The 57,132-nt window shown below is 67.6% G+C and carries 47 protein-coding genes; 28 read left to right on the top strand and 19 right to left on the bottom strand.

Annotation, left to right across the window (positions count from 1 at the left end; all coding sequences use genetic code 11):
* The first annotated feature begins 1,130 nt into the window (after positions 1 to 1,130).
* Both AC0CH8_RS17375 and AC0CH8_RS17370 read left to right on the top strand, forming a co-directional pair.
* Positions 1,131 to 1,475 carry a tetratricopeptide repeat protein gene (locus tag AC0CH8_RS17375; protein ID WP_465240957.1) on the top strand — a complete coding sequence of 115 codons (345 nt, stop codon included), beginning with the start codon at positions 1,131 to 1,133 and terminating at the stop codon, positions 1,473 to 1,475.
* A 518-nt stretch (positions 1,476 to 1,993) separates the two neighbouring features.
* A complete protein-coding gene (locus tag AC0CH8_RS17370; protein ID WP_465240956.1) occupies positions 1,994 to 2,281 on the top strand; it encodes a hypothetical protein in 288 nt (95 codons plus the stop codon).
* A gap of 161 nt (positions 2,282 to 2,442) precedes the next feature.
* Here AC0CH8_RS17370 and AC0CH8_RS17365 read toward each other — a convergent pair whose 3' ends face one another.
* Complete coding sequence (locus tag AC0CH8_RS17365) at positions 2,443 to 3,270, bottom strand: alpha/beta fold hydrolase (protein WP_204198688.1); 828 nt, start codon at positions 3,268 to 3,270, stop codon at positions 2,443 to 2,445.
* A 119-nt stretch (positions 3,271 to 3,389) separates the two neighbouring features.
* Between AC0CH8_RS17365 and AC0CH8_RS17360 the strand changes: the two genes are divergently transcribed.
* Positions 3,390 to 5,147 carry a DUF885 domain-containing protein gene (locus AC0CH8_RS17360; RefSeq protein WP_465240955.1) on the top strand — a complete coding sequence of 586 codons (1,758 nt, stop codon included), beginning with the start codon at positions 3,390 to 3,392 and terminating at the stop codon, positions 5,145 to 5,147.
* A 17-nt stretch (positions 5,148 to 5,164) separates the two neighbouring features.
* On the opposite strand, the gene AC0CH8_RS17355 is transcribed toward AC0CH8_RS17360, so the two are convergent.
* Both AC0CH8_RS17355 and rimO read right to left on the bottom strand, forming a co-directional pair.
* Positions 5,165 to 6,559 carry an MFS transporter gene (locus tag AC0CH8_RS17355; RefSeq protein WP_465240954.1) on the bottom strand — a complete coding sequence of 465 codons (1,395 nt, stop codon included), beginning with the start codon at positions 6,557 to 6,559 and terminating at the stop codon, positions 5,165 to 5,167.
* A gap of 259 nt (positions 6,560 to 6,818) precedes the next feature.
* The gene (rimO, locus tag AC0CH8_RS17350) at positions 6,819 to 8,156 is read right to left on the bottom strand and encodes a 30S ribosomal protein S12 methylthiotransferase RimO (RefSeq protein ID WP_465240953.1); all 1,338 of its coding nucleotides are present in this window, start codon (positions 8,154 to 8,156) and stop codon (positions 6,819 to 6,821) included.
* 105 nt (positions 8,157 to 8,261) lie between these two features.
* Here rimO and AC0CH8_RS17345 point away from each other — a divergent pair, with 105 nt between their 5' ends.
* Together AC0CH8_RS17345 and AC0CH8_RS17340 are read left to right on the top strand one after the other, a co-directional pair.
* Positions 8,262 to 9,347: an anhydro-N-acetylmuramic acid kinase gene (locus tag AC0CH8_RS17345; RefSeq protein ID WP_465240952.1), complete on the top strand. Its 1,086-nt coding sequence runs from the start codon at positions 8,262 to 8,264 to the stop codon at positions 9,345 to 9,347.
* 98 nt (positions 9,348 to 9,445) lie between these two features.
* Complete coding sequence (locus AC0CH8_RS17340) at positions 9,446 to 9,589, top strand: hypothetical protein (protein ID WP_204198693.1); 144 nt, start codon at positions 9,446 to 9,448, stop codon at positions 9,587 to 9,589.
* 96 nt (positions 9,590 to 9,685) lie between these two features.
* On the opposite strand, the gene AC0CH8_RS17335 is transcribed toward AC0CH8_RS17340, so the two are convergent.
* The gene (locus AC0CH8_RS17335; protein ID WP_465240951.1) at positions 9,686 to 10,864 is read right to left on the bottom strand and encodes a vWA domain-containing protein; all 1,179 of its coding nucleotides are present in this window, start codon (positions 10,862 to 10,864) and stop codon (positions 9,686 to 9,688) included.
* Positions 10,865 to 10,902: 38 nt separating this feature from the next.
* Complete coding sequence (locus AC0CH8_RS17330; protein WP_465240950.1) at positions 10,903 to 11,487, bottom strand: CHAP domain-containing protein; 585 nt, start codon at positions 11,485 to 11,487, stop codon at positions 10,903 to 10,905.
* A 112-nt stretch (positions 11,488 to 11,599) separates the two neighbouring features.
* On the opposite strand from AC0CH8_RS17330, the gene AC0CH8_RS17325 reads away from it, so the two are divergent.
* Positions 11,600 to 13,015: a methyl-accepting chemotaxis protein gene (locus AC0CH8_RS17325; RefSeq protein WP_465240949.1), complete on the top strand. Its 1,416-nt coding sequence runs from the start codon at positions 11,600 to 11,602 to the stop codon at positions 13,013 to 13,015.
* Between the two features lie 35 nt (positions 13,016 to 13,050).
* Here AC0CH8_RS17325 and AC0CH8_RS17320 read toward each other — a convergent pair whose 3' ends face one another.
* From AC0CH8_RS17320 to AC0CH8_RS17305, 4 genes are all read right to left on the bottom strand, one after another.
* A complete protein-coding gene (locus AC0CH8_RS17320) occupies positions 13,051 to 14,709 on the bottom strand; it encodes a DUF4166 domain-containing protein (RefSeq protein WP_465240948.1) in 1,659 nt (552 codons plus the stop codon).
* A gap of 20 nt (positions 14,710 to 14,729) precedes the next feature.
* On the bottom strand, positions 14,730 to 15,155 hold the full coding sequence (locus AC0CH8_RS17315; RefSeq protein ID WP_465240947.1) for a thiol-disulfide oxidoreductase DCC family protein: 426 nt from the start codon (positions 15,153 to 15,155) through the stop codon (positions 14,730 to 14,732).
* 109 nt (positions 15,156 to 15,264) lie between these two features.
* Complete coding sequence (locus tag AC0CH8_RS17310) at positions 15,265 to 16,119, bottom strand: AAA family ATPase (protein WP_465240946.1); 855 nt, start codon at positions 16,117 to 16,119, stop codon at positions 15,265 to 15,267.
* Positions 16,120 to 16,170: 51 nt separating this feature from the next.
* Positions 16,171 to 16,824 (bottom strand): DUF6975 family protein, encoded by a 654-nt coding sequence (locus tag AC0CH8_RS17305; RefSeq protein WP_204198700.1) that lies wholly within the window; start codon positions 16,822 to 16,824, stop codon positions 16,171 to 16,173.
* A gap of 238 nt (positions 16,825 to 17,062) precedes the next feature.
* Between AC0CH8_RS17305 and AC0CH8_RS17300 the strand changes: the two genes are divergently transcribed.
* The 3 genes from AC0CH8_RS17300 to AC0CH8_RS17290 all read left to right on the top strand — a co-directional run bounded on the left by AC0CH8_RS17300 (position 17,063) and on the right by AC0CH8_RS17290 (position 21,136).
* Entirely contained in the window at positions 17,063 to 19,423 is a 2,361-nt protein-coding gene (locus AC0CH8_RS17300; RefSeq protein ID WP_465240945.1) for a S9 family peptidase, read from the top strand.
* Between the two features lie 220 nt (positions 19,424 to 19,643).
* Positions 19,644 to 20,672 (top strand): aspartate-semialdehyde dehydrogenase, encoded by a 1,029-nt coding sequence (locus AC0CH8_RS17295; RefSeq protein WP_465240944.1) that lies wholly within the window; start codon positions 19,644 to 19,646, stop codon positions 20,670 to 20,672.
* 11 nt (positions 20,673 to 20,683) lie between these two features.
* Positions 20,684 to 21,136 carry a GFA family protein gene (locus AC0CH8_RS17290; protein ID WP_465240943.1) on the top strand — a complete coding sequence of 151 codons (453 nt, stop codon included), beginning with the start codon at positions 20,684 to 20,686 and terminating at the stop codon, positions 21,134 to 21,136.
* 3 nt (positions 21,137 to 21,139) lie between these two features.
* Here AC0CH8_RS17290 and AC0CH8_RS17285 read toward each other — a convergent pair whose 3' ends face one another.
* Positions 21,140 to 21,811, bottom strand: coding sequence for a YitT family protein (locus AC0CH8_RS17285; protein WP_465240942.1), 672 nt, complete (start codon positions 21,809 to 21,811; stop codon positions 21,140 to 21,142).
* 112 nt (positions 21,812 to 21,923) lie between these two features.
* On the opposite strand from AC0CH8_RS17285, the gene AC0CH8_RS17280 reads away from it, so the two are divergent.
* The 3 genes from AC0CH8_RS17280 to AC0CH8_RS17270 are packed head-to-tail and all read left to right on the top strand — an operon-like array spanning position 21,924 to position 24,984.
* Entirely contained in the window at positions 21,924 to 22,370 is a 447-nt protein-coding gene (locus AC0CH8_RS17280; protein WP_465240941.1) for a GFA family protein, read from the top strand.
* Complete coding sequence (locus tag AC0CH8_RS17275; RefSeq protein WP_465240940.1) at positions 22,351 to 23,106, top strand: alpha/beta fold hydrolase; 756 nt, start codon at positions 22,351 to 22,353, stop codon at positions 23,104 to 23,106. The genes AC0CH8_RS17280 and AC0CH8_RS17275 overlap by 20 nt, the downstream gene beginning before the upstream one ends.
* A gap of 51 nt (positions 23,107 to 23,157) precedes the next feature.
* Positions 23,158 to 24,984 (top strand): M2 family metallopeptidase, encoded by a 1,827-nt coding sequence (locus AC0CH8_RS17270; protein ID WP_465240939.1) that lies wholly within the window; start codon positions 23,158 to 23,160, stop codon positions 24,982 to 24,984.
* Positions 24,985 to 25,617: 633 nt separating this feature from the next.
* On the opposite strand, the gene AC0CH8_RS17265 is transcribed toward AC0CH8_RS17270, so the two are convergent.
* The 3 genes from AC0CH8_RS17265 to AC0CH8_RS17255 form a co-directional block, all read right to left on the bottom strand.
* Positions 25,618 to 26,121: a hypothetical protein gene (locus AC0CH8_RS17265; protein WP_465240938.1), complete on the bottom strand. Its 504-nt coding sequence runs from the start codon at positions 26,119 to 26,121 to the stop codon at positions 25,618 to 25,620.
* Between the two features lie 86 nt (positions 26,122 to 26,207).
* Positions 26,208 to 27,644, bottom strand: coding sequence for an AMP nucleosidase (locus tag AC0CH8_RS17260; RefSeq protein WP_465240937.1), 1,437 nt, complete (start codon positions 27,642 to 27,644; stop codon positions 26,208 to 26,210).
* A 236-nt stretch (positions 27,645 to 27,880) separates the two neighbouring features.
* Positions 27,881 to 28,360 carry a redoxin family protein gene (locus AC0CH8_RS17255; RefSeq protein ID WP_465240936.1) on the bottom strand — a complete coding sequence of 160 codons (480 nt, stop codon included), beginning with the start codon at positions 28,358 to 28,360 and terminating at the stop codon, positions 27,881 to 27,883.
* Positions 28,361 to 28,473: 113 nt separating this feature from the next.
* Here AC0CH8_RS17255 and AC0CH8_RS17250 point away from each other — a divergent pair, with 113 nt between their 5' ends.
* Both AC0CH8_RS17250 and ahcY read left to right on the top strand, forming a co-directional pair.
* A complete protein-coding gene (locus AC0CH8_RS17250) occupies positions 28,474 to 29,034 on the top strand; it encodes a YqgE/AlgH family protein (protein ID WP_465240935.1) in 561 nt (186 codons plus the stop codon).
* Positions 29,035 to 29,148: 114 nt separating this feature from the next.
* On the top strand, positions 29,149 to 30,585 hold the full coding sequence (gene ahcY / locus AC0CH8_RS17245; protein ID WP_204198712.1) for an adenosylhomocysteinase: 1,437 nt from the start codon (positions 29,149 to 29,151) through the stop codon (positions 30,583 to 30,585).
* Positions 30,586 to 30,748: 163 nt separating this feature from the next.
* On the opposite strand, the gene AC0CH8_RS17240 is transcribed toward ahcY, so the two are convergent.
* A complete protein-coding gene (locus tag AC0CH8_RS17240) occupies positions 30,749 to 33,775 on the bottom strand; it encodes a TonB-dependent receptor plug domain-containing protein (protein ID WP_465240934.1) in 3,027 nt (1,008 codons plus the stop codon).
* A gap of 274 nt (positions 33,776 to 34,049) precedes the next feature.
* Between AC0CH8_RS17240 and AC0CH8_RS17235 the strand changes: the two genes are divergently transcribed.
* From AC0CH8_RS17235 to AC0CH8_RS17200, 8 genes are all read left to right on the top strand, one after another.
* Positions 34,050 to 36,404 (top strand): sensor histidine kinase, encoded by a 2,355-nt coding sequence (locus tag AC0CH8_RS17235; protein ID WP_465240933.1) that lies wholly within the window; start codon positions 34,050 to 34,052, stop codon positions 36,402 to 36,404.
* A 118-nt stretch (positions 36,405 to 36,522) separates the two neighbouring features.
* Positions 36,523 to 36,963, top strand: coding sequence for a tRNA (adenosine(37)-N6)-threonylcarbamoyltransferase complex ATPase subunit type 1 TsaE (tsaE, locus tag AC0CH8_RS17230; protein ID WP_465240932.1), 441 nt, complete (start codon positions 36,523 to 36,525; stop codon positions 36,961 to 36,963).
* Positions 36,960 to 37,925 (top strand): aminoglycoside phosphotransferase family protein, encoded by a 966-nt coding sequence (locus AC0CH8_RS17225; protein WP_239474493.1) that lies wholly within the window; start codon positions 36,960 to 36,962, stop codon positions 37,923 to 37,925. The genes tsaE and AC0CH8_RS17225 overlap by 4 nt, the downstream gene beginning before the upstream one ends.
* Positions 37,922 to 38,677: a nucleotidyltransferase family protein gene (locus AC0CH8_RS17220; protein WP_204198717.1), complete on the top strand. Its 756-nt coding sequence runs from the start codon at positions 37,922 to 37,924 to the stop codon at positions 38,675 to 38,677. Before AC0CH8_RS17225 ends, AC0CH8_RS17220 begins: the two co-directional genes overlap by 4 nt.
* The gene (locus tag AC0CH8_RS17215) at positions 38,670 to 41,582 is read left to right on the top strand and encodes a PD-(D/E)XK nuclease family protein (protein ID WP_465240931.1); all 2,913 of its coding nucleotides are present in this window, start codon (positions 38,670 to 38,672) and stop codon (positions 41,580 to 41,582) included. The genes AC0CH8_RS17220 and AC0CH8_RS17215 overlap by 8 nt, the downstream gene beginning before the upstream one ends.
* Positions 41,569 to 44,991, top strand: coding sequence for a double-strand break repair helicase AddA (gene addA, locus AC0CH8_RS17210; RefSeq protein WP_465240930.1), 3,423 nt, complete (start codon positions 41,569 to 41,571; stop codon positions 44,989 to 44,991). Before AC0CH8_RS17215 ends, addA begins: the two co-directional genes overlap by 14 nt.
* Positions 44,992 to 45,035: 44 nt before the next feature.
* Positions 45,036 to 45,356: a thioredoxin TrxA gene (trxA, locus tag AC0CH8_RS17205; protein ID WP_204198720.1), complete on the top strand. Its 321-nt coding sequence runs from the start codon at positions 45,036 to 45,038 to the stop codon at positions 45,354 to 45,356.
* Positions 45,353 to 45,868 carry a hypothetical protein gene (locus AC0CH8_RS17200; RefSeq protein ID WP_465240929.1) on the top strand — a complete coding sequence of 172 codons (516 nt, stop codon included), beginning with the start codon at positions 45,353 to 45,355 and terminating at the stop codon, positions 45,866 to 45,868. Before trxA ends, AC0CH8_RS17200 begins: the two co-directional genes overlap by 4 nt.
* A 98-nt stretch (positions 45,869 to 45,966) precedes the next feature.
* Here the strand turns inward: AC0CH8_RS17200 and AC0CH8_RS17195 are convergent, their stop codons facing one another.
* A complete protein-coding gene (locus AC0CH8_RS17195) occupies positions 45,967 to 46,578 on the bottom strand; it encodes a glutathione S-transferase family protein (protein ID WP_465240928.1) in 612 nt (203 codons plus the stop codon).
* Entirely contained in the window at positions 46,578 to 47,798 is a 1,221-nt protein-coding gene (gene argJ / locus AC0CH8_RS17190) for a bifunctional glutamate N-acetyltransferase/amino-acid acetyltransferase ArgJ (RefSeq protein ID WP_465240927.1), read from the bottom strand. The genes AC0CH8_RS17195 and argJ overlap by 1 nt, the downstream gene beginning before the upstream one ends.
* Before the next feature lie 62 nt (positions 47,799 to 47,860).
* Between argJ and AC0CH8_RS17185 the strand changes: the two genes are divergently transcribed.
* Both AC0CH8_RS17185 and secA read left to right on the top strand, forming a co-directional pair.
* A complete protein-coding gene (locus AC0CH8_RS17185; RefSeq protein WP_465240926.1) occupies positions 47,861 to 48,166 on the top strand; it encodes a hypothetical protein in 306 nt (101 codons plus the stop codon).
* An 83-nt stretch (positions 48,167 to 48,249) separates the two neighbouring features.
* Positions 48,250 to 51,006, top strand: a complete 2,757-nt coding sequence (secA, locus tag AC0CH8_RS17180; RefSeq protein ID WP_465240925.1) for a preprotein translocase subunit SecA — start codon at positions 48,250 to 48,252, stop codon at positions 51,004 to 51,006.
* 115 nt (positions 51,007 to 51,121) lie between these two features.
* Here secA and AC0CH8_RS17175 read toward each other — a convergent pair whose 3' ends face one another.
* Together AC0CH8_RS17175 and AC0CH8_RS17170 are read right to left on the bottom strand one after the other, a co-directional pair.
* On the bottom strand, positions 51,122 to 51,760 hold the full coding sequence (locus AC0CH8_RS17175) for a CC0125/CC1285 family lipoprotein (RefSeq protein WP_204198726.1): 639 nt from the start codon (positions 51,758 to 51,760) through the stop codon (positions 51,122 to 51,124).
* A gap of 100 nt (positions 51,761 to 51,860) precedes the next feature.
* Positions 51,861 to 52,277 carry a secondary thiamine-phosphate synthase enzyme YjbQ gene (locus AC0CH8_RS17170; protein ID WP_465240924.1) on the bottom strand — a complete coding sequence of 139 codons (417 nt, stop codon included), beginning with the start codon at positions 52,275 to 52,277 and terminating at the stop codon, positions 51,861 to 51,863.
* A 57-nt stretch (positions 52,278 to 52,334) separates the two neighbouring features.
* Here AC0CH8_RS17170 and AC0CH8_RS17165 point away from each other — a divergent pair, with 57 nt between their 5' ends.
* Positions 52,335 to 53,330: a cation diffusion facilitator family transporter gene (locus AC0CH8_RS17165; protein ID WP_465240923.1), complete on the top strand. Its 996-nt coding sequence runs from the start codon at positions 52,335 to 52,337 to the stop codon at positions 53,328 to 53,330.
* A gap of 123 nt (positions 53,331 to 53,453) precedes the next feature.
* On the opposite strand, the gene AC0CH8_RS17160 is transcribed toward AC0CH8_RS17165, so the two are convergent.
* Complete coding sequence (locus tag AC0CH8_RS17160) at positions 53,454 to 54,188, bottom strand: MauE/DoxX family redox-associated membrane protein (RefSeq protein WP_465240970.1); 735 nt, start codon at positions 54,186 to 54,188, stop codon at positions 53,454 to 53,456.
* Between the two features lie 79 nt (positions 54,189 to 54,267).
* Here AC0CH8_RS17160 and modA point away from each other — a divergent pair, with 79 nt between their 5' ends.
* From modA to AC0CH8_RS17145, 3 genes are all read left to right on the top strand, one after another.
* Positions 54,268 to 55,038: a molybdate ABC transporter substrate-binding protein gene (gene modA / locus AC0CH8_RS17155; protein WP_465240922.1), complete on the top strand. Its 771-nt coding sequence runs from the start codon at positions 54,268 to 54,270 to the stop codon at positions 55,036 to 55,038.
* A gap of 658 nt (positions 55,039 to 55,696) precedes the next feature.
* Positions 55,697 to 56,383, top strand: a complete 687-nt coding sequence (gene modB / locus AC0CH8_RS17150) for a molybdate ABC transporter permease subunit (protein ID WP_465240921.1) — start codon at positions 55,697 to 55,699, stop codon at positions 56,381 to 56,383.
* The coding region (locus tag AC0CH8_RS17145) for an ATP-binding cassette domain-containing protein (protein ID WP_465240920.1) at positions 56,380 to 57,132 on the top strand (753 nt) is incomplete at its 3' end. The genes modB and AC0CH8_RS17145, both read left to right, overlap by 4 nt.

Genomic DNA, 57,132 nt, shown 5'->3' with positions numbered 1-57,132 from the left:
ATTGGAGTCGATCGTGCGCCGTTTGTTGCCGGGCAATTCCGACACCAGCGTGTACCACCGCAACGGGTCACGATGGATCGATAGCGATGCTCGACGCGGTGCGAACGGGCTGTCCCGTCACTGTGTTAGTGGTCCTCGGTCCGAGGTGTAGCGAGAGCGATCCCCGGACCATGCTGGTATTTAGCCCTTCGGAGAGGACCGGTCTGCTTGGCACCCCATGTGCTCCCGCGAAGGCGGGAGCACATGGGGTGCCCGCCTTCGCGGGGATACATGATTGGTAGATGTCTCGAGGGGATAAGTACTGAACATGCACCGGGCGACCGTCGTTGGGGCGCTCGTTGTACTCTCAGCTTGAACGTTGATTCGCCCCGGGACGGGTCGAGACAGTCGGTCGCGCCATTCCGAGGCTCGTCGCGCGGGACGTTTTCCTAGGTCCCTCGGATCGCCAAGCGCCTTCCGCTCTGCCGTTGCAAATATGTCTGCCGCTGGGGGGCGTCGCATTCGGGTGACGATGTACCGGAACGACCGCCGTACCTCGCTATGGATGTCTCTCCGATCCGGGGCGGATCGATATCCGCAGGCGAGGCGGCTGTATCGCGCTGCTTCATACGCCGCGTCACACAGGACGCGATCCGGGGCTACGGTTCAGCGAGCGCTGCTCCTTGAGCATGCCATCGGTAGGCTTGCCGATGGTGTCCCTCGGCACATGGGCGCAGTGACGGCTCGTTTGAGCACGCGCGATCCGCCACGCTGAATGACGATTCCACCACGGTCATAGAGGCCATTGGCGCGTTGCTCGGCCTTGGGACAGGACTGCCGTTCAAGAGCGAGGCCATGTTGGCCCGCGTTCGCGCAATCTGATCGAGCTCTACTCCGGGCGACCGCAGCGGGTGGCTAGCGCCGCATTGATACGCAGTTCTCATCTGCGCCACCTGCTTCCCCATTGCCCCGGACAGACCTCGAACCTGTGAGTGACGATCGGTGGCGGGAACTCTGCGACGCTCGCAAAATCGTTCCGAAGAGGCGTTTCGATCCGGGACCGACAATCGCTTGCGAGCGTTTCACGAAAGTGACATACCAATGTCACAAAACTGAAACCTCAACGATGAGGCGATGAAAGGAGACGGACCATGCGGACCATTCTTGTGGCGTGCCTGATGGCGGTAGTCGCGACGCCGGCGCTTGCGGCAGATCGCACCGGCTATCGGGCCATTGCGACGGGCGACCTGAAGGGCGCCGAACAGCGACTGATTGCAGAGCGCCGTATCTTTCCCGAGCGGCCCGAACTGATGCTCAACCTGGCGGTCGTCTACGGACAGACCGGCCGGCTCGACGCGGCACGCGGCCTGTACGCGGCGGTGCTCGATCGCCCTGCCGTTGCGATGGCGTTGCCGACCGGCGATTCGGTGTCTTCGCACGAGATCGCGCAGCGTGGGCTCGCGCGACTGACGCCGGCGATGATGGCGACGCGCTGAGGCTATTGCGTTAGCGGGGTGGTGGGCGATGCTCGCGCCCCCGCCAGCGTGGCTTTCTCCAGCCATGCGCCGATTGGCCGAATGCGATGATCGACAACGGCGTGGGGCGGCTCACCCTGACAGTAGACTGAGAGACCGCTCACGACCGCTCACGACCGCACTGGTCTGGGCGGCGAACGCGTCGACGAGATCGTAGCAGACAATTTCTTCCGTGCTTTCGAGCGGGCGATCCGAGCGCCGACCGCAGAGTGACGGTTGCTGCGAAAGTGATCGATCGGGCATCGTCTCGAAGCCTCTGGTGCGATCACGCGTGGGCGCTTGCATGAACGAGCGGACCCGGAATACCCGCGATTGCGTCATGGCGCGAGCCACATGCGCGTGATCTTGTCCGTTATACCCGATAGATGGCGATGCCTTCGCTCGTGCGGCCAGCGGCGCCTGTCCGCTCCCGGTCGATCACGAAGTCGCCGTTTTGCATGCGCGACAGGATCGTGGCCTTCGGGTGATATCGTTCGAGCATGAACAGGTGGCGGGCGATCAGGACCGCTCGCCCCCGACAGAGTGGGCTTTACCTCCGACCCGAGATCGAACCGCTCTACATCGTCGGCTTAGAAGAATGCGAACGCATCGACGTCGCCCGGTTGAAGGCTTTGACTTGCGACTGCGCAACCGCATCGGCCGATCGTTTGGAAACTTCAGCGGTGCGCGACGCGGGTATGGCGATGAAAAATAGCGAAAGAGTTGGATTGGTGACTACCGACCACGCCACGCTCTTCTTTTCGGTTGCTACCGTTCCTGCGCGCTGAGATTATGTTGGAAATGTCAGTACTGCAAACAGGAGGTGCGGTGCTCGGGCGTTTCCTGATCGGTTGAAGGTGCGGCAGGGCTGGCAGTTGTCATTTTCCCGCACGGTAGTTCGGCGAACGTGAGGACCGGCTCCCGGCATGAGCCGGGAGCCGGTGACCTGTCAGCGGCCGAGGAAGGTGATGAGATCCTGGCTGAGACGATCCGAGTGGGTGACGTTCAGCCCGTGCGGGGCGTCCTCATATTCCACGAGCTGGCTGCCGGGGATGCCCACCGCGGCCGCGCGGGCGGAGGTGTCGATCGGCACGGTGGCGTCGCCGGTTCCGTGGACGATCAGCGTCGGCACGCGGAACGCGGCAAGATCGGGACGGAAATCGGTGTAGGCGAACGCGTCGAGGCAGGCGAGCGTCGGCTTCAGGCCTGCGAGCAGGGCCATGCCGATCGACCATTCGACGACATCGTCGCTGACGGGATGCGAGAAGGTGCCGACGCCGTAGAAGCCCGGCATGAAGGTGTGTCGCAGGAACTTCGGGCGGTCCTCCGTCAGGCCCTGACGCATCTGGGCGAAGGTGTCGTCCGGGACGCCGTGGGCATTGTCGTCGGTCTTCAGCATGTACGGCACGACCGAGGCGATCAGGCCGGCGGCGATCACGCCCTTGCCGCCATGACGGCTCATGTAGCGGGCGACTTCGCCGCCGCCCATCGAGAAGCCGACGATCGTCGCGTCCGTATCCGCGCCGGCCGCTTCCATCACGTCGGCGAGATCGTCGGCGAGCGTGTCATAGTCGTAGCCGCTCCACGGTTGGCCCGACCTACCGAAGCCGCGGCGGTCATAGGCGATCGCGCGGAAGCCGGCGTTTGCAAGTGCCATCGCCTGCGCGTCCCAGCTGTCGGCGTTGAGCGGCCAGCCGTGCGTGAGGATCACGGGCCGACCGGCGCCCCAATCCTTGACGTAGAGATCGGTGCCATCGCGCGTCTTGATATAGGGCATACTCAACTCCTGATAGGCTGTGCCCCGTAACGTGCGTTAAGGGTCGGCGTTCCGCATCGCGTTTGTCCCCCGCGGCGCGCCGTGCCAGCATCCGTCCTGACGCGAATCGAGGGGGTTGCATGACGAAACGATGGACGCTGGCTGGGACGACGGCGGCGATGCTGATCGCGCTGGGTGGCGCCGCTCCTGATCCCGTTCCGCAGATCCGCCGGGGCGCGCCGCCTGTGAAGATCGGCGCGGCGCAGAGCCAGTGGGCGACCTTTCGCGATGGTTACATCGAAGGGCTGTTCCGCCTCGACCCGGCGGCGGCGGTATATCAGGGGCGGCACGACTTCGACGGGCAACTGCCCGACTGGAGCGAGGCGGGGTTGCAGCGGCAGGCCGATTTCTTCCGGGCTGCGATCACCAAGGCGCGCGCGGTGCCGACGCCGGGGATGAGCGCGCAGGACCGGTTCGAGCGCGATTACCTGATCCAGACGGCGGAGGGGCGGCTGTTCTGGCTGGTCGATGCGGATTTTCCGCACAGCAACCCGGCCTGGTATGTCGGCAACGGATTGGACCCGAACGTCTATATCGCGCGCAACTATGCCGAGCCGGCGGTGCGGATGAAGGCGGCGACCCGCTTCCTGCGGGCGGTGCCGGCGGCGGCGGCGCAGATCCGGGCGAACCTGAAGACGCCGATGCCGGCCAGCTTCGTCGCTTACGGGCAAGCGGGCTTCGACGGGTTTGCAGACTATTATAGCGGCGACCTGATCGAGGCGTTCGCAGGCGTGAAGGATGCGGGTGCGCAAAGCGACCTGAAGGATGCGGCGCGAGCGGCGAGCGGAGCGATGCGCGATCTGGGTCGCTGGATGAAGGAGCTGAAGGCGAGCGCGCCGGCGGACGGCTATGCGCTGGGAGCGGCGCGGTTCACGCGGATGGTCAACGCGACGGAGGGCGTCGACACCTCGCTCGATGCGCTGGAGGCGGCCGGGCGTGCGGACCTCGCGCGCAACCGGGCGGCGCTGGAAGCGGCGTGCAAGCTGTATGCAGCGGGCGCGACGATCCCGGCCTGCGTCGCGAAGATGAATGCCGTGAAGCCTGTGGACGGGCCGGTCGCGGAGGCGCGACGGCAGATTCCGACGCTGCGCGCGTTCGTGGTTGCGAAGGACCTCGTCAGCATTCCGGGCACGGAGCAGGCGCTGGTCGAGGAGAGTCCGCCGTATAACCGGCAGAACCTGGCGTATATCGATCCGCCGGGGCCGTTCGATACCGGCCTGCCATCGGTCTATTACATCTCGCCGCCCGATCCGGCGTGGGATCAGGCGACGCGTGACGCGTTCGTGCCGGGCAAGGACAGCCTGCTGTTCACGTCGATCCACGAGGTGATGCCGGGGCATTTCGTGCAGTTCCTGCATGCGAACCGGTCGCCCTCGCTCTTCGGGCGGCTGTTCGTCGGCTATGCGTTCGCGGAGGGCTGGGCGCATTATGCGGAGGAGATGATGTGGGAGGCGGGCTATGGCGCGGGTGATCCGGCGGTCCATATCGGTCAGCTTTCCAACGCGTTGCTGCGCGATTGCCGGTATCTGTCGGCAATCGGGCTGCATGCGCGGGGGATGACGCAGGACCAGTCGCGGCGGATGTTCGTCGAGCAATGCTATCAGGACGAGGGCATGGCGCGGCAGCAATCGGCGCGGGGGACCTATGACCCGGCGTATTTGAACTACACGATGGGCAAGCTGCTGATCCGGCGGTTGCGCACCGACTGGACGGCGAAGCGTGGCGGGCGGAAGGCGTGGAAGACGTTCCACGACCGGCTGTTGAGCTATGGTGGGCCGCCGATCCCGCTGCTGCGACGCGAGATGATGGGGGAGGCGACGGCCCGGGCGATGTTCTGAGGGGGCTGCGGCGCGGCTTAGCTGACCTGCGCGCCGGGTTGGGCGTCGGCGGCTTCATCGCGCGGCGGGTTGCGGATGGCCGGGTTGAGGCGGGCCAGACTGCACACGCCCGCCACCGCGGCGAGGCCGGCGGCGATGAGTGCGGGACCGCCACCCGAGCCGAGGCCGATCGCGAGCAGCGCCGCGACCAGCGTCGCGCCGGTCGTCTGCCCGACCATGCGCGTGGTGGAGATCAGGCCGCCCGCCGCCGCCGCGCGCTCGCGCGGGGCGCTGCCGATGATCAGGCGGGCGTTGGGCGAGAGGAACATGCCGAACCCCGCGCCGGTCAGCGACATGCGCCACGCGATCGCCCAGTAGCTCGGGTCGGCGGGAAGGTAGGACAGGGTCAGCAGGCCGACGATCGCCAGCGCCATGCCGATGCCACCGAGCAGGCCGGCGGGGTAGCGGTCCGACAGCCATCCGGCCAGCGGCGCGACGATCATCGTCGTCAGCGGCCACGGTGCGATCACCGCCCCGACCTCCGACGGCGCGAAGCCATAGCCATGTTGCAGGCGGAACGGCAGCGACAGTAGCAGCGTCATCGTCGCGACGAAGGCGGTGAACGCGCCCATCGTCGAGAGCGCCAGCACCGGCCGGCGGAGCAGGTCGACGGGCAGGATCGGGGCGACCTCACCGCGCTGGCGACGGATGAACAGGATGCCGACGATCACCCCGACGATCACGATCGCGGCGGAGACGACCGGGCTGTCGCCATGAACCGCCGTCTCCAGCCCGCCGATGACGAGGCCGAACATGGCGGCGCACATCACCGCGCCGAGCACATCGAACGGCTCGGCGCGTGGTGGCGGATTTGGCAGGGCGCGGCCGAGGATCAGGCTAACGATCGCGAAGGGCACGGCGCTGGCGAACACCCACGGCCACGGCGCGACCGCGAGGACGAGGCCGCCCAACGTCGGTGCGAAAGCGGCGGAACTGGAGACGACGACGGAATTGATGCCGAGCCCGCGGCCGAGTTGCTTCGTGGGGTAGATCGATCGCAGCAGCGCCGACGACACGCTGAGCGCCGCTGCTGCTCCGAGCGCCTGCGCGGCGCGGACGATCAGCAGGAAGGGCAGGCTTTTCGCGAAGAAGCACAGGATGGTTGCGACGGTGAAGACCGCCTGACCGGCCTGGTACAGCTTCTTGAGCCCGATCCGGTCGCCGAGACCGGAAAAGGGCAGCAGCGTCATGACGAGGACGAGCTGGTAGACGGTAACGACAGCTACCGCAGCGGAGGCGTCGACGCCCAGGTCGCGGGCGATCGTCGGCAGCGCGACGGTGGCGATCGCGCCGTCGACGACGACGAGCGCGGTGCCTGCCGAGACGGCGGCTATGGCGAGGAAGCGGCGGGGTTTGGGCAGGCCATCGGTCATGGCGGGGGTAACGTTTCGGAGGTGCGTTGTTGCCGCGGAGTTCGAGGTGGACGTGCGCGGTTGCCGGCCCTTCTTACACGATCAGGTTAAAGCACAGCTGCATCGCAGGCCTTCGACTTGCTCAAGCCGAACGGAGGAGAGTGGGAGATGCGAGTATATTGCCCCACCCCGGCCTTCGCGGGGGAGGGGCGTCATGGGCGGCCTGTACTGCTCTAGGCGGGGCTGTGGCTCCCCTCCTCCGCCACCGATGCGCGGCGCGTCAGTTCGCCGCCGCCGGCACTCCGTACAGGTCGTGGTCGTCGGCATCCTCGATCGTGACGGGCACGATGTCGCCGACGGTCAGATGCCCCGCATCGCGGAGGAAGACTTCGCCGTCGATTTCGGGGGCGTCGGCGGTGGAGCGGCCGGTCGCGCCGCCTTCGTCGTCGACCGCATCGACGATCACCGCCAGCGTGCGGCCGACCTTGGCGGCGAGCTTGGCAGCGGAGATCGCAGCGGTCTTTTCCATGATGCGGGCGTAGCGTTCCTCCTTCAGCTCCTCCGGCACATGGTCGGGGAGCGCATTGGCGGTCGCGCCCTCCACGGGTTCGAAGCGGAATGCACCGACGCGGTCGAGTTGCGCCTCGTCCAGCCAGTCGAGCAGATACTGGAAGTCCGCTTCCGTCTCACCGGGGAAACCGACGACGAAGGTCGAGCGGATCGCGAGATCGGGGCAGATGTCGCGCCACTGGTGGATGCGTTGCAGCACCTTCGCGTCGTTGCCGGGGCGCTTCATGCGCTTGAGCACCGAGGGGGCGGCGTGCTGGAACGGGATGTCGAGATAGGGAAGGACCAGCCCCTCGGCCATCAGCGGGATGACCTGATCGACGTGCGGATAGGGGTAGACGTAGTGGAGGCGCACCCACGGCGCGATCTTGCCCAGTTCGCGGGCGAGGTCGGTCATGTGGGGGACGACCTCGCGGCCCTTCCACGCGCGCGGTTCCTTGCGGATGTCGATGCCGTAGGCGGAGGTGTCCTGACTGATGACCAGCAGCTCGCGCGTGCCCGCCGCGACCAGCTTCTCCGCCTCGCGCAGGATCGCATCGGGGCGGCGGCTGACGAGATCGCCGCGCAACGAGGGGATGATGCAGAAGGAGCAGCGGTGGTTGCAGCCCTCCGATATCTTCAGATAGCTGTAATGGCGCGGCGTCAGCTTCAGGCCGGCATCCGGGATGAGGTCGATGTACGGCGACAGGTTGGCCGGGGCAGCCTCGTGCACCGCCTCGACCACCTGTTCGTACTGGTGAGCGCCGGTGACGGCGAGGACCTGCGGGAAGCGGGCACGGATGACCTCCGCCTCTTTTCCCATGCAGCCGGTGACGATGACGCGACCGTTCTCGGCGATGGCCTCGCCGATCGCCTCCAGGCTTTCCTCCTTGGCGGAGTCGAGAAAGCCGCAGGTGTTGACGAGCACGACATCGGCGCCGGCATAGTCGGCGGACATCTGATAGCCGTCGGCGCGCAGCTGCGTCAGAATGCGTTCGCTGTCGACCAGGTTCTTGGGACAGCCGAGCGAGACCATGCCGACACGCGGCGGGGAGGGGAGTTTGGTTGCCATTGGATCGCCGCCACATAGGCGATCGGGCGCGATTTTGCCAGTGTCGGGCGGAGCGGTGTGCGGCTGGTGCTGGACGACGCGGATCGCGAGGATAGAAGGGCGGCCATGTTAGCCATCGGCCTCATGTCCGGAACCTCGCTCGACGGTATCGATGCGGCGTTGATCGAAACCGACGGCGAGGGCGTAGCCCGGCCCATCGCGTTCCGGGGCGAGGCCTATTCGGATGTCGCTCGCGCCGAACTGGCGGAGGCGACGCGGATCGCGCTGACCTATGACAAGCCGCGCCTGAGTCCGCCGATGATCGCGGCGACCGAACTGGTGACGCGCACGCATACACTGGCGGTGGCGAAGCTGCTGCGCGATGCCGGCGTGGCGGCGGCCGATGTCGACGTGATCGGACTGCACGGGCAGACGGTGGCGCATCGGCCGGATCGCGGCTGGACGTGGCAATTGGGCGACGGTGCGGCGCTGGCGGCGGCAACGGCAATTACGACGGTGGCGGACTTCCGCAGTGCCGATGTCGCGGCGGGCGGGCAGGGGGCGCCGCTGCTGCCGGTCTATCATGCGGCGCTCGTCGCCGGGCTGGAGCGGCCGGTCGCGGTGCTAAATTTGGGCGGGGTGGGGAACATCACCTTCGTCGGCGCGGATGGCGCGCTGGTGGCGTTCGACACGGGGCCGGCGAACGGATTGATCGATAGCTGGGTCGAGGAACTGACCGGCGCGCGTTACGACGCCGGCGGTGCGCTGGCGGCTGGCGGGCGCGTCGACGAGAGCGTGTTGACGGCGATGCTCGACAACCCCTTCTTCGATGCGCCTCCGCCCAAGTCGCTGGACCGCAGCGACTTCACGATCCAGCCGGCGCGCGGGCTGGGTGCGGCGGACGGGGCGGCGACGCTGACGGCATTTACGGCGGAGACGGTGGCGCTGGCGTTGCGGCAGTTGCCCGAACGACCGCGGCGCCTGCTGGTGGTCGGCGGCGGTCGGCACAATGCGACGATGCTGGCGATGATCGCGGAACGGTGCGGCATCGCGGCGGAGGCGGGCGACTCGTTGGGATGGAACGGGGACGGCGTCGAGGCGGAGGGATTCGCTTATATGGCTGTCAGAACGTTGAAAAACCTGCCGATCAGCTTCCCCGGCACGACGGGGATACCCGCAGCGATGGCCGGTGGCGTGATCCACCGCGCATGACAACCGGATGATCGCTTGATGCATGTTGGCGCGGTAGACTCGGAACGGCTCAGGAGTAGGACGAGGACATGAGTGAATCCGGGGAAGGGACAGACCCGATGGAATCCGACCTCCGTTATTATTTGCGTCGCCTGACGATCGAACGTGCCGCTGCCGAACGTGCGCTGACCGCCGAAGCGCGGGAACGCCGCCTGCGGCTGGTGGAGAGTTATACGCGCAAGATCGAGGCGCTGAGCGCCTAGTCCGCGGTGAGCGCGTAGTAGCCGGTTCGACCGAATTGCCGATGCCGCTGCGCAGGGCGACCGGAGCAGCCGTCAACCTCACGATAGACAGTCGGCCTACCGTTTCCGCGTCAGTTCGCGCATGGCGTCGTCGAGGCCGGCGAGCGTCAGCGGGTACATGCGGTCGGTCATGATTTCCCGGACGATGCGGATCGACTGGGTATATCCCCAATGCTCCTGCGGGAGCGGGTTGAGCCAGACCGTGGCGGGGTAGGTGGTGGTCAGGCGGTGGAGCCAGACGGCGCCCGCCTCCTCGTTCATGTGTTCGACCGAGCCGCCGGGATGGGTGATCTCGTATGGGCTCATCGACGCATCGCCGACGAACACGCATTTGTAGTCATGCCCGTATTTGTGGAGCACGTCCCACATCGGCGTCCGTTCCGCGAACCGGCGGCGATTGTCCTTCCACACGCCCTCATACGGGCAGTTGTGGAAGTAGAAGAACTCCAGGTTCTTGAACTCGGACGTGGCGGCGGAGAACAGCTCCTCGCACAGCGTTACGAAGGGGTCCATCGAGCCGCCGACATCGAGGAACAGCAGCAACTTGACGGCATTGCGCCGTTCGGGACGCATGCGTACGTCGAGCCAGCCCTGCCGTGCCGTGCCGTCGATCGTGCCGTCGATGTCGAGCTCGTCCGCGGCCCCTTCCCGCGCGAAGCGGCGAAGGCGGCGAAGGGCGACCTTGATGTTGCGGGTGCCGAGTTCGCGCGTCGCATCGAGGTTGCGGAATTCGCGCTGATCCCAGACCTTCAGCGCGCGACCGTGGCGGGACTCGCCGCCGATGAGGACCCCCTCGGGATTGTAGCCGCCGTTGCCGAACGGGCTGGTGCCGCCGGTGCCGACCCACTTGCTGCCGCCCTGATGCCGGCCGTGCTGCTCCTCCAGGCGCTTCTTGAGGGTGTTCATGATCTCGTCCCAGGAGCCGAGCGAGCGGACACGCTCCATCTCCTCCGAGGTCAGGAACTGTTCGGCCACCGCCTTCAGCCAGTCGGCGGGGATGTCGGCGGGTTGCTGGCCGTAGCTGGTCGTCAGTCCGCGGAAGACCTTGGCGAAGACCTGATCGAAGCGGTCCAGCAGCCCCTCATCCTTCACGTAGGTGGCGCGGGCGAGATAGTAGAAATTCTCCGGCGTGCGGTCGATCACGTCGGCATCGAGCGCCTCCAGCAGGAGCAGATGCTCCTTCAGGCTGGCCGGAATGCCGGCGCTGCGCAGCTCGTCGAGGAAGTTGAGGAACATCGCCGCGCAGCATGCCCGCGCGCGGTCAGCCGGGCAAGCTAGCGGCCCGCATCCGGGACATAGGCATCGATCAGCGCGCCGACATAGTCGGGGTCGCGGCTGGTGAGTTCGGCGGCGCTGCGGCCCTTGCCGTAGATGAAGCCCTCTACCGGATAGATGCTGCCGCCGAGGCCGTCCGAGTCGCGGAACCACACTTTCACGACCGACCAGTCATTGTGCGGCGAGACGTCGTACAGCGTGACATCCTGTTCGGCATGGCCCCGCTCGCCGTTCTGGCGGGACCAATTGGCGTGGGTGAGCATCAGCACGCGTTTCTCGACCACGCGGCTGACGACCGCGACATGGCCGAGACGGAGACGATCGGTCTTGGTGAAAACAATGACCGCGCCGACCTTCGGACGATGCCCGCGGTCGTATTTGCCGTTGGCCTGGTCCCACCACGTCCAGGCATCGCCGTAGATCTGGATGCCCGACGCGGCACGGGCGAAGGGCACGCACTGGCCAACGTAATCGAGCAGCGATCTGGCATGGGCGGGAAACGCTGCGCCGAGCGAGGCGGCGACCAGCAGCGCCGCCGCCGTGAGGCGGAGGAGGCGACGGCTGAAAGGGCGGGCGCGGCGCATGCGCGAAGGGCTAGCCCGAAATGGTAAACGAAACCTTAACAATCGTACGCGACGACAATGATCCTGTTTACTTAACGCGATGGCAACCGATCGCCGTGTCTAACGTCCCGCGATGGCCATGCGCTCGCTCCAATTCGATCCGTCTTCGGACACCGGTGATCATATCGCCAGCGTCGCGACAGCGTGCGGCGACCTTGCGGTCGGATGCATGGAAGCCGTCGACGCGATCGCCGGCACGTCGGCAGGGGTCGCGCGGCAGCTGAGCAGCCTTGGTTCGATCGAGGCGATCATTCGCGGACTGGAAGCGCGACAGGACGAGGCAGCCCGCGCGAGCGGGCTGGCGCGGACGCTGTCGGCCAGCGCGCGCAAGAAGCTGGACGCCGGATCGACGCTGATCGACGGCGCGATCGGCGAATTCGAGGCGCTGACCGATCTCGTATCGCGGATGGGGTTGCAGGTGACCGCCTTCGCCGCCGCGATGGAGCAGGTCCGCGCGGTCGCGGCGTCGATCGAGACGATCACGCGGACCACGCGGATGCTGGCGCTGAACGCCGCGATCGAGGCGCAGCGGGCGGGTGAAACCGGCGCGACGTTCGCGGTGGTGGCGGACGAGGTCAACAAGCTGGCGCAGGATACGCGCGTCGCGGTGAACGAGATCGGCCGGACGGTCGCGTCGCTGGATCAGGAGGCGACATCGCTGGCAGGCGATATCGTCGCGGGCGTGGCGCAGGCGACGGCAGCGCGCACGACGTTCGTCACGGTGCAGGAGACGTGCCGCGAAGTGCTGGAGATCGTGTGCAAGGTGGACACGCACAGCGAGGGCATCGCGGTTGCCGCGCGTAGCATCCATGCGGATGCCGGCGGCGTCCGGTCGCAGCTCGCGACCTTCGCGGACGAGGCGCATGCCGCCGACGAACTGCTGGAGGAAGCGCGCGCGAAGGTCGAGGAGATCGAACTGGTCGCGAACGGCATGTTCGACCGCATCGTGCATTCCGGACTGGCGGCAGACGACCGGCGTTTCGTCGACATGGCATTGGCGGGCGCGGCGGAGGCGAGCGCGATCATCGAACGCGCGCTGGCGCGGCACGACCTGACACCGGAGGCTGCATTCGACACGCAGTACCGGCCGATCGCCGGGTCCGATCCGGTGCGGTACGATACGCGGCTCTCCGACTTCGCCGATGCGGCGCTGCGGCCGCTGCTCGACAGGCTGGCGGGGGAACAGCCGCGGATCATCAGCGCAGTGTGTTCGGACGTGAACGGCTATCTGCCAACGCATATCAGCCGCTTCTCCCAGACACCGCGGCCGGGCGATGCCCGCTGGAACGTCGCGAATTGCCGCAACCGCATGATCATTTTGGACGCCGCCACCGCGCGCGCGATCGGGAGCGACGCCCCGTTCATGATGGGAGTCTATCGCTTTAACGGCGGTGGCACCGCCGCCGTGTTGCGCAATGTGTGGGTGCCGATCCGGGTGAACGGGCGCCGTTGGGGCAATTTCGAGATAGCGTATCGCGATGCGGCGTAGCGCGGACGCCTTCTGATCCAACCCTGTCGCGGCAGTCAGGCGGGGCGGAGGGTTCCACGATAGGCGACGATCAGACCGATCACAGGCATCGCGATTTCAACGTCGAAACAGAACTCGCCGTTGCGCTGCGTCTCGAAACTCGATCCCCTTGGCAGCAAGGTGGTCGACATCGGAATGCCCAGCAGGCTCCATCGTCGCGGGATCAGCAGCAGGCGATCCCCCTCGACCACTAGCGCGAGCGCGAACGAGGCGATCCCGAAGCGTTCGACAAGGAGATGCGCGTTCCGCCCGCGCCCGACAGACTGGACCGACGAGAAGGCTTTGTCTCCGAACCGACGGATCCAGAGTTCGGCGTCCCCTTCGGGCTTGAAGCTCACCGAAACCGGGATTTGCGTTGCCGCTTCGGGGAAGCCGACGAGCTTCGCGGTCAGCGCCGCCAGAAGTCCGCGGCCGCGGCGGACGTCGGCGAACCCCGTCCACTGCCTTGCCGTGGCGGTATCGTGCAAGTCTTGCAGGCGGGGCGGCAGCGACGTGAACGCCGGGCCCAAGACGCGGCGATAGAGCGGACCATCGTCGGTTTCGTCCGAGCGGAAGCCACTCTGGATGTTCCTGCCGCGGAACAACGCGTCGTAATCGGCGAGTTCGAGCGCCCGGACCGCCGAACGCGCGCCGCTGTGCGGACGGTCTCCGGCGAGCAGCTTGCGGACGATCGCCTCGACCGCCATCGACGGGATGTACGGTCCGTCGTCCCCTTCGGCGAGCAGATGCCAGCTCCGCTCCACGGGTCGGCCATTCGCCGTTCCGCGTGCCCGCACGAACATGCCGCCGCGATGTTCGCCGAAGCGCATGCGGTTGAGGACCGCGTAGAAAAGGCGGGCGAAGGGGACGAGGGAGGGGAGGCGGAAGCTGGATCGCACCTTTGCCAGCATGTTCAGGATGCGGTGCAGGACTTCCGGGACCGGGCCGGCGCCCATCCAGATATCCGTCATCGTCGGGTGTTCGGGCGGGATCACCTGAAGGTCCGGCACGTCGACAAGCGAGAAGCGGATGTTGTGCAGCGGCAGTCGGCCGGGTGGTGCGATCGTGAAGCGCCGGCTTTCGGCGAGGCCGATACCGTGCGCAGGGCGGCCGTCGCGCCACAGCTTCACCGGCGAACCGGCATAGCCGACCACCGCCCGCATGACGTTGAGGCCGATGCCGGCATACGGCGAGGGCGCGATGCCGCCTTCGACGGAGGCGATGTCCATCCCCTTCGCGAGTTCGCGCAGGACGGCGGCGGTGAGGACCGGGAAGCTGCTGACGCCGGACAACACGAACACACCTGCGGCCTTCGCCTCGGCGTCGAATTGGGCGACGCCAGCGACGAAGTCGGCGGCATCCGCGAAATCCAGATAGTCGACGCGCGCGGCGATGCAGGCGGCGATCACGTGATAGCGGTCGGCTCCGTAATCCTGGAACGGACCGGAGGCATCGACGACGAGATCGGGCCGATGGGCGGCAAGACCCGCGACGATGTCGGCGCGGTCGAGCACGACCGGGCGGACGCGTGCAGGGCCGGCATAGCGCGTACAGAACGCGTCCGCTCGAACGCGGTCGCGACCGGCGATGAGGAGTTCGACCTCGGTCAAATCGGACAGGAGGTGGGCCAGCCGACCTCCGAACACGCCATAGCCGCCGAGAATCAGGACCCGCATCGGCGCCGTCGCTTCATCACTCACATCAATCGGTCCCTGTACTCGGGCGGCGCGACCCAGCAGGTCGCCCGCTTGCCGAACAGGCGATAGCGGTTGCGTGCGACCCAAAGGTAAACGGGATCGCGGATGATCGCGGGTACGATGCGAAACAGCCCCAGCAATCCCCAAGGCAACCCAAGTCCCTCGTAGATGCTCAGGACCGCATCGCTGTCCCGGCGGACGCGATCACCCTCGACGACGAGGATGCTGCTCGGGTCGAGCGGGTCCATGCCATGCTGGCGGTAGAGTGCCGCGCCGACACCACCCTGCATGGAGGCGAGACGGAAGCGGGCGGCCTTGTCGTGCTTGAGGATGAACTGTGCGTTGGCGGAGCAGAGGACGCATTCGGCATCGAACAGGATGATCGGGCCCCCGGCATCGGATGCTGGCCCCTCATGCGGGTGCATGTCGTCATCTCCTCCGGAGGATCGTGCAGGGAAAGACGCCGTCTTAATGGAGCGACCTGCCGGTGCGGTTAACAGGCGTCGACTGCCCGTCGTTCACCGTTCGGGCGTTTCAGGGCCGGTTCTGCTGCCGCTTGGCCATGAAGGCGAGCCGTTCGAACAGCATCACGTCCTGCTCGTTCTTGAGGAGTGCGCCGTGCAGGGGCGGGATGGCCTTGGTCGGGTCGCGGTTCTGGAGGATGTCGAGCGGCATATCCTCGTGCAGCAGCAGCTTGAGCCAGTCGAGCAGTTCGCTGGTCGACGGCTTCTTCTTCAGGCCGGGGACGTCGCGGACGTCGTAGAAGATGTCCATCGCCTTCGACACCAGCATCCGCTGGATGCCGGGGAAGTGGACGTCGACGATCGCCTGCATCGTCCCGCGGTCGGGAAACTTGATGTAGTGGAAGAAGCAGCGGCGCAGAAACGCGTCGGGCAGCTCCTTTTCGTTGTTGCTGGTGATGACGACGATGGGGCGTTCGACCGCGCGGACCGTCTCCTTCGTCTCGTAGACGTGGAACTCCATGCGATCGAGTTCCTGGAGCAGGTCGTTGGGGAATTCGATATCGGCCTTGTCGATCTCGTCGATCAGCAGGACGGGCGGGGAGGGGCGGGTGAACGCCTCCCACAGCTTACCCTTGCGAATGTAGTTCTTGATGTCGTGGACGCGTTCGTCGCCGAGCTGGCCGTCGCGCAGGCGGGCGACGGCGTCGTATTCGTACAGGCCCTGCTGCGCCTTGGTCGTGGACTTGACGTTCCACTCGATCAGCTCGGCGTTGGCGGCCTTGGCGATCTCGTACGCGAGGACGGTCTTGCCGGTGCCGGGTTCACCCTTGACGAGCAGCGGGCGGCGCAGCCGGACGGCGGCATTGACCGCGACCTTCAGGTCGTCGGTGGCGACATAGGCGGCGGTGCCTTCGAAACGGTCCATGCGCGAGGGAGTGGCGGATCGGGCTCCGTCGCGCAAGGTCGGGGCGCGGCCTTAGCCCCGTGCGCTGGAGCGGGCCTCCAGCAGGTCCCACAGGCCGCGATGCTGCGCGAGCAGCTGACGCCCGCCGAAGTTCATCGCCCGCTCGATTGCGGCGGAGGCGCCGAGATCGACGATCGCGGTCGCGGTCTCCGCCTGCGACGGCAGCGCCGTGACCGGTAGCGCCACGCCGAACCGGTCGGCGGCGCGGGCCAGCACGCTGCGGATCGTCAGCCAGTCGATCGCGAGCATCGCGGCGGCCCCCGTCGCGCAGCCGGTGCGGTCGGACCCGGCGAGCATCTCGATCGCGTGACGGACGCCGACCAGCGCGGCCTCGGTTTCGGCCTGACCGGGGGTAGAGGGCAGCGGACCGGCGGCGGCGGCGATCTGCGCGAGCAACGCGCGTTCCTCCGCGAAGCCGGCGGCGACGCCGTCGAGCCACGCATAGGCGTCCGGTTGTGCCCCGTGGAACAGCGCGGCGTCGATCAGGCCGGGGTGGCGACCGTGAACCGCGCACAGGGCGTGGACCGCATCGGCGAGATCGCGGTGCGACGATCGCGGATCGGCAAGGCGCAGGACGTGCGGGTGGGTGGCGCTGCCATCGGCGTCGCTCAGGCGGACGAGCATCTCCCAGGCGCTGCCGTGCCAGCCGTGCGAGGCGATATTCAAGAGCGCGTCCTTTCATCGATGGCGAGGGAGAGCGGCGGGTAACACCGCTGTCCGTCATCGGTGATGTGATGCCCGGGCCTATACCGAATGACGTAAAGATGAGGTGTACGAGGCGTTTACCCAATCGGATCAGCGCAAAGGCCGCCATCGGGCAGCCCTTTACGCCGGTGCCGTGCGCCGCGATAACGCGCGTCGTGCCGGCCGTGCCGGGCGATCATCGATTTTGGAGCGGGACAGGATGCGCGCATGGCTGCTGGGTATGATGCTGGCTTCGGCGGGAAGTTCGGCGATGGCTGCTGAACAGGTGCAAACCGGCGCGCCGACGCCGGCGCTTGCGACCGAAGCCGGCGCGCAGGCCGCGACGCCGCCGGTCGAGGCGGCCGGTACGCTGACGCTGGCGAAGGTGTTCGGCAGTCCCGATCTGTCGGGGACCCAGCCGCGTGCGCTGAAGCTGTCGCCCGACGGGACGCTGCTGACGTACCTGCGCAACCGGGCGGACGAAAAGGAACGGTTCGACCTGTGGGCGACGGATACGCGGACGGGTGCGGAGCGGATGCTGGTCGACAGCAAGGCGGTCGGCAGCGGTGCGGAACTGTCCGAGGCGGAGAAGATGCAGCGCGAGCGGACGCGCATCGGCGGATCGAAGGGCATCGTCGCCTATGACTGGGCACCCGACGGCAAGGCGATCCTCGTGCCGCTCGACGGCGACCTGTATCTGGCCGGGCTGGACGGCAATGTCCGGCGGCTGACGAACACGCCCGGCGGGCAGTTGAACCCGGTGGTGAGCCCCGCGGGCGGCTATGTCAGCTTCGTGCGCGACCAGAATTTGTGGGCACAGCCGCTGAACGGCGGGGAGGCGAAGGCGCTGACGACAGGGGGCGGCGGCACCGTCCACTGGGGCGAGGCGGAGTTCGTCGCGCAGGAGGAAATGGACCGGCGGACCGGCTATTGGTGGTCGCCGAACGACAGGCTGGTCGCGGTCGAGAAGTTCGACGAGGAACCGGTCCACGTCGCGACGCGCGCGGCGATCGGTGCGACCGGCACGCGCGTCTACGAACAGCGCTATCCGGCGGCGGGGACGCCGAACGTGCTGGTCGAACTGTACATCATGAAGCCGGACGGGACGGGTCAGGTGAAGGTGAATCTGGGCGCGGAGCCCGACATCTATCTGGCGCGGGTCGACTGGATGCCCGACGGATCGGGCCTGCTGGTGCAGCGGCAGACGCGCGATCAGAAGCGGATCGACATCTTGCGCGTCGACCCGGCGACGGGGCGTTCGACGATCCTGTTCTCCGAGAAGTCGGGCGCGAAGAGCTGGACGAACCTGACCGACGCGTATCGCGTGATGAAGGACGGTAGCCTGATCTGGCGGTCGGAGCGGAGCGGGTATGGGCACCTGTATCGCTTCGCGGCGGGCAAGTGGACGCCGCTGACGAAGGGGGAATGGGTCGTCACCGCTCTGGTCGGCGTGGACGAGACGAAGGGGCGCGTGTTCTTCGCGGGCACGAAGGACGACGTACTGGAGCAGCAGCTTTATTCGGTCGACATCGCCAAGCCGAACCAGATCACGCGCCTGACGGAGCGGGGCTTCACCAACTCCGGCTCGATGGACGGGACGGCGAGCCGGCTGATCGTGCAGCGGTCGAGCCCGACGCAGCCGCCGCAGGTGTATCTGGCCGATGCGGGCGGCGAGCGCGTGTCGTGGATCGCGGAGAATGCGGTCAACGAGGCCCATCCCTGGTTCCCCTATGCCGCGGGCCAGGCCGCGACGACGTTCGGGACGATCAAGGCGGCGGACGGCACCGACCTGCACTGGACGATGGTCGCGCCGAAGATGGAGCCGGGCAAACGCTATCCGGTGTTCTTCCAGCATTATGGTGGACCCGGCAGCCAGACGGTGACGCGAGGGTGGAAGGGGCCGCTGCCGCAGTATCTGGCGCAACAGGGCTGGATCTTCTTCATGCTCGACAATCGCGGCTCGCCCAATCGCGGCAAGGCGTTCGAGGATCATCTCTATCATGCGATGGGCGGCGTGGAGGTCGCGGACCAGTTGAAGGGCGCGGAGTATCTGAAGACGCTGCCGTTCGTGGAGCCGACCAGGATCGCCACCTATGGCTGGTCGTACGGGGGCTATATGTCGCTGAAGATGCTGGAGAAGACGCCGGGCGTCTATGCCGCGGCGGTGGCGGGGGCGCCGGTGACGAACTGGGAGCTGTACGACAGCCATTACACCGAACGGTATATGGGCGATCCGCGCATCGATGGCGCGGCCTATGCGGCATCGGCGGCGATCGCGGACGCATCGAAGATCCGCGACCCCTTGCTGCTGATCCACGGGATGGCGGACGACAACGTGTTCCTCGACAACTCCACGGCGTTCGCGGCGGAGATGCAGCGGACGGCGACACCTTTCGAGATGATGTTCTATCCCGGCAACACACACCGCGTCGGCGGGCCGGGCGTGTCGCAGCATCTGTGGGGCACGATCATGGCGTTCCTGAACCGCACCGTGCGCGACCGGCCGGAGGCGCTGCCCGTGCCGGCGGTGTCGTCGATGCCGACGCCCGCGCCAACGGCGGCCGATAGCGAGGGCAAGTAAAGCTTGGCTGGCGTGCTGCGTCGCCGCGGACTAGGGCGGCGCGACGTCCGCTCCTCCGTTCGTTTCGAGCAGGGATCGAGCATGTCGAGAGCCCGTGTCGAGACCAGCCGCCGCCGGGTTGCTCTCTCGATAGGCCGTCTCGACTTTGCTCGACGGCTACTCGAGACGAACGGATGAGCGTGAGCGGTCCGCGAGCGGCGCGGCGTATCTGGAGGGCATAATGGGTTATCGGGTGGTGGTCGCGGGCGCGTCGGGCAATGTCGGGCGCGAGATGGTCAACATCCTCGCCGAGCGGGAATTTCCGCTCGACGAGATTGCGGTGCTGGCGTCGTCGCGCAGCCAGGGCGACCAGATCGAATACGGCGACACCGGCAAGATGCTCAAGATCCAGAACATCGAGCATTTCGATCCCGAGGGCTGGGACATCGCGCTGTTCGCGATCGGCAGCGAGGCGACGGCGATCTATGCGCCGAAATTCGCCGCCGCCGGCTGCACCGTGATCGACAATTCGTCGCTGTACCGGATGGACCCGGATGTGCCGCTGATCGTGCCGGAGGTGAACCCGGACGCGATCGACGGGTACCGGGCGAAGAACATCATCGCCAACCCCAATTGCTCGACCGCGCAGATGGTCGTCGCGCTGAAGCCGCTGCACGATGCCGCGACGATCAAGCGCGTCGTCGTCGCGACGTACCAGTCGGTGTCCGGCGCGGGGAAGATCGGCATGGACGAGCTGTTCGAGCAGAGCCGCAACATCTTCGTCGGCGACCCGGCGGAGGCGAAGACGTTCACCAAGCAGATCGCGTTCAACGTGATCCCGCACATCGACAGCTTCCTGGACGACGGATCGACCAAGGAAGAGTGGAAGATGGTGGTCGAGACGAAGAAGATCATGGGTGCGAAGATCAAGGTCGTCGCGACCTGCGTCCGCGTGCCGGTGTTCGTCGGCCATTCCGAGGCGCTGAACGTCGAATTCGAGAACGAGATATCCGCCGAGGAAGCGCAGACGATCCTGCGCGAGGCGCCGGGCATCATGCTGATCGATAAGCGCGAGGACGGTGGCTACATCACCCCGGTCGAGGCGGCGGGCGACGATGCGACCTATGTCAGCCGCGTGCGCGAGGACCCGACGGTGGAGAACGGGCTGTCGCTGTGGTGCGTGTCCGACAATTTGCGCAAGGGCGCGGCGCTGAACGCGGTGCAGATCGCGGAATTGCTCGGGCGGCGGCATCTCCAGAAGGGTGCCTAGGCGGCAGAAGGGTGCTTGAGGTGATTGCGGGCGGCTGTCGCTGCGGCGCGGTGCGCTACACCGTCGACCGCGCGACGCTGCCCGCCGCCTATGCCTGCCACTGTACCGATTGCCAGACATGGTCGGGCAGCTCGTTCACCACGCAATTCTTCATGCCGGCCGATGCGCTCCACGTGACCGGCGTGGTGACGGACTATGCATTCGTAAATCCGATGGGGCGCGTGTCGACACAGCGGTTCTGCCCAACCTGTCATACGCGGCTCTACAATAGCAATGCAGCGCGACCGCATCTGGTGAACATTCGTGCCGGTACGCTGGACGACAGTGCGCGCATCCGCGTGCCGCTGCACATCTGGGTACGGAGCAAGCAACCTTGGGTGATCCTGCCGGACGATGCGGAGCTTTGGCAGGAAGCGGCCTCCGTCGACGCGCTGGAGCGGTTGTCCGGAATGGATTCCGTGTAGGGTTCAGTGCCCGATATACCGCCCGGGCCGGTGCCAGGCGAACAGGATCAGGCTGATCGCGACGGTGCTGAGCGCGGACCATGCAAGGGCAGGGCCGCTGACTACCAGCGCGGCGACGGCGAGGACCAGCACGTCGAGCGCGACCTGCGTCACACCGGCGTTCCAGCCGCGCGTGCGGTAGAGCCACAGGACGATCACGCCGGTGCCGCCGACGCCCGCCTGATGGCGCGCCAGACAGAGCACGCCCATGCCGATGACGGTGCCGCCGACGAGCGCCGCGAACGCCGGATGCACGTCGGCGATATGCACCGAAAGCCTAGCCCAGCCGGAAAAAGCGGCGATGCCGGCATTCACGAGCACGGTCTTCAGCGCGAACTTCGATCCCATCGTCCGGTGCGCGATGAAGAAGAAGGGCAGATTGACGATCGTGAACAGCACGCCGGCGGGCAGCGGCACGATGTACGACAGCAGCAATGCGATGCCCGCGATGCCGCCGGTCACGAGCCCCGCGGATTTCAGGAACATCAGTCCCACGACCAGCAGCACGCATCCGATCGCGAGCGCATAGCCGTCCTCCGCCACGCTGTGAGGGCGGCCGAGCGGCAGGCTGTCGTCGTAGGTCAATCCCGGTGTCCCGTCGCAGGTGAACCAGGCATCCTCTCCCGCCGCTTCCATGATGGCGGGAAGGTGGTGGCGTCAACCACCGTGTGGATCGCTCCCGACGGACGCGGCGGTCGGGCGATACACTGAATCGCCGCGCCATGCGTTGGGCCGCGAGGAGGTGGGTATGGCGAAGGAGATGACCGGGGGGTGCCAGTGCGGGCGTATCCGCTATGTCGTGACGATCCACGACGACGACGCCTATCTGTGTCACTGCCGGATGTGCCAGCGGGCGACCGGCGGGGTTTCGATCGCGTTCAAGGGTGTGACGCGCGGCGACCTGCGATGGAGCCCGTACGAGCCGGAGCGGTACCGGTCGTCGCCGATCGCGCAGCGGGGCTTCTGCCGGGAGTGCGGGACGCCGCTGACCTACGAGGGCGACGGTGCGGACCATCTGGACCTGACGGTCGGCAGCTTCGACGATCCGTCCGCATTTCGGCCGGTCGAGCATTCGGGTGCGGAAAGCTGGCATCCGGAGTGGCTGGACACGCGCGGGTTGCCGGCGAGCCGGACAGAGGACAATGAGCGGATCGCGACATTGTGGAGGACGGCGGTTGGCAAGCTCCCCGACTGAATATTTCGAAAGTTTCGACGGCGTGCGGATCGCCTGGCGCGAGATGGGCGAGGGAAGGCCGGTGGTGCTGATCCACGGCTATTTCTCCGACGCGGCCACCAATTGGATCCGGTACGGGCACGCGGCGAAGATCTCCGCAAACGGGTTCCGGGTCATCATGCCGGACCTGCGCGCGCACGGCGAAAGCGACCGACCGCACGATCCGGCGGCCTATGCTCCCGATACGCTGACCCGCGACGGCCATGCGCTGATCGCGCATCTGGGGCTGACGGATTACGATCTGGGCGGATATTCGCTGGGCGCGCGGACGACGTCGCGGATGCTGGCGACGGGCGCGACGCCCGGCCGGATCGTGTTCGCGGGCATGGGTCTGGAGGGGCTGCTGCATACCCACCGGCGTGTCGATCACTTCCGGAACATCCTGACCCGGCTCGGCGAGCATGAGCGGGGATCGCCGGAGTGGCTGGCGGAGGCGTTCCTCAAGACGACGAAGGGTGATCCGGTCGCGCTGCTCGGCATCCTGAACACGTTCGTCGACACGGAGGCGGAGGACGTCGCGGGCTTCGTCCAGCCGGCGTTGGTGGTGGCGGGCGAGGAGGATCAGGACAATGGCTCCGCGCCCGACCTCGCCGACGCACTGCCGAACGGGCGCTATGTCGAGGTGCCGGGCGGGCATATGAGCTCGGTGGTGAAGCCCGAACTGGGGCAGGCGATGGCGGACTTTCTGGCCGCTTGACGGCTGACGGGGCGGCGGCGCATTTCACGGGGATAGAAGAGGAATCCCCGAATGCTTCGTACATCCGTATCGCTCGCGGTGCTCGCGAGCCTGTCGACCGCGTCCGTCGTCGCCCAGACGCCCGCGGCTCCTGTCGGCAAGCCGACCGCGGCGCAGGCCGATGCCTTCGTCGCCAAGGCCGAAGAGCAGCTCGCGGCGCTGTCGCTTCCCGTCAACCGCATCAACTGGGTGCAGGCGACCTACATCAACGACGATACCGATGCGCTAGCGTCGAAGGCGAACGGCGACCAGACCGCAATCCAGGTGAAGCTGGCCAATGACGCGGCGCGCTATGCAACGGCGGCGGGGCTGTCGGCGGATACGCGGCGCAAGCTCGACCTGTTGCGGAACGGCATCACGCTGCCGGCCGCCGATACGCCAGGCGCGGCAGAGGCGTTGGCGACGCTGACCACGCGCATGTCCTCCGCGTACGGCAAGGGCAAGGGAACGCTCGACGGCAAGCCGATCAACGGGTCCGACATCGAAGCGGCGATGGGCGAGACGCGCGATCCGGCCAAGCTGAAGGAGATGTGGGTCAGCTGGCACGACAATGTCGGAGCGCCGATGCGGGCCGATTATGCGAAGATGACCGTCGCGGCGAACGCTGGCGCGAAGGGGCTGGGCTATGCCGATGTCGGCGCGATGTGGCGGGCCGGGTACGATATGTCGCCGGACGCCTTCGCGGCCGAGACGGACCGCATCTGGAAGGAGGTGGAGCCGCTGTATCTGGCGTTGCACACCTATGTCCGGTGGAAGCTGAACGCGAAGTACGGCGACGCGGTGCAGCCGAAGACGGGACCGATCCGCAGCGACCTGCTGGGCAATATGTGGGCGCAGGAATGGGGCAATATCTATGACATCGTCGCGCCGGCAGGGGCGGGCGACCTGGGCTTCGACACCGGCGATCTGTTGAAGGCGAAGAACTACGACGCGGTGCGGATGGTGAAGCAGGGCGAGGCGTTCTACTCGTCGCTGGGGTTCCAGCCCTTGCCCGAGACGTTCTGGCAGCGGTCGCAGATCGTGAAGCCCGCCGACCGCGATGTGATCTGTCACGCATCGGCGTGGGACGTGGACAATGCGGACGACATCCGCATCAAGATGTGCACGAAGGTGAATGGCGACGACTTCGTGACGATCCACCACGAACTCGGCCACAATTACTACCAGCGCGCGTACAAGCAGCAGCCCTTCCTCTACAAGAACGGCGCGAACGACGGATTCCACGAAGCGATCGGCGATACCGTCGCGCTGTCGATCACGCCGGATTACCTCGTCAAGATCGGGCTGCTGGATCAGGCGAAGGTGCCGGGTGCGGACAAGGACATCGGCCTGTTGCTGCGGCAGGCGATGGACAAGGTGGCGTTCCTGCCGTTCGGGCTGCTGATCGACAAATGGCGGTGGCAGGTGTTCTCGGGGCAGATCCCCGCTGGTCAGTATCAGGCGGGCTGGGACAAGTTGCGGCTGCAATATCAGGGCGTCGCGCCGCCCGTGGCGCGCGACGAGACTCGGTTCGATCCGGGCGCGAAATACCACGTGCCGGCGGGCGTGCCGTACACGCGTTATTTCCTGGCGCGGGTGCTGCAATTCCAATTCTATCAGGCGGCGTGCAAGCAGTCGGGCTGGACCGGGCCGCTGCATCGTTGCTCGTTCTACGGCAACAAGGAGGTCGGGCAGCGGCTGAATGCGATGCTGGCGATGGGCCAGTCGAAGCCGTGGCCGGATGCGTTGCAGGCGTTCACCGGCACGCGCGAGTTGAGCGGCAAGGCGCTGATCGCGTATTTCGCACCGCTGAAGACATGGCTGGATCAGCAGAACAAGGGCAAGCCGACCGGGTGGTGAGACGCGTGTTGCCGGGCGACGTCGCTATCGATCGACGTGGGTCGTCTTTGGCCACCCGGTGGAGTCCGGTGCTCAGGTGCGCGCGGCGGTTTTCGTGGGGGTTGGGACGTAGGAGATCCCGGAGCTCCAAGTGTCGTTGTCCCGCGGGGTGGGAGTCCAGTGCTTCGAGCCGTAGCCGGACGCTCCGACGCCACTGGGCTCCCGCCTTCGCGGGAGCACGAGAGGACACGGTGGTCCTAGGAAGAATTGCGACGGCTGGCGGAACGATGCGATCGATCGAGTGTCTCGCAGGACGCTCTGGATTGCTTCGCTACGCTCGCAATGACGGGCTTTAACAGGCCGCCGGTCCGGAACAGGAGCGCGATTGGAACCCCGCCTTCTTCGCCGGGGTGAGCTGCGGGAGTGGTGGCAGCCTTTATTCTCGACTGCTGTTCTCCCGCGGAGGCGGGAGTCCAGTGGCTAGAGCCGAAGCCGGGCTTTGGAACACCACTGGACGCCCGCTTACACGGGAGCACGATAGGGCACGGCGGCCGCGGGCATGACCGAAACGACGGGAGGAGCGATGCCATCCAGTGTCTTGCGTGACGCTCTGGATTTCTTCGCTACGCTCGCAAAGACGGCTTTCTCAGGCGATCAGTTCGGGACGGTGTTTTCGTCCGCAATGCCTGCTTCGAACGACTTGGACGAGTCCGTGCCGTCGGGCTGATGGGCGCCCTTGGTCGGCGTCTTCGGACCAGCGCCCTTGGCGGGGTCTGCCGGCTTGGCGCTGCTGCCCTTGAGCGTGAAGAGCGCCGCGCCGGCAGCGGCGGCGGCGATGCCGGTGGCGATCGCGGCGGCACCCCATTTGCCGCCGATCTTGTCGGTCGCGGTCTTCGCAGCGGCGCGGGTGCGGGTCGCGGCGGCTCGGGCCTTGGTCGCCGGGGTGGCGGGCGCGGCGCGCTTGCTGGAGCGGGGCTTGGGGGGAGCTTTCGCCTTCGGGGTCTTGGGCGCGGCAGGCGCAGCGGTGTCGGCCGAGGCCGCCTTGGTACGGGTCGCGCGCGGCTTGGCGGCGGCGGCCTTGGCGGGGGTGGTCGTACGGCGACGGCGCGCGGGCTTGGCGGGCGTGTCGGTGGTCGCGGTCGTGTCGTCGTCGGCCATGTCTGTTCCCCGATTTGGTTCCGGGTGCGTAACGCGACCGACGACGTTTTGGTTGCGAGCGGAGCGCGCCCGCCACCTCCTATGACTTAGCGGAAGGGCGGTTCGTTGAACGCGCGCAGCTTGCGGCTGTGGAGGCGTTCGCCTTCGACGCGCAGTTGTTCGCACGCTTCGATGCCGATCCGCATATGCTCGCTGATCGCGCGTTCGTAGAAGCGGTTGGCCTGTCCGGGTAGCTTCAGCTCGCCGTGCAGCGGCTTGTCCGAGACGCAGAGCAAGGTGCCGTAGGGAACGCGGAAGCGATAGCCCTGCGCGGCGATCGTCGCGGATTCCATATCGATGCCGACCGCGCGGCTGAGCGAGAAGCGCAGCGCCGATTTGGAGTAGCGCAGCTCCCAATTACGGTCGTCGGTGGTGACGATCGTGCCGGTGCGCAGGCGGCGCTTCAACTCCTCGCCCGACTGGCCCGAGACGATCTCCGCCGCTTTCGCCAACGCGACCTGCACCTCGGCGATGGCGGGGACGGGGATTTCGGGAGGCAGCACGTCGTCGAGCACGTGATCGTCGCGAAGATAGGCGTGGGCGAGGACATAGTCGCCGATCCGCTGCGAAGGACGCAGCCCGCCGCAATGGCCGATCATCAGCCACGCCTCGGGACGCATGACGGCGAGGTGGTCGCAGATCGTCTTGGCGTTGGACGGCCCGACGCCGATATTGACGAGCGTGATGCCGGTGCGGTCGTCGGCCATCAGGTGATAGGCGGGCATCTGGTGCCGCCGCCACGCGCTGTCGGAGACGATCGTGTCGACATCGTCGGGCGAGTGGATGACGACGTTGCCCGCGCCCGACAGCGCGGTGAACCGGCTTCCGGATCCCAGTTGCGATGCGCCCCAGCGGACGAATTCGTCGACGTAGCGGTGATAGTTGGTGAACAGCACGAAGCGCTGCACGTGCTCCGCCGGCGTACCCATGTAATGACGCAGGCGGGCGAGACTGAAGTCCGTGCGCAGGCCGTCGAACAGCGCGAGCGGACGCGTGCCGTCGACCGTCATCCACAGGCCGTCGGCGATCTCGTCGCCGATGTGCGCGAGCTCGGTGGCGGGGAAGAAGCGGGCGAGCTCTGACGCGGACACCTGATCGAGGCTGAGCGCATGACCGGGGTCGAGCACGTAGGGGAAGGGGATCTCCTGACGGCCGGGCACCGCTTCGACCGTGACGTCGTAATCCTCGATCAGCAGCGTCAGTTGCTCGGTCAGGTAGTCGGCGAAGATCGCTGGTTTAGTGACGCTGATGCGGTAGTCGCCGGGCGACACGAGGCGGCCGAACGAGCGTAGCGGCGTGGGGCGAGCCGCTTCACCGGCGAAGCTGAGGCGGATTTCCGGATAGGCGAAGCTGCCGTCGCTGCGGGCCGTCGCGTCGGGCGGCGTGCCGTCCGAGAGGTAGCGGGTGAGGGCGGCCTGAAGGCGGTCGACCGAGGCGGTGTAGAGCCGGTCCAGCTCTGCGACGATGTCGGAAGCGGTTGTCATCGCGAAGGGTTACGCGCGGCGGATGAAGGAGGCAAGACGGGGCGCTGCGAGGAAAACCGAGGGTGTTTACGCCGGCGGTGTCACCCCTCCGTCGGCCCTGTGGGCTGCCACCTCCCCTCGCTGGGGAGGAATGGGGTTCGCTAGCAAAGTCCTTCCCTGCAAGGGGAGGTGCGCGGAGCGCCGGAGGGGTGACGCCGTTGGCGTGGATACCCCTCCGACAGTCCAGAATTTCCGATTCAGATTTCGCCAAGCAGGTGTTCGGCGGAGCTGACCTTGAACTCGCCGGGCTGTTCGACGTGGAGCTGGGTCACGACGCCGTCCTCGACCAGCATCGAGTAGCGCTGGCTGCGCGTGCCGAGGCCGAACTTCGATCCGTCCATCTCCAGCCCGAGTGCGCGGGCGAAGTCGCCGTTGCCGTCGGCCAGCATCGTCACGCCCGCGGCGTCGTTCTGCTTCGACCACGCATCCAGCACGAAGGCGTCGTTGACGGAGGTGCAGGCGACCTCGTCGACGCCCTTGCCGGCGAACGCGTCCTTCTGCGTGACGAAACCCGGCAGGTGCTTGGCGGAACAGGTCGGCGTGAATGCACCGGGCACCGCGAACAGCGCGACCTTACGGCCCGCGAAGTAGCTCTCGGTGTCGACCTGATCGGGACCGTCGGCGGTCACCTTGACGAGCGTGGCCTTGGGCAGTCGGTCTCCGACGCTGATGGTCATCCTGTTTTCTCCGTGGATCGCCGGCTGAATTCGCCGGGCCCGGCGCATTTCGGGCGGAGGCGGGCTGATTTCAAGCGTGGCGGCGGCTTTCCGCAGCGGCTATGCGCACAGGCGTGACCGAACCTGCGTATCTTACCGGCCAGTTCCTCCTCGCAGTGCCGGGGATGAGCGATCCCCGCTTCGAACATGCGGTGATCGCGATGTGCGGGCACGACGCGGACGGGGCGCTGGGCATCGGGCTGGGTGCGGTGGTGCCGGGCGTCGGGTTCCATGCGCTTTTGGAACAGTTGGAGATCGAGCCGGGGGTGGCGCCGAACGCGCCGGTGCATCTGGGCGGGCCGGTGGAGCCGCGGCGCGGGTTCGTGCTGCATTCGACGGAATGGTCGGGGCAGGATTCGGTGCAGGTCGCGGGACGCTGGACGCTGACCGGGACGCTCGACGTGCTGCGCGCGATCGCGGAGGGTAGCGGGCCGGCGAACTGGGTCGTCGCGCTGGGCTATGCCGGCTGGGGCGCGGGGCAGCTGGAGGGTGAATTGTCGCGCCCAGGCTGGCTGACGGCGCCCGCGGCGGACGCGGTGCTGTTCGATGCGCCGGCACAGGAGCGCTGGTCGCGGGCGATGGCGGGGGCGGGCATCGATCCGCGGCTACTGGTCGCGGGGGTGGGTACCGCGTGATCGCATTCGGTCGCGATGCGCGGGACTTGAACATATAAAGATATCTTTATATTTGCTCGTGAGGCTGCAAACCCGTATGGGCGCACCCATTCATTCGTATCAGGAGCACTATTCGTGGCCACCGCACTTGCGCCCGAGGGCGCCGCCAAGACGGCGCAAGACTATGTCATCAAGGACATCGCCCTCGCCGAATTCGGCCGGGCCGAGATCAAGATCGCCGAGACCGAAATGCCGGGCCTGATGGCGCTGCGCAGCGAGTTCGGCGCGTCGCAGCCGCTGAAGGGCGCACGCATCACCGGTTCGCTGCACATGACCATCCAGACCGCGGTGCTGATCGAGACGCTGACCGCGCTCGGTGCCGATGTGCGCTGGGCGACGTGCAACATCTTCTCGACGCAGGACCATGCCGCCGCCGCGATCGCCGCGACCGGCGTGCCGGTGTTCGCGGTGAAGGGCGAGAGCCTGGCCGAGTATTGGGATTACGTCGGCGACATCTTCTCGTGGGATGCCGAGGTCGAGGGCCAGACCGCCAACATCATCCTCGACGACGGTGGCGACGCGACGATGTTCGCATTGTGGGGCGCGAAGCTCGAGGCCGGCCACACGCTGGGCGAGCCGGAGAACGAGGAAGAGGTCGAGTTCCAACGCGCGCTGAAGGCATTCATCGCCAAGAAGCCGGGTTATTTGACCGAGACGGTCAAGAACCTGAAGGGCGTCAGCGAAGAGACGACGACCGGCGTGCACCGCCTGTACGAGATCGCGAAGAAGGGCGAGCTGCCGTTCCCGGCGATCAACGTCAACGACAGCGTCACGAAGTCGAAGTTCGACAACCTGTACGGCTGCAAGGAATCGCTGGTCGACGCGATCCGTCGCGCCACCGACGTGATGCTCGCCGGCAAGGTCGCAGTCGTCGCCGGCTTCGGTGACGTCGGCAAGGGTTCGGCCCAGTCGCTCCGCAACGGCGGCGCGCGCGTGATGGTGACCGAGGTCGATCCGATCTGCGCGTTGCAGGCCGCGATGGAAGGCTTCGAGGTCGTGACGATGGACGAGGCGGTGACCCGCGCCGACATCTTCGTGACCGCGACCGGCAACGCCGATGTCATCACCGCCGATCACATGAAGGCGATGAAGCCCATGTCGATCGTCTGCAACATCGGCCACTTCGACAGCGAGATCCAGATCGCCGCGATGTCGAACTACAAGTGGACCGAAGTGAAGCCCGGCACCGACCTGGTCGAGTTCCCGGACGGCAAGCAGATCATCGTGCTGGCGAAGGGCCGCCTCGTGAACCTCGGCTGCGCGACCGGTCACCCGTCGTTCGTCATGTCGGCGTCGTTCACCAACCAGACGCTCGCGCAGATCGAGCTCTGGACCAAGGGCGAGAACTACAAGAACGACGTGTACGTCCTGCCCAAGCACCTCGACGAAAAGGTCGCGGCGCTGCACCTGGAAAAGCTCGGCGTGAAGCTGTCGCAGCTGACCCCGAAGCAGGCCGGCTATATCGGCGTGCCGGTCGAAGGGCCGTTCAAGCCGGACCACTACCGCTACTGATCCCGCCGCTCTTCTGAGCAGCGATGAAAGGCCGCGTCACCGGGAGGGTGGCGCGGCCTTTTTCGTTGTGCGCGATGCCCACGAAAAAGCCGCGCCGCCCGTGATGGGCGACGCGGCGGATGTTAGGTGAGGGGGAGCGCCGCGGGGACGCTCCCCCGTCCGGTCAGAAGCCGATGCGGACGCCCGCATAGAAGCGGCGGCCGAGCGGATCGTACACCGACGTGTCGGTATCCTGACCTGCGGTCGCGCCGATATCGGCGAGGTAGGGCGGCTTGTTGTTCAGCAGGTTCTGACCACCGATGTAGAACTCGTATCCGCCATCGGTGCGGAAACGGATTTGCGAGTCGAGGTAGAATTGCGGACGCACGCGGTAGAGCGGGTTCGTACCCGGACGCGCACCCGTCAACTGATCGTCGAGACTGGACTGGCTGATCCAGGTACCTGTCAGGGTGAGGCCGACGCCTTCGCGATCATAGCCGGACGTGACCGAGAAACGGTCGCGCGCCGCACCGATCTCGCCGGCGAAATAGTCGCGGTCTGAACCCGGCAGCGGGATCGTATAGCCCTTGATGAGGTGCGTGTACGCGCCGTGCAGCGTCAGATTGCCGCCGACCCCGAGCGAGTCGAGGCTGCCGCGCCAGTCGACGTTGACGTCCACGCCCGACGTCTTCAGCCCGCCGCTGTTCGATGGCGAGGTGTTGACCTCGTCCAGCGAACCCGCGCTGTTCGGACCGACGACGGTCGGACGACGGACGACGAGATCGCAGAATTCCTGCACCGCGTTGTTGTAGCATTGGTTCAGGATGAATTGCAGCGGCGTGGTGACGATCGCATCCCGGACGCGGATGTTGAAGTAATCGACCGTCACGACGAGGTTGCGCAGACCCGCGATCGAGCGGGGGTTCAGCACGACGCCAGCGGTGAACGAGTCGCCCTTCTCCTCCTGAAGATCAGGGTTGCCGCCTCCGAAGCTGGTGATGCCCTGAAGATCCGCCTGATTGACCGCGAACGCGCCGTTGGCGGCGATGTTGGCGGCGACGCCCGGTGCGGCGAGGCACTGGGTCGCGAGCGTGCCTGTCGCCCCCGCCGTCAGGCCCGCGCACGGATCCTGAAGACCCGACGGGAAATCCTGCTGTGCGGGCTGGAACAGTTCGTTGATGTTGGGCGCGCGCACCGAGCGTGCCTGCATCACGCGGAAGCGGACATCCTCGATCGGAGCCCATTCGCCGCCGTAGTTGTAGCTGTAGGTCGTGCCGATCGTCGAGTAGTCCGACACCCGGATCGCGCCGCGCAGCGACAGCGAGTGGAAGAACGGCTGATCCTGAATGATAGGGACGATCGCTTCGCCGAACCCTTCGAACAGATCGAACTTGCCGCGGGTGGAGGGCAGCGCGTTGTTGCCGTTCAGGCCGAGCTGGGTCAGCGGATCGAACTCGTTGCTGCTCGATTCCCGGCGGTATTCGCCGCCGACGCTGACACCGATCGCATCGGCACCGAACAGCGAGAACAGCTTGCCCGACACGTTGCCCCCGGCGACCGTCTGCGTCAGCTTCGACCGCAGCGTCGTCGGTGCGGCGATGTAGCCTGCCGCCGGCGCAAGCGCGTTGATGCCATAGATGTTCGCCGGGATGCAGCCCGCCGCGCGTGCGGCGGGATCGGCGCACACGATCTGGCCGGTAGCCGGGTCGGTGTAGGCGTTCAGCGCCGCCGTGAAGTTGCGGCTGTCATATTGGCCGTTGCCGCTCTGGTTCTCGATCGTCTGACCGTAGATGCCATAGACCTCGTAGCTGAAGCGATCCTCCAGGAACTTGCCGTTGGCGCCACCGGCGATACGGAACAGCTCGCGGCTGGCGCGGCTGGTACGCGCGCCGAAATCGGCGAGACGACGGTCGAAATAGATGTCGCGCAGGCCGTCGCCATCGGTATCCGTCGCCGCGTTGAAGATCGCGTCGGGCACGTACGGGTTGCGATAGGTGACGCCGCCGACGACCGTCTGGATCGGCACCTGACCGCCCGTCGCGATGTTGACGAGGTCCGAACTGAGCGGGAACGGCTCGATGTTCGTGTTCGCCTTGGTCTTCGCGTAGTTGCCTTCGAGGAACAGGTTGAAGGCGGGCGACACTTCGAAATTGCCGCGGCCGGCGGCGACGTAGCGCTCGACCGGCACCGCGAGATACCGGAAGTCGGAGCGGTTGAAGCCGCCGCAGCTGGTGGTGGTGCAGTTCCGCAGGACGTTGTCGGTGCCGTAGCTGAAGATCTGCGTGTCGTCGCCCGTGCCGGTGTAGAAGCGGCCGCCGGGGATGAAGCCCGACAACAGGGTGCGCGGCGTGAACAGGTCGGAGTCATTTCCGTTCGCCAGCCCGAGGCTGCTGGAATCGACCGCGCTGGAACCTGCTTCGGTCGAACGGTCCTTCTTGAAAACCGTGCCTTGCTTCGAATAGCCGCCGAACAGCATGATGTTGCCGCGGTCGTCTGCGAAGTTCTTGCCGACCAGCGCGTTGATCTGGCGATCGGCCCCGTCGCCATATTGGCTGATGCCCATTTGGCCGTCGATCTGCACGCCGTCGAACTTGGTCTTGTAGACCATGTTGACGACACCCGCGACGGCGTCCGAACCATAGACGGCCGATGCGCCACCGGTCAGGATGTCGACGCGTTCCAGGAACTGCGTCGGGATGACGTTGAGGTCGACTGCCTGGCTGCCGGGAACGCCCGACACGAAGCGCCGGCCGTTGACGAGCACCAGCGTGCGGTCTTCGCCGAGGTTGCGCAGGTTGACGGTCGCGACGCCGGCCGACTGGGTGGCGAAGCTGGAGTTGGTGCGGCTGATGCCGGGTGCGCCGAAGGTCGGATTTTGAAGCAGGACGTCCTGCACGTTGATGACGCCGGCCTGCTGGATCTGCGCGGCACCGATCACCTGAAGCGGCGAGGCTGCCGTCGCCGAGGGCGAGGCGATGCGCGATCCGGTGACGACGATGTCGCCGCCACCCTCGTCGCCTTGCGCCGCGGCGCCGTTGGCCTGAGACGCGGGATCGGTGGCGGATTGCGCGGTCCCGTCCTGCGCGGAGGCGGGGTCAGCGGTTTCCGCCGTCCGCGCTGGGTTAGCGGCGTCCTGGGCGTGAAGAGCCGACAATGGCGTCGCCGCGACCAGCAGGGTCGTGGCAAGAAGGTGGCGTCGGAGTACGGACATTGCTGGTGCATTCCCTGAACGATGTAACACCGGGACGAGGATCGCCCCGCCTGCCGATGTGTCGGTCAGGTACCGCCAAAAACGCCCGGGCTCCCGCGTGTGTCCGCTCAGCTCATCGATATCTTGGAAAGTGTCACACCTTTGCAACAACTTAGGTCCGTACCGGTCTTTCCAATGCGGGTTAGCCCGGTTGCACCTCTACATCATCACGACCGTTGCCCGTGGCCCGCGCTGACCCTAGACACGGTGGCATGCCTGCGCGACCGATCATGACATGATGCAGCTCGGCACCGGAGCGACGATCGGGCTCGGCCTGATGCTGCTGGTGGTGATCGGCGGCGGCGTGGCGGCATTGTTCGTGGGGCTGCGAACGCGCGCGGCGGCGGCGATGGCGCGCGACGAGAATGCACGGCTGCATGCGACGCTGCGCAGTGCGCCGGCGCTGGCGATGCTGGTGCGGCCGGACGGGCGCATCGAGATGCCGACGCGACTGGCGGACTGGCTGGGACTTTCGGTCGCGCCGCGAACGCTGGCTGATTTGACCGACGGGGATGATGCTGGGCTCCAGCCGGAGGACGTGGCGGTTCTGACGGCCGATGTCACCGCAGCGCAGCGTGCCGGGCGCGAGTTCGAGCGGGCGATACGACCGCGCGGGTCTGACCGGGCGTTGACGTTGCGCGGCGGGCGGGCGCCCGCCGAACTCGGCGCGGCGGGCGGCGCGATCGTGTGGGTTTTCGATGCGAGCGATGCGCAGGGTGAGATCGAGCGGCTGGGCAGCGAGGTCGAGCGGCTGGCGGACGCCTATCGTGCGCTGACCGGGCTGATCGAGGCGGCGCCGATGCCGATGTGGTATCGCGGCGGCGACCTGAAGCTGGCGATGGTCAATTCCGCCTATGTCGAGGCGGTCGAGGGGCGGGATGCTTCCGAAACCTTGTCTCGGGGGCTGGAACTGGTCGAGGGCACCGGGCAGGGCGGGCCGCTGGCGGGAGCGGCGGCGGCGAAGGCGCAGGGCCGGCCCGCGGAACAGGTGCTGCCGGCCACGATCAACGGCGCGCGGCGGCGGTTGCGGGTGATCGACGTGCCGCTGCCGACCGGCGGAGTCGCTGGTTTTGCGGTCGATATCGAGGAACTGGAGCAGGCCCGGAGTGGCGCCAAGCGGTTCGCCGAGGCACAGCGCGGCATGCTCGACCGGCTGTCGGCGGGCGTGGCGCAGTTCGGGCCGGACCGGGCGCTGGTGTTCTGCAACCAGCCGTTCCACCGCATGTTCGCGATGCGCGCGGAATGGCTGGCGGATCGCCCCGAATTCGACCGCGTGCTGGAGCGGATGCGCGAGGCGAACCGCCTGCCGGAAGTACGCGACTTTCCGGGCTGGAAGGCGGAGCGGCGGAACTGGTTCGTGGCGGCGGATGTCGCGTCGGAAGAAAACTGGCATCTGCCGGGTGGCACGCACCTGCACGTGGTGGCGCAGCCGTTGCCGGACGGCGGCCTGCTGCTGATCTTCGAGGACCGGACGGAGCAGGTGCAACTGGCCAGCGCGCGCGACACGCTGCTGCGCGTCCGCACCGCAACGTTCGACAATCTGTTCGAAGCGCTGGGTGTGTTCGCCGCCGATGGCCGGCTGCAATTGTGGAACAACCGTTTCCGCGCGCTGTGGGGCGTCGACGAGGAATTCCTGGCGAGTCATCCGCGCGTCGACGTGTTCGCGAGCCGGATCGCGCCGCGCCTGTCGACGCCGAGCCGGTCGACGTTGATCGCCGACCTCGTCCATTCGGCCACCGCCGAACGGCAGCAACGTGGTGGGCGGGTGGCCTTCGCCGATGGGCGGCATTTCGAGTTCGCGGGCGTGCCGCTGCCAGACGGCAATGCGCTGTTCACGATGCTGGACATCACCGACAGCCGCCGTGCGGAGCAGGCGTTGCGGGAGCGGGCGGATGCGCTGGAGGCGGCGGACAAGGTGAAGACGCAATTCGTGGCGAACATGAGCTACGAACTGAAGACGCCGCTGACCTCGATCGGCGGGTTCGCGGAGATGCTCCACGGCGGTTATGCGGGCGAGCTGCCAGCGGAGGCGGGGACGTATGTGGAGGCGATCCTCGACTCGGTCGAGCGGCTGGGGCTGTTGATCGACGACGTGCTCGACCTGACGCGCGGCGGCGAGGGGGCGGCGGTCGAGCGCAAGGACGTCGACCTCGTCACCGTCGCGCGCGAGGCGGCGATGGCGATCCAGCCGGCGATCAAGCGGCACAAGATCGACTTCGCGGTCGAACTCTCGCGATCGGCCGGGCGAGTGCAGGGCGATCCTCAGAGGCTGCGCGAGGTAGTCGAGCATCTGCTGCGGCATGCGCTGGCGTCGCTGGGCGAGGGTGGGCGCATCCTGCTGCACGCCGACGGCACCGCAACGCATGCGCGCCTCGTGGTGTCCAACGACGGGCCGGGGCTGGACGAGGAGAGTGCGGGCCGCGTGTTCGACCGGTTTGCGGAGCCGCATCTGCAACCGGGCGGTGAGCGTGCGCTGGGGTTGGGCATGCCATTGGCGAAGCAGTTCGTGGAGGCGCATGGCGGCACGATCTCGCTGGTGTCGGAGCCGGGCGAGGGGACGCTGGTGACGGTGGAACTGCCGCGGCGATGAAGTGGGAAGTTCCGTGTCTGGGCGAAGGCGGGAACCTAGCGTCTGCCTTCGCGAGCGCTTGGCGCCGAAGTGACTGGGCTCCCGCATTCGCGGGAGCACGGGACAAGGGTTTGGTCGCGTGAGGCTGGCCGATGCTGCCGCGACGGAGGCTTTCGGGGCGCGACTGGCGGCGGTCGTGCGGCCGGGCGATGTCGTGGCGCTGACAGGGCCGCTAGGGGCGGGCAAGACCAGTGTCGCGCGCGGGTTGCTGGCCGCGCTGGGGCTGGAAGGCGAAGCGCCGAGCCCGAGCTTCGCCATCGTTCAGCCCTATGCGCCGCCGGAGACGGTGCTGCCGGTGTGGCATGTCGATCTATACCGGCTGGACGATCCGAACGAGGTCGAGGAACTGGGGCTGGAGGACGAGCGGGAGGACGGTGTGCTGCTGGTCGAATGGCCGGAGCGGGCCGGCGCGAGGGCGTGGCCGGAGGCGCTGAGGCTGACGCTGTCGATCGAATCGGACGGTTCGCGTCGCTTGACAGCGGAGGTGCCGCCGGGCTGGAGGGACCGATGGCCGATATGATCCCGCCGCCGGGTGCGCCCGCGTTTCTCGACGCTCTCGGATGGGGCGCGGCGAATGTGTCGCCGCTGGCCGGGGATGCGTCGTTTCGCCGGTATTTCAGGGTGGTGGACGGCGACCGGACGGCGGTGCTGATGGACGCACCGCCGCCGCAGGAGGATACCCGCCCGTTCGTGGCGATGGCGCGCTGGCTGGAGGAGCGGGGATTTCTGGCCCCGGCGATCCTGGGACTGGACGAGACGCAGGGCTTGGTGCTGCTGAGCGATCTGGGCGACGTTCGCCTGCGCGAGACGGCGGATGCCGAGGGCGACGAACTCTGCCTGTATGGCGACGCGATCGACCTGCTGGTCGATCTGGCGAAGCATCCGGCCGGGCCGTTGCAACCCTACGACCGGGCGGTGATGCAGCGCGAGGCGGCATTGTTCGTGGAATGGTATTGCCCGGCGGTGGGGATCGCGGCCGATGCCGCGGGCTATGTCGCGGCGTGGGATGCAGTGCTGGATCACGGGCTGGCTGCGGAGCCCGTGACGGTGCTTCGCGACTATCACGCCGAAAATCTGATGCTGGTCGGGGATGCGCGGCAGCTTGGATTGCTGGACTTTCAGGACGCGCTGGCGGGGCATCCGGCCTACGATCTCGTGTCGTTGTTGCAGGACGCACGGCGTGACGTCGATCCGTCGGTCGAGCAGGCGATGCTGGTGCGGTATCAGGCGGCGACCGGTGTCGGTGACGAGTTCCTGCGTGCCTATCATGTGCTCGGGGCGCAGCGGAATGCGAAGATTTTGGGGATTTTTGCGCGGTTGTGGAAGCGGGACGGCAAGCCGCGTTACGCTGCACTCTGCCCACGCGTCTGGGCGTATCTGGAGCGCGACCTTTCGGAGCCGGTGCTGGCGCCGGTGGCGCGCTGGTTCGACGAGAACGTACCGCCGGAACTGCGCGGCGACCCGCTGGAACTGACGCGATGACGCGGCAGCTGGCGATCCGGCCCGATCCCGGCGGCGTGGTGCCGAAGACGGCGATGGTGATGGCGGCGGGGTTGGGGAAGCGCATGCGGCCCCTGACAGCAACGCGGCCCAAGCCGATGATCGAGGTCGCGGGCAAGCCGTTGATCGACCATGTGTTCGACCGGTTGCACGCGGCAGGTGTCGAGCGGGCGGTGGTGAACGTCCACTATTTGGCGGACTCGCTGGTGGCGCATCTGGGCGCGAAGTTCGACGGTGTCGACGTGGTCGTGTCCGATGAGCGCAAGCGATTGATGGAAACGGGTGGCGGGCTGGTGCAGGCGCGCGACTTGTTGGGCGATGAGCCGGTGCTGGTCGCCAACAGCGACAACCTCTGGATCGACGGGCCGGTGGACGCGATCAAGCTGCTGTCGTCGCGGTGGAACGACGATCAGATGGATGCGCTGCTGCTGATGGTGCCGCTGGCGCGTGCGCATAATTATCGCGGACAGGGCGATTTCCATCTGGCGGCGGACGGACGGATCACGCGGCGGCGGCGGTCCGCCACGGTGGCGCCCTTCGCCTATACCGGCGTGCAGATCCTGCACCCGCGACTGATCGCGAACTGGCCGGAGGGGCCGTTCTCGACGAACCTGTTCTGGGATCGCGCGATCGAATCCGGTCGTGCGTTCGGGCAGGTGCATCAGGGATTGTGGTTCGACGTAGGCACACCCGGTGCGATCGCCAGGACCGAGGCACTGCTGCTGGATGGCTGAGCGGCCGTCCGTCTACACGATCCCGGCGCACCGTGCGTTCGCCGACGCGCTGGTCGGTGGGCTGATGCGCGGCCGCGATCAGGCGGCGCTGGCGCGCGGGCTGGTGCTGCTGCCGAACAACCGTGCGGTGCGGGCGGTGACCGAGGCGTTCGTGCGCGCGAGCGGCGGCGGGCTGCTGCTGCCACGGCTGGTGGCGCTGGGCGATCCCGAGTTGGGCGAGGCGGTCGGCGCGGCGCTGGACGTGACGGACGATCCGCCGCCGCCGGCGGTCGCCCCCTATGCGCGCCGGATGATTTTGGCGCGGCTGGTCGAGGAAGAGCGGGCGCGGACGGGAACGCCGGTGTCGGCATCGGAGGCGGTGCGGCTGGCGGGCGATCTGGCGCGGACGCTGGACCAGTTGCTGGTCGAGGAGGTGCCACCGGCGCGGTTGAATGAGCTCGACCTCGCGCCCGAGCTGACGGAGCATTGGGCGCGGGCGCTGGCGACGTTCCGGATCGTCATCGATCGCTGGCCGGCGGAGCTGGCGAAGCTGGGCGCGATCGACGGGGCGGAGCGGCGGGCGCGGTTGCTGGCGGCGCTGGAAGCGCGATGGCGCGCGACGCCGCCAACGGGGTTCGTATGCGCGGCGGGGATCACCGACACGTCGCCCGCGGTCGCGCGGCTGGTGCGGTGCGTCGCGGACATGGCGCAGGGGCAGACGGTGCTGGCCGGCCTCGATCTTGCGATGCCGCAGGAGGAATGGGACGCGCTTGGTCCGCATACCGCCGACAGCGGATTGCGGGCGATCGAAACCCACCCGCAGTTCCACTTGAAGCTGATGCTGGAGCGGATGAGCATCGGCCGCGACGAGGTCGTGCGCTGGCGCGGCGGCGGGGCGATGGTCAATTGGGGTGCGGATGCCGACCCGGCGCGTGGGCGGGCGATCGCCAACGCACTGGCTCCGGCGGATTTCACCGGCAAGTGGACCGATCTGGCGGCGGCGGACCGGCGGCTGTCGGGGGTGCGCGCGGCCGAACTCGCGACCCCGGCGGAGGAGGCGCAGACGATCGCGCTGGCGCTGCGCCATGCACTGCACACGCCGGGCAAGACGGCGGCGCTGGTGACGCCGGACCGGGCGCTGGCGCGGCGGGTTGCGGTGCATTGCCGCCGCTGGGGGATCACCGTCGACGACAGCGCGGGGCGGCCGCTCGCGATCCTGCCGCCCGGGACGCTGCTGCTGGCGCTGACGGAGGCGGCGGCGCAGGCGTTCGCGCCGCTGGCGTTGCTGTCGCTGCTGAAGCATCCGCTGGCGAATGGCGGCGTGCCGCGGCTGGAATGGCTGGACGGGGTGCGCGCGATGGACCGGTCACTGCGCGGGCCACGGCCGCCCGCGGGGCTGGACGGACTGTCGCCGGAAGGGCGTGCGGCGACGTTCTGGACGTGGATCAAGCCGCGGCTGGAGCCGCTGGCGCGGCAGTTCGCGGCCGGGCCGCAAGCTTTGCCCGGACTGATCGCATGTGTTCGGGAGGCGGCGCAGGCGCTGTGCGGCGATACGCTGTGGTCCGGGCTGGCAGGACGGGCGGCGGCGGAGTTCGTCGCCGATCTCGAGGCGGAGGGCGGGGCCGGACCGGCGCTGGTCGATCCGGCGGAACTGCCCGCGATGCTGCGCACGCTGCTGGACGAGGTGGCGGTGCGGCCGGAGCGGGGCAAGGGACATCCGCGGCTCGCCATCTATGGCCAGATCGAGGCGCGATTGCAGTCCGCGGACCTGATGATCCTGAGCGGGTTGAACGAGGGGACGTGGCCGGGGAGTCCGCCGCCCGACCCGTGGCTGGCGCCGCGCATCCGCGGTGCGTTGGGGCTGATCGGGCTGGAGCAGCGGATCGGCATCGCGGCGCATGACTTCGCGCAGGGGCTCGGCGCGCCGGAGGTGCTGGTGACCCGCGCGCGGCGCGATGCCGGGTCGCCGGCGCTGGCGTCTCGGCTTTGGTTGCGGTTGCAGGCGATGGCGGGGGACCGGTTCGAGCGGGACGGCGCGCTGGAGGGCTGGTCGCGGGCGCTGGATGCGGCGGCAACGCATGAGCCGGTGGAGCGGCCGGCGCCGATGCCGGCGAAGCGACCGACGAGCATCTCCGTCACGGAGGTCGATCGGCTGAAGGCTGATCCGTATTCCTTCTATGCGCGGCGGGTGCTGCGGCTATCGCCGCTCGATCCTGTCGATGCCGATCCGACCGCAGCGTGGCGCGGGACGGCGGTGCACGACATTCTCGAACAATGGTGGAAGCAGGACGCGTGCGCGCCCGACGCGCTGCGGCCGCGGGCGATGCGGATGCTGAAGGAGGCGGAGGTTCATCCGCTGCTGCGCGCGCTGTGGCAGCCGCGACTGCGGGAGGCGATCGACTGGATCGCGGGGCAGGTCGTCGAGATGCGTGCGAGCGACCGGCATGTGCTGGCCGCAGAGGGGCGCGGCGAAATCGAGATGGCGGGCGTGACGCTGTCGGGGCGGTACGATCGCATCGACCGGTTGCCGGGCGGGATCGGCATCGTCGACTACAAAACGGGCAAGCCGCCGTCCGCCGCAGCGGTACGAGCAGGGTTCAGCTTGCAGCTCGGGTTGCTGGGGCTGATCGCGGAACGGGGCGGGTTTGCGGATGTGACGGGTACGGCGGCGGCGTTCGAATATTGGTCGCTGGCGAAGCGGCGCGATCAGTTCGGCTTCGTCGACAGCCCGTGCGATCCGGAGGGAAAGCGCGACAAGATCGTCACCGCCGATTTCACCCGCATCGCCGCCGCCAATTTCAGCGACGTCGCCGCCAGATGGCTGACCGGGAACGAGCCGTTCACCGCCAAGCTGGTGCCGGATTACGCCCCCTATGCCGAGTACGACCAGTTGATGCGTCGCGACGAATGGTATGGCCGTGAATAAATTGAAACGCCTGCCGCCGCTGAAGGGCGAACAGAAGCGCGCGTCCGACCCGTCCGCGCATGTCTGGCTGGCGGCGTCGGCGGGCACGGGCAAGACGCAGGTGCTGTCCGCGCGCGTGTTCCGCCTGCTGCTGAAGGGGACCGATCCGTCGGCGATCCTGTGCCTGACCTTCACCAAGGCGGGCGCGGCGGAGATGGCACACCGGATCAACGCGCGCCTCGCCGCGTGGGTGCGGTTGAGCGATACCGAGCTGTTCCAGGACCTTCAGGCGTTGGGCGAGCCGGGCGGGCCGGAACAGGTGGCGCGGGCGCGGACCTTGTTCGCCAAGGTGCTGGATGCGCCGGGTGGGGGCCTGCGCATTCAGACGATCCACGGCTTCTGTCAGGGGCTGCTGGCGGCGTTTCCGGTCGAGGCGGGGCTGACCCCCGGCTTCCGGCCGCTGGAGGCGCGCGAAGAGGCCGGGCTAGCGCGAGAGGCGCTGGCGCAGATGCTGACCGCGGCGGAGCGGGACGGGCGCGATCATGTCGTGGAGACGATCGGCGCGCTGAGCCTGAGGCTGGGCGAGGGCGGGGCGGAGTCGTTCCTGAACGCTTGCGCTCGGTCGCTGCCGGCGCTGGAGGCGTTGCCGTCGGGAATACAGCCGTACATCCGCCGGGCGCTCGACCTGCCGATGGGCGACATCGCGGCGGCGGTGGCGGCGGGCTGTGCCGAACTGGACGAGGAGTCGATTCGCGAACTCGGGGCCATGAACCGGGAATGGGGCACGAAGAACGGGTTGGCGCGGGCGGCGACGATCGCGGCGTGGCTGGAAGCGGATGAAGGCGAGCGGGTCGCGGGGCTGGCCGATCTGCATCTGGTGTGGGCGAAGGCGGACGGCGATCTGCGATCCTTCGCGAAGGGGCAGGCGCCGCAGCATCCGGATTACGCCGATATCGGCCGCGACCTGCACGGGGCGTGCGCGGCGTTGCTGTCGCTGGGGGTGCGCGGCGCCTATGCCGATCTGCTGGCGGCGGGGCTGGAGGTCGGGCGCGACTATGCGCGGGCCTATGATCTGGCGAAGCGGCGGGTCGGGGGCGTCGATTTCGAGGATTTGATCCAGACCGCGGTCGCGTTGCTGGAGACGCCGGGGATCGGCGAGTGGGTGCGGTTCAAGCTCGATCGCGAAACCGAGCATGTCCTGATTGACGAGGCACAGGACACGAACCTGAACCAGTGGCGGATCGTCAGCGCGATCGCCGAGGAGTTCTTCGTCGGGCGCGGCATCTATGCGCCGCGGACGCGGACGCTGTTCACGGTCGGCGACTGGAAGCAGGCGATCTTCGGGTTTCAGGGGACCAGCCCGCTCAACTTCGCTTGGGCGGAGCGACGATTCGAGGACAAGGCGCGCGCGGCGCATGGCCCGGAGGACTGGCCGGAGCAGGATCGCGGGCTGCCGTTCCACCGGCTGTCGCTGACGCACTCGTTCCGGTCGGTGCGGCCGATCCTGACCTTCGTCGATGCCGCCGTCGCCGAGGTGCCGGAGCCGGGCCTCGGTGCGATCGGTGCGGTGGAGCAGCATGCCAGCGAGGTTCCCGGATCGGGCTGCGTGACGATCTGGCCGCCGGTGGTGGCGGGCGGATCGGAGGACGACGAGGAAGGCTGGATTTCCGACAGCGTTCGCAAGTTGGCCGGAGATATCGCGCGGGCGGTGAAGGGCTGGCTTGCCGAGCCGACGATGATGCTCGGTTCGAAGGGGCGCGCGCTGCGGCCCGAGGATGTGATGATTCTGGTCAAGCGGCGCGGTGAACTGGCGTCGCTGATCGTAGCGCGCTTGTATGCGGAGGGGGTGCCGGTGGCGGGCGTCGACCGGCTGCGGCTGAATGCGCCGCTGGCGGTGCAGGACCTGCTGGCGGCGGTGCGGTTCGTGTTGCAACCGGAGGACGATCTGTCGCTCGCCAGCCTGCTGGTGTCGCCACTGGTTGGGTGGACGCAGGACGAACTGATGCACGCAGCGCCGCGCGAGCGGGGCAGCCTGTGGCGGCATCTGGGCGATACGCAATCCGAAGAGCGGCTCGCGCCGCTGCGCGCGCTGCTCGCACGGGCGGACTTCACGACGCCGTACGAGTTTCTGGAGGAGATCCTGTCGGGGCCGCTTGACGGGCGGCGCAAGCTGATCCGGCGACTGGGCGCGGAGGCGCGCGATCCGATCGAGGAACTGCTGTCCGCCGCGCTGGCGTTCGAGAGCACGACGACTCCATCCTTGCAGCGGTTCCTCGACTGGTTCGATCGCGGGGACGTCGACATCGTCCGTGACCCGTCCGCCCCGCTGGACGCGGTGCGGGTTATGACCGCGCACGGGGCGAAGGGTTTGCAGGCACCTTTGGTCATTCTGGCGGATGCGACGATCGACCCGACGCTGTCGTCGCGCTCCGTCCTGCGCTGGTCACCGGAGGATGGGGCCGCGCCGATCCCGGTGTTCTCGCGGCGCGCCGCCGAGCGGGGCGGGCCGCTGGACGAGGTCAAGGACGCCGCCGACGCGCGCGAGCTGGAGGAGCATTGGCGGCTGTTCTACGTCGCGGCGACACGGGCGGAGGAGCGGCTGGTGATCGCGGGTGCACTGGGGCCGAAGGCGCAGGGGGTGCCGCCGGCGTTGAGCTGGTATGCCGCCGCGGATCGCGCGCTGACCGCGCTGGGTGTGCCGGCGGGCGAGGGTGAGCGGAGTTTCGAAGCGGGGAATTCGGTGCCGGTGCAGCGGCGTGTAGACGCGACCGCGGATGTAAAGGTTGAACTGCCGGACTGGGCGCGGCTGCCCGCACCAGTGGAGGCGCGACCGCCGAGGCCGCTCGCGCCGTCGTCATTGGGCGACGATCTGGTCGCCGATCCGCCCCCTAATGCGGTGATGCGCGCGGCGGCCGAGCGGGGGCGGCTGATGCATGCGCTGTTCGAGCGATTGCCGACGGTGGCCGTGCCGGAGCGGCATGCGGCGGCGGATCGCTGGCTGGAGCGGGCCGGGGGCGTCGCCGACCCGGCGGCGCGGGCGGGCATCGTCGCGGCGGTGCTGTCGGTGATCGAGGACGCACGCTTTACCGACCTGTTCGGGCCGGACGCGCTGGCGGAGGCACCGATCGCCGCGACACTGGAGGACGGGATCGTGATCGCGGGCACGGTCGACCGGCTGCTGGTGGGCGACACGATCCGGCTGATCGATTTCAAGACCGGGCGGCAGGTGCCGGACGCGGTGCCGGAATACCATGTGCGGCAGATGGCCGGCTATGCCGCTGCGCTGGCGGTGATCTTCCCCGACCGCCCGGTCGAAGCGTCGTTGCTCTACACCGCGGGACCGACGCTGGTGCCGCTGAGCGCCGATGATCTCGCCCGGCACAAGCCGCGCTATCACGCGACGGAGCAAAGCTCCGCCCTTATGGGTTGAGCCGGTCCGACCGCCGCCCTAGATCGCGTTTCAAGGAGATATACATGGCCACCAAGCAGATCACCGACGCCAGCTTCGACGCCGACGTCCTGAAGTCCGACAAGCCCGTCCTCGTCGATTTCTGGGCCGAGTGGTGCGGGCCGTGCAAGATGATCGGACCGTCGCTCGAAGAGATTTCCGAAGAGCTGGGCGAGCAGGTGACGATCGCCAAGCTGAACATCGACGACAACCCCGATGCACCCGGCCGTTATGGCGTGCGCGGCATTCCGACGATGATCCTGTTCAAGGCCGGTGCCCCGGCCGCGACCAAGGTCGGCGCGGAGCCGAAGGGCCGGATCAAGGCCTGGCTCGAAGGATCGCTATGATCCGCCGGGCGGTGGCGGCGTTACTGACGCTCGCTGCCGCCCCGGCCGCTGTGACGGCCCAAGAGGTGGCACTGGAGTGGACGAGCCCCGAGCACGTGGCCGCCGATGTCGCCGCCGCGACGAGGCGGTCGGATCGGGAGTCCGTGCAGTGGGGATCGTCCCGTCGCTTCCGCGGGTTATGGATCGCGGGCTTCGAAGCGTCCGAGTTCATCGAGGGGGCGGCTACGTTGGCGGACGCTCGACGTCGGTCGCCCACGAGAAGCGCGATCTGGTTCGAGTACGATGATCGCACCGAGGGGGCTGACAGGCTCAGCGCGGCTGCGAAAAGCTATGCTGGCCGGGTGATGCAGGTCGAATTCGAAGGTCGAATGACGGTCGGCCCGAGGATCGTTTCACGGGGTGCTCCGCCGCTCGGCTACGGGCATTTGGGCGGGTCCGCGAGAGAAGTCCTCGTGGACCGCGTGATCCATGTCCGCGACATCGGCGCATTACGGGATGAGCAATCTCGTTAGCGTCGGCAGTGCGCTACTCCATCGTCGCACACTACGTATCGTTCATCAGGACAGAAGCGCTCAACCTTCAGGTTGGTGAGCGGGCGGCCCTAGCAAGATCAGGTCAGTGGGATCATGACGTTCGCCGCGTAGCCGGGGCGGTCGCGCAGTTCCGCGTACCAGCGGGCCACGTTCGGCCGGTCGGGGCGGTCGATCGCCAGCGTGAACCAGGTGTGCGCGTAGACGCCCATCGGGATGTCGCCGATCCCGAACATTTCCCCCGACAGCCAGCGATGCTCCGCCAGATGGGCGTCGAGGATCGTCATCAGCTTCGCCGTGGCCTGCGCCGATCGCGCGACCGCGGCGGTGTCCTGATCCGCGGGCTCGCGGCGCACGAGGTTGAAGAACGCGTCGCGCTGGGCGTCGGCAAATCCGTTCTGCCATTCCACCCAACGGTCGCCGAACGCGCGGGTGGCGGCGTCGGCGGGGTACCAGCGTTCGCCACCGTGCTCTGCCGCGAGGTAGCGCAGGATCGCGTTCGACTCCCACAACACGAACCCGTCGTCCTCGATCGTCGGGATCAGCGCATTCGGGTTGAGCGTGCGGTAGGCGGCGTCCATGCCGAAGCGGCCGCCGACGTCATGCCGGACATAGGGGAGCGCCAGCTCCTCGGCGAGCCAGACGACCTTCTTGACGTTGTGCGAGTTGAGGCGCCCCCAGATCGTCAGCATCAGCTTCGGTAATCCGCGTTGATCGAGATGTAGCCGTGCGTCAGGTCGCAGGTCCAGACGGTGGCGCGACCCTCGCCGAGGTTCAGGTCGACGCCGATCTCGACCTCCTGCCCCTTCAGATGCGCGGCGACCGGTGCTTCGTCATAGCCCTCGACCGCCAGCCCGCTGCTGGCGACTTGCGTCGCGCCGAAGCGGATCGACAGGCTGTCGCGCTCCGCCGGCTCCCCGGCCTTGCCGACGGCCATGACGACGCGGCCCCAATTGGCGTCTTCGCCCGCGATGGCGGTCTTCACCAGCGGCGAGTTGGCGATGCTCATCGCGATGCGGTGCGCGCTGCGGTCGCTGTCCGCGCCGTCGACGTCGATGCGGATGAGCTTCGTCGCACCCTCGCCGTCGCGGACGACGAGGAGCGCCAGTTGGCGGCAGAGGTCGGCAAGGGCAGCGCGGAAAGCGTCCGCGCCGAGGCTGTCGTCGTCGGTGAGCGGGCGGTTGCCCGCTCGGCCCGTCGCGAAGGCGAGAACGGTGTCGCTGGTCGACGTATCCCCATCGACGGTGATGCAGGAGAAGCTCGGCGCATTGGCGGCGGTCAGGGCGCGTTGCAGGAAGGCGGGGTCGACCGCGGCGTCGGTGAAGACAAAGCCGAGCATCGTCGCCATGTCCGGCGCGATCATCCCCGATCCCTTGATGACGCCCACGAGGGTGACCGTGCGCCCGTCGACGACGGCAGTGGTGCTGGCACCCTTGGGGTAGGTGTCGGTGGTGCCGATCGTCTCCGCCATTTCGAGCCAGGCGCAGGGAGCGGCGGTGAAGGCGGCGTCGAGACCGGCTTCGGCCTTGTCGACGGGCAGCGGCACGCCGATGACGCCGGTCGAGGCGACGAACACGTCGGAGGGCTTGCAGGCGTGGGTAGCCGCGACGCGCGCGGCGATCGCCTCCACCGCCGCGCGGCCGCGGCTGCCCGTGAAGGCATTGGAATTGCCGGCGTTCACCACGAGCGCGCGGGCCGTACCCAGCGTGAGCGCGGCGCGGCACCACTCCACTTCGGGCGAGGGGCATCTGCTCTGGGTCAGGACTCCGGCGACGGTCGTACCCTCCGCCAGCGTCACGAAGGTCAGGTCGCACCGATCCCACGTCTTGTACCGCGCGCGGGCGACGCGGAGTTCGACGCCGGCGATCGGCGGCATGTCAGGGAAGGGGGTGGCGAGCGGGGAAGTCTGCATGCGCGTGCGATAGAGCGACGGGCGTCGCGGCGCCAGCCGCCGGTTCGACGGGTGCCGACGCTATGCTGACGGTGGACGTTTCGGTGCGTCACGCTTATGTCGGGCGGCGCATGAACCTGTTGCTGCTCCTGTCTGCACTGTTGTCCGCGCTGACCGGCGTCGGCGGCAGCGTGCGTTCGCCGGACGTGGCGCAGGCGGTGGCAGGCAGCGTGCGGGCTGTCGACGCCATCGCGGTGCGGCAGCGGGTGGCGACGAGTCGCCCCGCCCAAGCGCTGCCGGTGCTGACGATGGCCGCGGCGATGCCGCTGTCGATCGTGCTGCCGCTCGCCGTGCGCGAGCCATTGTGGACGGGCCGCCGGCGCGAATAGCCGCGGCGACCGTCTTCATCCCTTGTTTCAGCGCGGACCCTAAAGAGGGCGCCCGCGCCTTCTCGATATCAGGAATCCCGCCCATGTTCGGTGGCCTCGCCAAATCCATTTTCGGATCGTCAAACGATCGTTACATTAAGTCGCTTAACCCGCTTATCGCGAAGATCGCCTCGTTCGAATCGACGCTCCAGGCGCTCGACGATACCGGGCTTGCCGCGCAGACGGTGAAGTTCCGCGAGCAGTTGGCGAACGGTGCGAAGCTCGACGACCTGTTGCCGGAGGCGTTCGCGACGGTTCGCGAAGCGGCGCGACGCGTGCTGGGCCAGCGGCATTACGACGTGCAGATGATCGGCGGCATCGTTCTCCATCGCGGCGAGATCGCGGAGATGCGGACCGGCGAGGGCAAGACGCTGGTCGCGACGCTGGCGACATACCTGAACGCGCTGCCCGGCAAGGGCGTCCACGTCGTGACGGTGAACGATTACCTCGCCAGTCGCGACGCCGCCTGGATGGCGCAGGTCTATGGCTTCCTGGGCCTGACCACCGGCACGATTATCCCCAACCTGACCGACGAGCAGCGCCGCGCCGCCTATGCCGCTGACATCACCTACGGCACGAACAACGAGTTCGGCTTCGATTATCTGCGCGACAACATGAAGTACGATCGCGGTTCGATGGTGCAACGGCCGTTCAACTTTGCGATCGTCGACGAGGTCGATTCGATCCTGATCGACGAAGCGCGCACCCCGCTGATCATCTCCGGTCCCACCGACGACAAATCCGACCTGTATCTGAAGGTCGATGCGGTCGTGAAGCAGTTCGAACCGGAGAATTACGAGAAGGACGAGAAGCAGAAGTCGATCATCCTGACCGAAGACGGCACCGAGCGCGCCGAGCGGATGCTGGAGGCGGCCGGGCTGTTGCAGGGCGAGAACCTGTACGATTTCGAGAACACGCAGGTCGTGCATCACCTGAACCAGGCGCTGCGCGCGAACATGATGTTCAAGGCCGACACCGATTATATCGTCAAGGACGGCAAGGTCATCATCATCGATGAGTTCACCGGTCGCATGATGGACGGCCGGCGCTGGTCGGACGGACTGCATCAGGCGGTCGAGGCGAAGGAGGGCGTCGAGATCGAGCCCGAGAACCAGACGATGGCCTCGATCACGTTCCAGAACTATTTCCGTATGTACCCCAAGATCGGCGGTATGACGGGCACGGCGGCCACCGAGGCAGCCGAGTTCTACGACATCTACAAGATCAATGTCGTCTCGATCCCGACCAACGTCCCCGTCCAGCGGGTCGACGAGGAGGACGAGTTCTACAAGGATACGCAGGACAAGTTCCGGGCGATCGCCAAGAAGATCCGCGAGCATGCCGAGAAGGGCCAGCCCGTGCTGGTCGGCACCGTGTCGATCGAAAAGTCGGAGATGCTGTCCGAATTCCTGACCGAGGAAGGCGTCGATCACAAGGTCCTGAACGCCCGCTACCACGAGATGGAAGCGCACATCGTCGCTCAGGCCGGGCGCAAGTCCGCCGTGACGATCGCGACCAACATGGCGGGTCGCGGCACGGACATCCAGCTCGGCGGCAACCTCGAATTTCGGATGAACGACGAGCATCCCGAGTTCGACCCCGGCACCCCCGAGTACGAGGCGATCGCCGAGCGGGTCCGCGCCGAGATCGTCGCGGAGAAGGCGGCGGTGCTGTCGAACGGTGGGCTGTTCGTGCTCGGTACGGAGCGGCATGAGAGCCGGCGCATCGACAACCAGCTGCGCGGACGTTCGGGTCGCCAGGGCGACCCGGGGCTGTCGCGCTTCTATCTGTCGTTGGACGACGACCTGTTGCGCATCTTCGGACCCGACACGCTGTTCGCCCGGATGATGCGGTCGAACATGGAGGATGGCGAGGCGATCGGCAGCAAGTGGCTGACCAAGGCGATCGAAACCGCGCAGAAGAAGGTCGAGGCGCGCAACTACGACATCCGCAAGCAGGTCGTCGAATATGACGACGTGATGAACGACCAGCGCAAGGTCATCTACGAACAGCGCGCCGACATCATGGATGCCGATGCGGAAGCCGTGAACGACATGGTGTCCGACATGCGGGCGGAGACGGTGAACGTCGTCGTGAGCGACAGTTGTCCGCCCAATTCCTATCCCGAGCAGTGGGATGTCGAAGGCATGCGGACCAAGCTGTCCGAGCTGCTGGCGTTCGAGCCGCCGCTGGACGAGTGGTTGAAGGAAGAGGCGATCGATCCGGAGATCGTCGAGCACCGCGTGCAGGAAGCGGCCGATGCGGCGATCGCCGAGAAGGCTGCGCAACTCGATCCGGAGACGTGGACGCAGGTCGAGAAGTCGATCCTGCTCCAGAATCTGGATCACCACTGGAAGGAGCATCTGGCCACGCTCGATGCGCTGCGTCAGGTCGTCCACCTGCGGGCCTATGCTCAGAAGACGCCGATCAACGAGTATAAGCAGGAGGCGTTCTCGCTGTTCCAGCGGATGCTCGACACGATCCGCGAGGATGTGACGCGGACCGTCTCGCACGCCAATTTCCAGTTCCAGGCGGCGCCGTCGCTGGCCGATCTGCCGGACTTCATCACGACGCATTTCGACCCGTTCACCGGCGAGGACAATTCGGCGGATATCGACGGGGGCAGCCGTGGCTATGTCACGACGACGCTGCCGCCGCTCCAGATCGTGCGGCCGGAGGCGGCGGAGATCGGCGAGGACCCGGCGGAGTGGGAAGGCCGCGTCAGCCGCAACGCGCCGTGCCCGTGTGGGTCGGGGCAGAAGTACAAGCATTGCCACGGACAGGTCGCTGCAATGGGGTGAGGCGGTCGCTGCGCTGTCCCTTCGTCCGTGGAGGGCACGGCGGCGCCACTGACGCCAAACGAAAAGCCCCGCCGGATCGCTCCGGCGGGGCTTTTCTGTTTCCCGGTGCGTCGGATCAGCGGCGACGCTGGTCCGGCAGGATGACTGACGGGCCGATCGAATCGACGACGCGGCGAGCGTCGAAGGCGCGGATGTTGTCGCGAGGAATCGGACCCTTGCGCATCACGATCTCCGCGGTCGCTTCGTAGCGATCGATCGTGCGGACGTCGAAGTCGTTGCCCCACGGGCCACCACCGAAGCCGCCGCCCCACCAAGGGCTCCACCCGAAGCCGCCGCCGCCGAACCCGCGACCACGGACGCGCCAAGACGGACCCCAATAGCCGCCGAAGCCGCCATAGCCCCACGGACCGCCGACGCCCGGCGTCGAGAAGGTTCGCGACTGGAGGTTGGTGTCGCGGTCGGCCATGACGAAATAGTCGAAGCCCTGCTGCAACGTCAGTTCGGCGGAGCGGAAGAACAGATAGCGTTCGACCGTATCGCGCTCCGTCACGCTGTTGCCGGCGAAGCTGACCAGGAAGCGGTTCGGCTCGATCTGCCGATCGCTGTAGCCCTGGCGGTTGAAGCCCTGACCCGTCGCCGGACGGTATCGGGTTTCCGTCGCACACCCTGCGACGAGAAGGGTCGATGTGGCGAGAGCCGCCACCACGGCCTTGCGGCCGAACATTGTGGCCTTGCGGCCCGACAAAAATGCCATGTTCCACGTCTCCGTTCGCGGCCGATGCGGCGAACCGCCCGGTATTAGCCGTCGAAGGTGGAACGAGCGATGAACGGCTTGGCTCCCGTTCAGCGAACGATCATTCGCCGAGCATGTGGAGCGCCAGCGTGCGGCGGTGGGGGCGGCGCCTGTGCTCGAAGAGATAGATGCCCTGCCACGTGCCCAACGCCAACGCGCCGTCGATGACCGGGATACCCAGCTGCGTCTGCGTCAGCGCGCTGCGGAGGTGGGCGGGCATGTCGTCCGGCCCTTCGTCGTCATGCTCGTAGTCCGAGCTTTCGGGGGCGATTCGGGCGAAGTAGCGCTCGACGTCGCGGCGGGCGGCGGGGGCGGCATTCTCCTGGATCAGCAGCGACGCGGAGGTGTGGCGGCAGAATATCGTCAGCAGGCCAGTGTCGTAACCCTCGCCGTCGAGCCAGTTCGCGATCTGGCGCGTGACCTCGTGCATTCCCTGCCCCGGCGTGGCGATCGTCAGCATCGTGGTGGATTGGCGCATGGGGGGCATAACCGCCGGCTTCTCCGATCGCTCCCGCACGGCTAAGGCTTCGAGTACATGGACGACCACGACCACTCGCAGCACGACCATTCTTCGCACCGGCACGGTCATGGCCATTCGCACGGTCACGACCATTCGCACGGTCACGACCATTCGCACGGCGGGGGTCATTCTCACGGGGCAGGCCACGTCCACGGCGGCGGCAACAAGCAGGCGGTGCTGATCGGCTTCCTGCTGACGGCGGGCTTCATGATCGCCGAGGTGATCGGCGGCTACGTCTCCGGGTCGCTGGCGCTCATCGCGGATGCCGGCCACATGCTGACCGATGCCGCGGCGCTGGGGCTGGCGTGGCTGGGGTTCCGGATGGCGACGAAGCAGCCCGACGAGCGGCGGTCGTTCGGCTATGCCCGGTTCGAGGTGCTGGCGGGCTTCGTCAATGCACTGGCATTGTTCGGGGTGACGATCTGGATCGTGGTCGAGGCGGTGCAGCGGATCAACGATCCGCACCCGGTGCTGGCCGGGCCGATGCTGGCGATCGCGGTGCTGGGCCTGCTGGTCAATTGCCTCGTCTTTGCGATCCTGATGCGGGCCGACCGCGAGCATCTGAACATCCGCGCCGCCATCGTCCATGTCGCGGGCGACCTGCTCGGCTCCGTCGCGGCGATCGTCGCGGCGGGGGTGATCTGGGTCAGCGGCTGGACCCCGATCGACCCGATCCTGTCGGTGCTGGTGTCGCTTCTGATCCTGCGCAGCGCGTGGGCGCTGCTGACCTCGTCGTTGCACATCCTGCTGGAGGGGGTGCCGGAGGGGCTGGATGCAGCACGGCTGGAGGCGGACATTGCCGCGACCGTGCCCGGCGTCATCGGTGTCCACCACGTCCATCTGTGGTCGCTGAGTTCGGGCAAGACGCTGGCGACGCTGCATGTCGACATGGCGGAGGGCGGCGACCAGCCGGCGATCCTGCGACAGGTGAAGACGTTGCTGACGGACCGCTACGCGATCGGTCACACGACGATCCAGATCGAATCGGCCGGGGCGTGCGTCGACAAGTAATTCAAAGACTTGGCCGCGGAAGGTTAGGCTAAGGTTAGGCCAACGCGGTACGGTCGCGGTGGTCGTTCCGGCCCGTTCCGACGACCATCCTCATCGCAGATCCGGGCCGTGTAGGACAGGCCGTCAGCCCGAGACGAGCATCGCCAGCGCCATCGCGACCATCATCACATTTTCGGTCAGCGACACGAAGCCGAGCGGCACGTTGCTGCCGCCGCCGACGCAGGCGCATTTGAGGGAGCGACGCTCGACATAGACGGCCTTGTACACCGACACCGCGCCGATCGTGCCGATCACCAGCGCGACCGGGATCGACAGCCAGTGGAGCGCACCGGCGAACATCAGCACGCCCGCCATGAGTTCGGCATAGGGGTAGATATAGGCGTAGGGCACCCAGCGGCGCGCGAGCAGGTCATAGCCGAGGAACATAGACGAGAAGCTGTCGACGTCCTGCAACTTCAGCATCGCCAGCAGGCACATCGCCGCCGCGATGAACCGTCCGAGCGTTCCCCAGCCCAGCAGCGGCGCGGCGATCAGGTGGCTGGCGGCGAGCGCGAGCAATGCGGCGACTGCAAAAACGGCGATGACGGGCGTGTAGGTCGTCGCCTTCGGGTCGCGGACGTGCAGGCCGAAATGACGGCGAAGATCGTCGTTGCCGCCGATGCGCCGGCCGTCGATGAAGACTTGCGGTGTGGTCTTCACGCCGTGTTGGGCCTTGAACGCGTCCTGTTCGGCGCGGGTCGTCAGCCAATGGTCGTCGACTTCGTACCCCTTTCGCCTCAGCAGGTCGCGCGCCTTCAGGCCGAAGGGGCAGACATGGTCTGGCATGACCATGCGGTAGATCGTCGCATGCTTGCTCATCATCGAGACATTGGGGCGATCGACAAGCGATCAAGGGCTTGCCGCGGCGGTGAGGCGTTGTATCCGTACGAATATGATAATGACCCGTCGTTCCGCGCTTGGTGGCTTTGCTTTGGCCCTTGTCGGGAGCCTTGCCGTGCCGGCCTCCGCGCAGACGGCGCCGCCGTTGACGGTGTTCGCGGCGGCGTCGCTCACCGACGCGATGCAGGCGGTGGGCCGCGCCTATCAACGGCGTACGGGGCAGGCGGTGCGCTTTTCCTTCGCGGCGAGCGGGACGATCGCGCGGCAGATCGCGGCGGGCGCGCGGGCGGACATATTCGTGTCTGCGGACGAGCGTTGGATGGACGAACTGGCGCAAGGTGGTCGGCTGATGCCGGGTATGCGGCGCGACCTGCTCGGCGGACGGCTGGCGCTGATCGCCCCGCGGACGAGCCGGGTGCGACTGACGATCCGGCCGGGTTTCGCGATCGGCTCGGCGCTGGGTGACGGGCGGCTGGCGATCGGGCAGCCGGATGCAGTGCCAGCGGGGCGCTATGCGCAGGCGGCGCTGACCCGGCTGGGCGTGTGGGGTCAGGTGGCGGGGCGGCTTGCGCCGGCGGCGGACGTGCGCGCGGCGCTGTCCTATGTCGCGCGCGGCGAGGCGCCGCTGGGCGTGGTGTATGAAAGCGATGCGGCGGCGGAGCCGGGCGTGCGGGTGGTCGGGCTGTTTCCGGCGGCGAGCCATCCGGCGATCGTGTATCCGGCGGCGGTGGTGAAAGGGGCGGGGCCGGGGGCCGCTCGCTTCTGCCGGTATCTGGGTGGGGGCGAGGCGCAGGCCATTTTTCGCCGGTTCCGGTTTCGGGTGGTTTGAGAGTTTGGGGCGATGCTTGGCCTGCAACACTCAGGCGTTTGTCATGCCGGGCCTGTTCCGGCATCCACCGTTCGGCGCGATCATCTGCCGGCGGGCTTGCTGTGCCGTGGATGCCGGGGCGAGCCCGGCAGGGCGTTGGAGGCGTGATGCGGCAGGGTGGGGCGGTGGGGGTGATCGTCGGCGATCGATTCGATCGTTCTGCGTTTCCTTTAAAGGATCGTTGCGCAGTAGGTCTGATGCCTGTCGACAAGCCACCACCCCGGCGGAGGCCGGGGTCCAGTTGGGCCACGTTCTCGGTCGATTATGGCCGACGAGGCGACTGGACCCCGGCCTTCGCCGGGGTGGCAGAAGAGGGTTTTGCAACGATCCTCTTCAGGGGATCGCTGGATGAGGGTTCTCAACATGCGGCGGGCTTGCGGAAGCGCCCCATCCCCGGCTCCTCCCCTGAAGGGGAGGGGAGAGCGAGTTTGTCTTTGCGCCTCGACCTGTGCTCCCGCGCAGGCGGGAGCCTAGTGCTTTCCTCGGTAGCGACATCCTGTTTGTCCACTGGACTCCCGCTTTCGCGGGAGCACGGGAGGGCGGCCGATGGACCCTCGCCTTGGGAGCACGGGCGCGGGGCCGATGAGCCTAGGCGGAAGCACCGGAGCGAGCGCGCGCGTTGTTGACGGCGGCGGAATGGGAGGCGTTGCGCCTGACGCTGGTCGTGGCCGGTGAGGCAACCGTGTTCGGGATGATCGCGGCGGTGGGGTTCGCGTGGGTGCTGGCGCGGTACCGTTTTCCGGGGCGAGTGCTGCTGGATGCGGGGCTGCATGCGCCGTTGATCCTGCCGCCGGTCGTCGTCGGCTTCGTGCTGCTGGCGATCTTCGGGGTGCAGGGGCCGGTCGGGCGATGGCTGGACGCGTGGTTCGGGGTGCGGCTGGCGTTCACCAGCGCGGGTGCGGCACTGGCGGCGGGAGTCTGTGCGTTTCCGCTGATGTTGCGCAGCGTGCGGCTGGCGATCGAGGGGGTCGATCCGAAGCTGGAGGAGGCAGCGCGCAGTCTGGGCGCGGGGGCATGGGACCGGGCGGTTACGATCGTGCTGCCGCTGGCGTGGCCGGGGCTGGTCGCGGGCGCGGTCGTGGGATTTGCGGCGGCGTTGGGCGAGTTCGGTGCGGTCATCACCTTCGCCGCGAGCATTCCGGGCGAGACGCAAACGCTGCCGCTGGCGATCTATGCGGCGTTGCAGGTGCCGGGCGGCGAGGCGACGGCGGCGCGGCTGTCGGCGATTTCATTCGGGCTGGCGATCGCCGGACTGGTCGCGTCGGAGGCGTTGTTGCGGTTCGGGCGGCGGCGGGCGGGCGCATGAGGGTCGCGGCGCGGCAGCGGCTGGGCGCGTTCCGGCTCGACGTGACGTTCGAGGGGCCGGAGGACGGGGTGACGGTGCTGTTCGGCCCGTCCGGTGCCGGCAAGTCGGCGACGCTGGCGGTGGTGGCGGGGCTGACGCGGCCGGACGAGGGCGTCGTCGCGGTGGGCGAGCGGGTGCTGACCGATACCGCGGCGGGGGTGTTCGTGCCGGCGGAGCGACGGCGGATCGGGGTGGTGCATCAGGATGCGCGGCTGTTCCCGCATCTCTCGGTCGAGCGGAACCTGGCCTATGGGTGGAGCCGGGCCAAAGGCGAGCGGCGGATCGGGTGGGATGCGGTGGTCGACGTGCTGGCGATCCGGCCGCTGCTGGGGCGGTCGCCGCGCGATCTGTCGGGCGGCGAGCGTCAGCGGGTGGCGCTGGGCCGCGCGATGCTGAGCCAGCCGACGCTGTTGTTGCTGGACGAGCCGGTGTCCGCGCTGGACGCGGCGCGGCGCGGGGAGGTGCTGGGCTTCGTCGCGGAGCTGAAGCGGCGGTTTGCGATACCGATGCTGTATGTGACGCACAGCGCCGACGAGGCGCGGGCGGTGGGCGATCACCTCGTGCGGATCGAGGCTGGGCGGGTCGTCGGTGAGGGTGCGCCGGGGGTGATGTTGCCGGTGGACGATGTGGCGGGGGAGGTGGTCGCGCCGGGGCTGGTGCGGGTTGCCGAGGACTGGGCGGTGGGGCGGTCGGTGCGGGTTCGGTTGGAG

This window comes from Sphingomonas sp. AC435, assembly GCF_979253005.1.
Note: the sequence above shows the minus strand (reverse complement) of the source record. Positions and strands in the feature narration are given on the sequence as shown.

Excerpts from the sequence above, each read along its gene's own strand:
- AC0CH8_RS17375 (WP_465240957.1), top strand. The coding sequence starts at position 1,131 with ATGCGGACCATTCTTGTGGCGTGCCTGATGGCGGTAGTCGCGACGCCG.
- AC0CH8_RS17370 (WP_465240956.1), top strand. The coding sequence starts at position 1,994 with ATGAACAGGTGGCGGGCGATCAGGACCGCTCGCCCCCGACAGAGTGGG.
- AC0CH8_RS17365 (WP_204198688.1), bottom strand. The coding sequence starts at position 3,270 with ATGCCCTATATCAAGACGCGCGATGGCACCGATCTCTACGTCAAGGAT.
- AC0CH8_RS17360 (WP_465240955.1), top strand. The coding sequence starts at position 3,390 with ATGACGAAACGATGGACGCTGGCTGGGACGACGGCGGCGATGCTGATC.
- AC0CH8_RS17355 (WP_465240954.1), bottom strand. The coding sequence starts at position 6,559 with ATGACCGATGGCCTGCCCAAACCCCGCCGCTTCCTCGCCATAGCCGCC.
- rimO (WP_465240953.1), bottom strand. The coding sequence starts at position 8,156 with ATGGCAACCAAACTCCCCTCCCCGCCGCGTGTCGGCATGGTCTCGCTC.
- AC0CH8_RS17345 (WP_465240952.1), top strand. The coding sequence starts at position 8,262 with ATGTTAGCCATCGGCCTCATGTCCGGAACCTCGCTCGACGGTATCGAT.
- AC0CH8_RS17340 (WP_204198693.1), top strand. The coding sequence starts at position 9,446 with ATGGAATCCGACCTCCGTTATTATTTGCGTCGCCTGACGATCGAACGT.
- AC0CH8_RS17335 (WP_465240951.1), bottom strand. The coding sequence starts at position 10,864 with ATGTTCCTCAACTTCCTCGACGAGCTGCGCAGCGCCGGCATTCCGGCC.
- AC0CH8_RS17330 (WP_465240950.1), bottom strand. The coding sequence starts at position 11,487 with ATGCGCCGCGCCCGCCCTTTCAGCCGTCGCCTCCTCCGCCTCACGGCG.
- AC0CH8_RS17325 (WP_465240949.1), top strand. The coding sequence starts at position 11,600 with ATGGCCATGCGCTCGCTCCAATTCGATCCGTCTTCGGACACCGGTGAT.
- AC0CH8_RS17320 (WP_465240948.1), bottom strand. The coding sequence starts at position 14,709 with ATGCGGGTCCTGATTCTCGGCGGCTATGGCGTGTTCGGAGGTCGGCTG.
- AC0CH8_RS17315 (WP_465240947.1), bottom strand. The coding sequence starts at position 15,155 with ATGCACCCGCATGAGGGGCCAGCATCCGATGCCGGGGGCCCGATCATC.
- AC0CH8_RS17310 (WP_465240946.1), bottom strand. The coding sequence starts at position 16,119 with ATGGACCGTTTCGAAGGCACCGCCGCCTATGTCGCCACCGACGACCTG.
- AC0CH8_RS17300 (WP_465240945.1), top strand. The coding sequence starts at position 17,063 with ATGCGCGCATGGCTGCTGGGTATGATGCTGGCTTCGGCGGGAAGTTCG.
- AC0CH8_RS17295 (WP_465240944.1), top strand. The coding sequence starts at position 19,644 with ATGGGTTATCGGGTGGTGGTCGCGGGCGCGTCGGGCAATGTCGGGCGC.
- AC0CH8_RS17285 (WP_465240942.1), bottom strand. The coding sequence starts at position 21,811 with ATGGAAGCGGCGGGAGAGGATGCCTGGTTCACCTGCGACGGGACACCG.
- AC0CH8_RS17280 (WP_465240941.1), top strand. The coding sequence starts at position 21,924 with ATGGCGAAGGAGATGACCGGGGGGTGCCAGTGCGGGCGTATCCGCTAT.
- AC0CH8_RS17270 (WP_465240939.1), top strand. The coding sequence starts at position 23,158 with ATGCTTCGTACATCCGTATCGCTCGCGGTGCTCGCGAGCCTGTCGACC.
- AC0CH8_RS17265 (WP_465240938.1), bottom strand. The coding sequence starts at position 26,121 with ATGGCCGACGACGACACGACCGCGACCACCGACACGCCCGCCAAGCCC.
- AC0CH8_RS17260 (WP_465240937.1), bottom strand. The coding sequence starts at position 27,644 with ATGACAACCGCTTCCGACATCGTCGCAGAGCTGGACCGGCTCTACACC.
- AC0CH8_RS17255 (WP_465240936.1), bottom strand. The coding sequence starts at position 28,360 with ATGACCATCAGCGTCGGAGACCGACTGCCCAAGGCCACGCTCGTCAAG.
- AC0CH8_RS17240 (WP_465240934.1), bottom strand. The coding sequence starts at position 33,775 with ATGTCCGTACTCCGACGCCACCTTCTTGCCACGACCCTGCTGGTCGCG.
- AC0CH8_RS17235 (WP_465240933.1), top strand. The coding sequence starts at position 34,050 with ATGATGCAGCTCGGCACCGGAGCGACGATCGGGCTCGGCCTGATGCTG.
- AC0CH8_RS17225 (WP_239474493.1), top strand. The coding sequence starts at position 36,960 with ATGATCCCGCCGCCGGGTGCGCCCGCGTTTCTCGACGCTCTCGGATGG.
- AC0CH8_RS17220 (WP_204198717.1), top strand. The coding sequence starts at position 37,922 with ATGACGCGGCAGCTGGCGATCCGGCCCGATCCCGGCGGCGTGGTGCCG.
- AC0CH8_RS17215 (WP_465240931.1), top strand. The coding sequence starts at position 38,670 with ATGGCTGAGCGGCCGTCCGTCTACACGATCCCGGCGCACCGTGCGTTC.
- addA (WP_465240930.1), top strand. The coding sequence starts at position 41,569 with ATGGCCGTGAATAAATTGAAACGCCTGCCGCCGCTGAAGGGCGAACAG.
- trxA (WP_204198720.1), top strand. The coding sequence starts at position 45,036 with ATGGCCACCAAGCAGATCACCGACGCCAGCTTCGACGCCGACGTCCTG.
- AC0CH8_RS17200 (WP_465240929.1), top strand. The coding sequence starts at position 45,353 with ATGATCCGCCGGGCGGTGGCGGCGTTACTGACGCTCGCTGCCGCCCCG.
- AC0CH8_RS17195 (WP_465240928.1), bottom strand. The coding sequence starts at position 46,578 with ATGCTGACGATCTGGGGGCGCCTCAACTCGCACAACGTCAAGAAGGTC.
- argJ (WP_465240927.1), bottom strand. The coding sequence starts at position 47,798 with ATGCAGACTTCCCCGCTCGCCACCCCCTTCCCTGACATGCCGCCGATC.
- AC0CH8_RS17185 (WP_465240926.1), top strand. The coding sequence starts at position 47,861 with ATGCTGACGGTGGACGTTTCGGTGCGTCACGCTTATGTCGGGCGGCGC.
- secA (WP_465240925.1), top strand. The coding sequence starts at position 48,250 with ATGTTCGGTGGCCTCGCCAAATCCATTTTCGGATCGTCAAACGATCGT.
- AC0CH8_RS17175 (WP_204198726.1), bottom strand. The coding sequence starts at position 51,760 with ATGGCATTTTTGTCGGGCCGCAAGGCCACAATGTTCGGCCGCAAGGCC.
- AC0CH8_RS17170 (WP_465240924.1), bottom strand. The coding sequence starts at position 52,277 with ATGCGCCAATCCACCACGATGCTGACGATCGCCACGCCGGGGCAGGGA.
- AC0CH8_RS17165 (WP_465240923.1), top strand. The coding sequence starts at position 52,335 with ATGGACGACCACGACCACTCGCAGCACGACCATTCTTCGCACCGGCAC.
- AC0CH8_RS17160 (WP_465240970.1), bottom strand. The coding sequence starts at position 54,188 with ATGAGCAAGCATGCGACGATCTACCGCATGGTCATGCCAGACCATGTC.
- modA (WP_465240922.1), top strand. The coding sequence starts at position 54,268 with ATGACCCGTCGTTCCGCGCTTGGTGGCTTTGCTTTGGCCCTTGTCGGG.